Below are 55,152 nucleotides of genomic sequence, written 5' to 3'. Positions count from 1 at the left end.
CGGTCTGGCCTGCGATCGAGGCGGAGGACCGGTTCCGCCTCGCCCTGCGCAACGGCCGCCACCGGGACCGGGCGGCGGGCCGCACGCTGATCGGGCCGCAGACCAGCGACCTCGTGGTCCGCCACGGCCCCAAGGACGTGCCGGCGGGCACCGCCTCGACCGGCGAGCAGAAGGCCCTGCTGATCGGCCTCGTCCTGGCTCATGCGCGCCTCGTGCGCGCCATGAGCGGCATCGCCCCCGTGATCCTCCTCGACGAGGTGGCGGCGCATCTCGATCCGCGCCGCCGTGCCGGCCTGTTCGACGCCCTGGAAGCCCTGCCGGGCCAGGTCTGGATGACCGGCGCCGACCCGGATGCCTTCGCGCAGGCCGGCGACCGGACCGAGGTGCTGCGGATCGGCGCCTGATCCTCAGGCAGCCCGGATCGTGCTCAGGAAGCGGGAGACTTCCGCTCCGAGCTGCTCGGATTGGCGCGACAGCTCGCCGGCGGCACCGAGCACCTGGGTCGCGGCCGCGCCCGTCGTTTCCGAGGCCTGGGACACCCCGACGATGTTGCTCGTCACCTGATCCGTCCCGGTGGCCGCCTGGGCGACGTTGCGGACGATCTCCTGGGTCGCCGCGCCCTGCTGCTCGACCGCGGCCGCGATCGTGGTGGCGACTCCGTTGATCTCGCGGATCCGCGCGGCGATCGTGTCGATCGCCGAGACCGCCTGCCCGGTCACACCCTGGATCTGGCCGATCTGCTGGCTGATCTCGTCCGTCGCCTTGGCGGTCTGCGCGGCGAGTTCCTTCACCTCGGCGGCGACCACCGCGAAACCCCGCCCCGCCTCTCCGGCGCGGGCGGCCTCAATCGTAGCGTTGAGCGCCAGCAGGTTGGTCTGACCGGCGATGTTCGAGATCAGCCCGACCATGTCGCCGATCCGGGTCGCCGCAAGGCTCAGGGCCTGCACGAGGTGCTGGGTCTCGTCCGCCTCCCCGACCGCCGTCTGCGCGAGGTTGGCCGACCCGAGCACCTGCCGGCCGATCTCCTGCACGGACGAGCCCAGCTCCTCGGCGGCCGCAGCCACGGTCTGGACGTTGGCGGAGGCCTGCTCGGCCGCCGCTGCCACGGTGGTGGACTGGCTGGCCGTCTCGGTGGCGCTCGACGTCATGCTCTGGGCGGTGACCTGCAGCTCCGTGGCCGAGGACGAGACCATCCCGACGATCCCACCCACCGCCCGCTCGAACCCGTCCGCCAGCTCCAGCATGGTGCGCTTGCGCTCGGTCGCCGCAGCCTCGTCGGCGCGGCGTTTGATCTCGGTCTCCTCGGAGGCCTTGCGGGCGACCATCGCCTTGATGCCCTCGACCGCCTTGCCCACGGTGCCGATCTCGTCGCGGCGTGCCGCCTCCTTGATATCTGCGTCGATCTCGCCCTGCGCCATCCGCTGCAGGACCGACACGAGACGATTGAGCGGACGCGTGATGCCGATGACGGCGACGAGGACAGCCGCTACCAGGCCGACCAACATGCCCAGCGCGCTGAAGATCATCAGGTTGTACCGGGTCGCGTTCGTCTGATCGGTCAGGTCGTCCGACGCCTTCTGTGTGTAATTGCTGATGTCTTCGGCGAGCTTGGCGCCGTCGGCCAGCAGGGCCGCGAAGATCGGATCGATCGCCGAATGGATAAGGGCGATGGCCTGGTCGTTCTGGTTGGCCGAGCCGAGCCGGCGCACCTCGCTCACGTCTCGGACGTAGCGCTCCACCCGGGCACTCTGATCGTCGATGCGCGCCGCGAAGGTCGGCGCATGCGAACGCAGGCTGGGCAACAGGGCCTTCACCTTGGGCACCGTCGATTCGAAGCCGGTATTGGCTTCCCGCATCTGCGCCGGTTCAGTCTCCGCGATGACGCGATAGACCCAGTAGTTGAGTTCCGTGACCAGGCGATTGAGCTGACGGGTCTCGGCGACGGCCGCGGTCTCGTTGACGATGAAGCTACTGTAGGCGTCGTCGATCGCCGTCATGCGCGACTGTGCGTACCAGACGCAGCCGCCGACGACCAAGCCGATCAGGGCAACGATGGCTGCCAGTTTGGGAAGAACTTTGATGTTGGACAAGCGCAGCACGGTTTCATCCCCCGAAGTCAGATTGCCGTCCGGAGAAGAACGGTCTTCTACCTCGACCTTCGTCGGCGACCATCGTCGTCAAATGTAAAAAATACGCTAATTGATCGACTTGTCAATCCATGTCGGATCATGTCTATTCTGAACGGCATGATATTATCAATGTTTATGCTAGATATCAATCAGAAACGCCATCAACATGACTGGAGGCGTTATATTTAGTAATTTAGACGTCGAAATGTACTATACAAGATTTCGGCCCCATGATCGGGGCTTTGCGGATATCGGGTTCAGGTTTCGGGTTCGCAGATGCGGCCAGGCGGCGGCTTCGGCCCGCGAGGCCGCCGCGCATCCGGCCTTTTCAGCGCGCGAGCGGATGCCACATAGGAGGGCGGCACGCCGTCGGCGTGGTCACGGAACAGAGAGCACATGTCCAAGCCCGTCCACGCCATGATCCGCGTCCTCGATGAGGCGCGCGCACGCGACTACTACGCCCGGGCCTTCGGGCTCGAAGTCTCCGGCCGCTTCGACTTCCCGGATTTCACTCTCATCTACATGCGGGACCCGACCTCGCCGTTCGAACTGGAGCTCACGGTCAACAAAGGCCGCGACAAGCCCTACGATCTCGGCGACGGCTACGGGCACATCGCCTTCGTGGTCGACGACGTCGAGGCCGAGCACGCCCGGCACGAGCGCGAAGGCTTCAGCGCGACCGACGTGAAGTCGCTCAAGCACGGCGAGGACGTGCTGGCGCGGTTCTTCTTCGCCACGGATCCGGACGGCTACAAGATCGAGGTCATCCAGCGCGGCGGCCGCTTCGCCTGACCGTTCCGGCCTACCCCTCCGTCCTGACACCGCAGCCGAGATCCATGCCGGACAAGACCCGCATCATCTGTATCCGCCATGGGCAATCCACGTTCAATGCCGCCCACACGCACGGAGGCGGCGATCCCGGTCTCCTCGACGCGCGCCTGACCGAGGCGGGGCACGCCCAGGCCCGGGCCGCGCGGGACCGGCTGCGCGCGATCCCGTTCGACCTCGTGGTGGTCTCGCCGCTCACCCGGGCGATCGAGACCGCCGCGATCCTGTTCGGCGACCATCCGAGGCGGCCCCACGTGCTGGTCGAGGTGCTGCATCGGGAATGCCAGGAGAGCAGTTGCGATGTCGGCCGGGCGGCCTCCGAGCTCGCGGCCGAGTTCCCGCATCTCGATGTCGGGCATATCCCCGAGATCTGGTGGCATGCGGAGCCGGGCTGCGAGGTCGGCGGCTATCCGGTGGAGCCGCGCCCCCTGTTCGACGCCCGGGTCGCCGCGTTTCGCGCGTGGTTGCGGGCGCGGCCCGAGCGCACCATCGCGGTCGTCGGGCACGGCACGTTCTTCTATCACCTCACCGGCACGTTCCTGGAGAATTGCGGCTTCGTCGAGCTCGATCTCGACGCCGCGCCGGCCGCAGCCTGATCAGGCCGACACCAGCGCCCGCACCGCGTCCAGGCGCTGGCGGGCGCCGACGACGGCGATGTCGGGCGCCTGCCGGCCGATCGCGAGGGCCGCGTCAAGGATCGTGCAGGCCTCGATCCACGTGCCCGGCACGAAGGGAGCGGCGCCCTCGGCGACCTCTGCGGCGCAGCGTGCGTCCGCCCCGGCCCGTTGCGCGGCCGTGGCGGTGCGGGAGACGGCCGCGGTCAGGGCGCCTTCGCGCCAGCGCCGGGCTCGGGATGCCGCCTGCGAGAGCGCCCCGCCCCGCCACGCGGCCGAGCGCGCCGCCGCCAGCGCCGTGGGCCAGTCCGGCGCGCCGGCGCAGGCCTCGGCATCCTCCGCCATCCCGGCGAGCGCGCAAAGCGGCGCGAGGATGCGCCGCACGCTCTCAATCGCCAGCCTGCGCGTCCGGGCGGCCTCGACCTCCGGGCTGTCGGCGCTGCCGGAGAGGCGCAGCACGAAGGCCATCAGCCGTGATCGCACCGCGTCCGACATGGCATCGTTCAACCCGAGGGCGTAGGCGGCGATCGGCCGCGAGAAGCAGGGCGGGCAATCCGCGCTGGAGCGGATCGCCCGATAGGGCAGGCCCGCGGCCACGGCCGCAGCCTCGTTGATGCAGGTCCCGCCGTCGGGGCCCGGGAAGGGATGCGATCCGGCGAGCAGGCGCCAGTTCAGGATCGTCGCGAAGTCGGGATGCATCGGCGCGCCCTCCGTCTCGGGCGCGCAGCGTCGCACGCCGCGGCCCGATTGGCGAGGCCCCGCTTCGATGTGCTTACCCGGCCAGGCCCGGCGCGAGGCCGGAGAGCATCGCGCACCCAAGCACCAGCACGAAGGCGGCGGCAATCAGTTCGAGGCCGCCGAGCGCCAGCAGCCCGGTCCGGCCGCGCCCGCCCGCGAGGCGCAGGGCCGCGCGCTTGGCGAAGACCGCGAGGCCGGCGAGCGCCGTGGTGGTCAGCGCCGTGCCGAGCGCCATGGCGAGCACCGCCAGCACGCCCGCCCCCGGCACCCCCTGCGACACCGCGAAGAGCAGCACCAGGACCGCCCCCGCGCAGGGCCGCGAGCCGGCGGCCAGGACCACGCCGGCCCGCTCGCGCCACGTATCCATCGTCTCGAGGGCCTGTGGCCCGGGCAGGTGGCTGCAGCCAGGTCCGCACGTCGCGTCGAGCTGCACGAGGCGCCCGGCCTTGCGCCAGGTCAGCACCAGACCGATCAGGGCGACCAGGGCGAAACTGACGGTCTCGATCAGGGTGCCGGCCCGGGTGATGCTCGCCGCGGTGGCGTTCAGGATCAGGCTGCCGATCGCCACGATCGCGCCGGCCACGCCGGCCTGGAGCAGGGCGGCGCAGAGGCTCAGCGCGCAGCCCCGCCGGAACGCCCGCTCGCCCGCCAGAATGTAGCCGGCGATCACCGCCTTGCCATGTCCCGGTCCGGCAGCGTGGAACACGCCGTACGCGGTGGCGAGGCCGATCAGCGGGCGCCAGTCCCCGCCGCCCCGGAGCGCGCTCACCGCGGCATTGAGGCTGCGCGAAAAGCTCGCCTGCAGGGCCAGGATGATCCCGCCGAGACCGGTCGCCGCCGGCGCGGCTTCGCGAAACCCGATACCGAAGGGCGAGCGTGGCGGCGCGGCGATGCTGGGTGCCACCAGCCACGCGAGCCCGGCGGCCAGAACGGCGGCCACGGCGACCGCGAGGGCCATGAGCCCGAGCCTCAACCCGAGCCGCCCGGATCCCGCCGGGGCGGCGATACCGATCCCTACGGACATGCGACCAGAACCCGGCTGGCGAACTGCACGCCGTAGGTGGAGGCGGCGGTCAGGGCTTCGAAGAACGCCTCGGTCATGCCCGGTGACCCGGCCTCCGCGGTCTTGGGCTGTTCGGTCTTCGGGCGGGTGACGGTCGCGGCGCAGCCCTGCGGCGCGCCGGCCAGCGTCGCAGCCTCAGGGCCCTCCGCGAACGAGAAGGCGACGAAATAGGTCGGGTCGTAGACCTCCAGAGCGGCGACCCCCCGCCCCTGCTGGACCGGCGTCTTGAGCGGCAACAGGAAGGTCATGACCAGGGCCTTGTCCTCCATATGGGCTGCCGGCTCCTTCGGATCGGAAAAAGCCTGCTCCCTGCCGCCGACCTTCAGCTTCGTGAAGTAGCCGAATTCGGCAAGGCCGGCGGTGTTCTCGGCCGCGAGCCCGGCAAGCTCGCCGGGGCTCAGCGTTCCGTCCTTGTCGGTGTCGAGGCCTTGCGTGACGAAGGCCGTGTATTCGGGGTCGAAGCTCCAGGTGTTGCGCACGCCTGCGAGCTTGCCGCCGTCGTAGACGAGCTGCACCTTGGCGGTGATCCAGACATGGGGGTGGGCGGAGGCGGCCGAAGCGGCACAGGCGAGAAGGACGCTGAAGCCTGCGGCGCGAAGGTTCGGGCAATGCGCGACGATCGTCATGGGCAGGAGGCGCGCTCGCGACGGGAGGGGACCAGTCGCCCCTCCTCGCGCCCCGGTTGGGCGAAAGCGAGGCGCCCCCTACTCGCCGACGTCGAGCCCCATGAGCTGGAAACTCACCCGCAGGTCGTTCGACATCGGGATGTCGAGGCGCTCGCCGTTGGGCAGGCGCTTCAGGAACCAGCGCTCGTAGGTCCAGCGCAGGGCCCGCGACTCGGCGAGCCGTGTGAAGGTCTGCTGCACGATCCCGGCAAATTCCGGATCGTCCTTGCGGAACATGATGCCGTAGGGCTCGTAGGACAGCTTGTCGGGCAGCACCGTATAGCTGGGCCCCTCCTTGGCATCGGTGGCGATGAGCCCGTAGAGCAGCACGTCGTCGGTCGCGAAGGCGTCGGCCTTGCCGGCCTTCACCATCGCGTAGGAGGCGGCGTGGTCGGGGGCGGTCACCACCTGCGCGTCGATCTTCAGGCGGGTCAGCAGGTCGCGCACGGCCTTCTCGTTGGTGGTGCCGGCGGTGACCACCACGATCTTGCCGCCGAGGTCGCGGTAGGACGTGATGCCCGCGCCCCGCTTCACCAGGAGCTGCGTGGCGCTGATGTAGTCCACGGGCGAGAAGGCGACCTGCTTGCGCCGCTCGGCATTGGCGGTGGTCGAGCCGCATTCGAGGTCGATCTTGCCGGAGGCCACCGCCTCGATCCGGGTCTCGGCGGTGACGGGCGCGTATCGGATCCTCAGCGGCCGGCCGATCGCCGCCTGGACGTCGTCGGCGATCTCGCCGCAGAGGTCGAGGGCGTAGCCGACCGCCCGGGGCGTGCCGTCCGGGCGCTTGCCCTCCAGGAAGGAGAACGGCACCGAGCTTTCCCGGTAGCCGAGCACGATCTCGCCGCGTTCGGCGACACTCTTGAGCGTACCGGTGAGCACCTCGACGGCGCGGGCCGGGGTCGCGCCCGCCAGCGCCAGGACCAGAAAAGCTACGGACAGCCTTGCCATCACCCGCCCTCCGAGGCGCACCGTATCGCGACACCGCATTCGAGAGCGCCCGGCGCCCGGGCACTCCGATCCATCCCGCTCATCCCGAGGGGCCGCGGCGTAAAGGAGCCCTCCAGCCGGCGCCGTGATCCCTGCAGCCCTGCTTCGCGGCCCGCTGCGCGGTCACCGCAGGGCGAGGAGGGTGCGGAGGATGGCCGCTCCGCGCCGCGCGCTTCCGCGTGCACGGATCCCCGAACCCTGCCTGATCGCTACTCCGCCGGCGAGGGTACGGTGCCGACATGGTCGAGCCTCTGGTCGATGGCGGTGAGTTGCCCCTCCCACTTGGCCACCGCCACGGTGGCGACGCTGTTGCCGAGCACGTTGGTGGCCGAGCGGCCCATGTCGAGGAACTGATCGATGCCGATGATCAGCAGCAGCCCGGCCTCCGGGATGTTGAACTGGCTCAGCGTCGCCGAGATCACCACCAGCGAGGCCCGGGGCACGCCCGCCATGCCCTTCGAGGTCACCATCAGCAGGAACAGCATCGTGAGCTGCTGCCCCCAGGTCAGCGGGATGTTGTAGGCCTGTGCGATGAACATCACCGCGAAGGTGCAGTACATCATCGAGCCGTCGAGGTTGAACGAGTAGCCCATCGGCAGCACGAACGAGGTGATGCGGTTGGGCACGCCGAACTGCTCGAGGTTCGTCAGCATCTTCGGGTAGGCCGCCTCGCTCGATGCGGTCGAGAAGGCGAGCACGAACGGCTCCTTGATCAGGTTGAACAGGCGCATGATGCCCGCGCCCCCGAGCATTAGGAAGCCGACCCCCATCAGCAGGGACCACAGCACGCCGAGGCCGATGTAGAACTCGACGAGGAACTTGCCGTAGGTGACAAGCACGCCGATCCCCTGCGTGGTGATGGTCGCCGCGATCGCCGCGAACACCGCCACGGGGGCGAACATCATCACGTAGCCCGTCACCTTCAGCATGACGTCGGCCAGACCCTCGATGCCCTTCGTGAGCAGGTGGCCCTTTTCGCCGAGCGCCGCGAGGGCGACGCCGAAGAAGATCGAGAACACGACGATCTGCAGGATCTCGTTGTTGGCCATCGCCTCGACGGCGCTCTTGGGCACGAGGTGGGTGACGAATTCCTTGAGCGAGAGCGAGGCCGCCTTGAGGCCCGTGCCGGCGCCGACATCGGGCAGCGGCAGGTTCAGGTTATGGCCGGGCTGCATCAGGTTGACCATGATGAGGCCCAGCATCAGCGAGCAGAACGAGGCGCCGACGAACCACAGTAGGGCCTTGCCGCCGACCCGACCGACTGCGGCGGTGTCGCCAAGATGAGCAATGCCCACCACGAGTGTCGAAAAAACGAGCGGGGCGATGATCATCTTGATCAGCCGCAGGAAGACGTCGGAGACCAGCGCGATGTAGCCGGCGATCTCCTTGGCGGTCTGTGGATCGGGCCACGTGATGCTGCAGGCATAGCCCACCGCGATCCCGAGGAGCATGCCGATGAAGATCATGGTCGTGAGCCGCGAACCGGTCATCGGCACTACTCCCCACTCTGGCCCGGATGATCGAGCCTTATAGCGCGTGAACGTGAAGCACGAACTACGCCATACGCAAGCCCGCCAGGGGCTGTTACTGTGATAGTCGACTGTTTTCAGGCGACGCTTGGGCGGAGATGAAACCAGTGGCCGAACGGCCACGCTTGCGGTACGAGACTTGCGGCGACAATCTGCCTGCGCGTGGCGCGGGGGGCACAAGAAACCAACGCGCGGGAGCTCATGGACGTCTTCGTACAGCAGTTGATCAACGGGCTGACGCTCGGCTCGATCTACGGCCTGATCGCCATCGGCTACACGATGGTGTTCGGCATCATCGGGATGGTGAACTTCGCCCACGGCGATGTCTTCATGGTTTCCTGCTTCATTGCACTGATCACGTTCCTACTGCTGACGGTCTGGCTCGGAATCAGCTCCATCGCGCTGGCCTTCCTCGTGGTGCTGGTGGTGGCCATGGTGCTCACCGCCCTGTGGGGCTGGGCGATCGAGCGCGTGGCCTACCGGCCGCTGCGCGGTTCGTTCCGGCTGGCGCCCCTGATCTCGGCGATCGGCGTCTCGATCTTCCTGTCGAACTTCGTGCAGGTGGTGCAGGGTGCGCGCAACAAGCCGACCCCGCCGATGTTCTCGGGTGGCATCACCCTGTTCGAGCGCGACGGCTACGCGGTGTTCCTCGCCTGGAAACAGGTGCTGATCATGGTGGTGACCGCCGTGCTGCTCACCGGCTTCTGGTATCTCGTACAGCGCACGCCCTTCGGACGGGCGCAACGCGCCTGCGAGCAGGACCGCAAGATGGCGGCGCTCCTCGGGATCGACGTCGATCGCACGATCTCGCTGACCTTCGTGCTCGGCGCCGCGCTGGCGGCGGTCGCGGGCGTCCTCTACCTGATGTATTACGGCGTGGTGTCGTTCTCGGACGGGTTCGTGCCCGGCGTGAAGGCGTTCACGGCGGCGGTGCTGGGCGGCATCGGCTCCCTGCCGGGCGCGGTGCTTGGCGGCCTGATCATCGGGCTGATCGAGACGTTCTGGTCCGCCTACTTCTCCATCGAGTACAAGGACGTCGCCGCCTTCTCGATCCTGGCGATCGTGCTGATCTTCATGCCTTCGGGTATCCTGGGCCGGCCCGAGGTCGAGAAAGTCTGATGGCCGCCTCCCAGGACGCGCTCCCCGGCTCCGCGATGGCCGGCATCCTGCGCGACGCCGCCCTCTACGCACTGGTCGCCTTCGGCCTGTGCGTGCCGATCATCGCCTACCGCACCGATCCCGGGCCCGGGACCGAGCTGGTGCTCGTGCCGCGCTGGGGGCTGGTGGCCTCGCTCTGCGCGGCGATCTTCGTCGCTCGCCTGATCCAACGGCTCGTGCTGCTGCGCCGGGACGCGCGGCGGGCGCTCACCCCCGCGCCTGCCCAGGCCACCGAGGCGGTCCACGGCGAGCCGGACGCCGGCCAGAAGACCTCGAAGGTCGGGCTCTACCTCTTCATCGTCGTCGCGTTGACCCTGCCGATGATCGCGGCGCTCGCCACCGGCGGCCTGTCCTCGGCCCGCTACTGGATCGACCTCGGCATCCTGATCCTGACCTACGTGATGCTCGGCTGGGGCCTGAACATCGTGGTCGGCCTCGCGGGGCTGCTCGATCTCGGCTACGTCGCCTTCTACGCCGTCGGCGCCTATTCCTACGCCCTGCTGTCGACCACCTTCGGCCTGTCCTTCTGGGTCTGCCTGCCGCTCGCCGGCCTGTTCGCCGGCCTGTGGGGCATGATCCTGGGCTTTCCGGTGCTGCGCCTGCGGGGCGACTATCTCGCCATCGTGACGCTGGCCTTCGGCGAGATCATCCGCCTCGTGCTGATCAACTGGACCGACGTGACCGGGGGTGGCGCGGGTATCTCGTCGATCCCGCGGGCGACCTTCTTCGGGATCCCGTTCACGGCGGGCGATGACGGGTTCGCTGCGACCTTCGGCATCCCGTACGATTCGATGCACCGGCTGGTTTTCCTCTATTACGTGATCCTCGGGCTCGCGCTGATCACCAATTTCGTGACCCTGCGCCTGCGCCGCCTGCCGATCGGCCGGGCCTGGGAGGCCCTGCGCGAGGACGAGATCGCCTGCCGATCGCTCGGCATCAACACGACGACGACGAAGCTGACCGCCTTTGCCCTGGGCGCGGCCTTCGGCGGCTTTGCCGGGTCGTTCTTCGCCGTGCGCCAGGGTTTCATCAGCCCGGAGAGCTTCAACTTCCTGGAGAGCGCCATCATCCTGGCGATCGTCGTGCTGGGCGGCATGGGCAGCCAGGTCGGCGTCGCCATCGCCGCGGTGGCAATGGTCGGCGGCCCGGAGATGCTGCGCAACCTCGGCTTCCTGAAGGCCGTCTTCGGCGAGGGTTTCGACCCCAACGAGTACCGCCTGCTGCTGTTCGGGCTCGCCATGGTGGCCATGATGGTCTGGCGGCCCCGCGGGCTGATCTCGGTGCGCCTGCCCTCGGTCTCGCTCGGCGAGCGCCGGGCCGTCTCGGGCGCCCATGTCAGCGAGGGGCACGGCTGATGGCGGCGCATTCCGACAATCAGGCGCCCGTGCTCGCCGTCGAGCATCTGACCATGCGGTTCGGCGGGCTCGTCGCAGTCTCCGACCTGTCCTTCGTGGCACGGCGCGGCGACATCACCGCGCTGATCGGCCCGAACGGGGCCGGCAAGACCACGGTGTTCAACTGCATCACCGGCTTCTACAAGCCGACCGAGGGCATGCTCACCCTGGCCCACGCGGACGGCGCAACGCATCTGTTGGAGCGGCTGCCGAACCACGAGGTGAACCGCACCGCCCGGGTGGCGCGCACCTTCCAGAACATCCGCCTGTTCCAGGGCATGACGGTGCTGGAGAACCTGCTGGTCGCCCAGCACAAGCCGCTGATGCGCGCCTCCGGCTACACGATCCTCGGTCTCCTCGGCCTCAAGGGCTTTCGCGATGCGCAGGAGGCGGCGATCGAGCGCGCCAAGGCGTGGCTGACGCGCATCGACCTGATGAAGCGGGCCGACGATCCGGCCGGCGCCCTGCCCTACGGGGCGCAGCGTCGCCTGGAGATCGCCCGGGCGATGTGCACCGATCCGGTGCTGCTCTGCCTCGACGAGCCGGCGGCCGGCCTCAACCCGCGGGAATCGGCGGAGCTTAACGTCCTGCTGCGCCACATCCGCGATGAACACGACACCTCGGTGCTGCTGATCGAGCACGACATGTCGGTGGTGATGGAGATCTCCGACCACGTGGTGGTGCTCGATTACGGCCAGAAGATCGCGGACGGTACGCCGGCCGAGGTCCGCAGCGATCCGAAGGTGATCGCCGCCTATCTCGGGGTCGAGGACGAGGAGGTGGAGGCCGTGGAGGCCGAAGTCGGGATCAGCGTGCCGCACGGCGGCGATGTGCATACGGGAGCCCCCGCGTGAGCGTCGCCGGCATCAACGTCCTGGTCGAGGAGACGCGGGCGATCCAGGCGGGTCGCAAGCCGCCGCTGCTGACGGTGCGTGACGTCTCGACCTTTTACGGCAGCGTCGCCGCCCTGCGGGGCGTCGATCTCGACGTGGCCGAGGGCGAGATCGTCACGCTGATTGGGGCCAACGGCGCCGGCAAGTCGACCCTGATGATGACGATCTTCGGCAGCCCCCAGGCGCGCTCCGGAACGATCACCTATGACGGGCGCGACATCACCCGCCTGCCGACCCATGCCATCGCCCGGCTGGGCATCGCCCAATCGCCGGAGGGCCGCCGGGTCTTCCCGCGGATGAGCGTCTACGAGAATCTCCAGATGGGCGCGGCGCTCCACGATGGGCGCTTCTTCGCCGAGGATCTGGAGAAGGTCTGCGTCCTGTTCCCGCGGGTGAAGGAGCGCCTGAACCAGCGCGCTGGCACCATGTCGGGGGGCGAGCAGCAGATGCTGGCGATCGCCCGGGCGCTGATGAGCCGCCCGCGCCTGCTGCTGCTCGATGAGCCGTCGCTCGGCCTCGCCCCATTGGTGGTGAAGGGCATCTTCGACGCGATCCGGGTGCTGAACCGGACCGAGGGCATGACGATCTTCCTCGTGGAACAGAACGCCTATCACGCCCTGAAGCTCGCCCATCGCGGCTACGTGCTGGTCAACGGCCGCGTCACGATGAGCGGTACCGGGCGCGCGCTGCTCGACGATCCGAACGTCCAGGCCGCCTATCTGGAGGGGGGCCATGCCGGCCCGGTCGGCGCATGAGCATGCTGCAGGGACTGCTCTTCGAGGAAGACTCGGCCTGGCTGTTCCTGCTCGTCACCGTGGTGATGGGCGGCTGGGCCGGCTGGATGGCAGCCCGCGGCGTCGCCCGGGGCTGGCGGCCGTTCTGGCAATGCGCCCTGGCGCTGCTCCTCGTGGCGGCCGCCGTGCGCTTCATCCACTACGCCCTGTTTTCGGGCACGCTGCTGTCGCTGCACTACTATGCGGTCGACGCCGTCGTGGTCATGATCATCGGCGCGGCGGGATTCCGCTACACGCGGACGCGCCAGATGACGAGCCAGTACCGCTGGCTCTACGAGAAGACCTCCCCGCTGACGTGGCGCGAACGGGCGCCGGAAGCGGGCGGGGTCCGATGAGTGCGGCCGGATCCGCACGTGCGGTCCTGACGATAAGGGGAAGTACGCGATGAGATCGATTCTGCTGGCCGGGCTCGCCCTCGGCGCCATGATGGCCGGGGCACAGGCCGCCGAGGTCAAGCTCGGCATCGCCGCGCCGATCACCGGCAACAGCGCCGCCATCGGCGCGCAGCTCAAGAACGGCGCCAGTCAGGCGGCGGAGGACCTGAACAAGGCCGGTACCCTCAAGGGCACGACGCTGAGTGTGACGGTCGGCGACGACGCGTCCGATCCGAAGCAGGGCGTCTCGGTGGCCAACAAGTTCGCCAGCGACGGCGTGAAGATGGTCGTCGGCGACTATAATTCCGGCGTCTCGATCCCGGCCTCCGACGTCTATCTCGACGCCGGCATCATCCAGGTCACCCCCGCCTCCACGAACGTCAAGTTCACCGAGCGCGGTATGTGGAACACCTTCCGCACCTGCGGTCGCGACGACCAGCAGGGCGCGGTGGCCGGCGCCTACCTCGCCGACCACTTCAAGGGAAAGAAGATCGCCTTCGTCCACGACAAGACCCCCTACGGCAAGGGCCTCGCGGATGAGACCCTGAAGGCGCTCAAGGCCAAGGGCGGCAAGGACGTGATGTACGAGGGCATCAACCCCGGCGAGAAGGACTACTCCGCCCTCGTGTCCAAGCTGAAGTCGGCCAACGTCGATGTGGTCTATTTCGGCGGCTACTACACCGAGGCCGGGCTGATCCTGCGCCAGATGCGCGACCAGGGCCTGAAGGCGCCGATGATGGGCGGCGACGGCATGGTCGACCGCGAGCTCGTGGCGATCGCCGGCCCGGCCGCCGAGGGCACGCTAACCACCTTCCCGCCGGACGCCCGCAAGAACCCGAACGCCAAGGCGGCGCTCGCGGCCTTCAAGGCGAAGAACATCGACCCCGAGGGCTACACCCTCTACTCCTACGCGGCCGTTCAGGTGCTGGCCAAGGCCATGGCCGAGACCAACTCCAGCGACGGCAAGAAGCTCGCCGACTGGCTGCACCAGGGCAAGCCGGTGGACACCGTGGTCGGCCCGATCGCCTACGACAAGAAGGGCGACATCACCCGGCCCGACTACGTCATGTACGAGTGGAAGAAGGGTGCGGATGGCAAGATCGATTACACCGGCAACGAGCTGACGAAGTAACGTCCGCCGGCTTTCCCGTCGCGCCGTCCGGCGCCGCTCCGCATCACCCTGCGGGGCGGCGTCGTCGTTTGGGACGCGGTAAATTCGTGCGTCTGTATGCGGATACGTCCTCCAGACCCCGTGCGTACGCCTAAGAAGTGTGCATGATGCCGCCGGCGCGAGCGGGAGGCCGGCTCGGCGCCTGGGAGACGGCCATGGGGACGGCAGGGATCGCGTCCGCGCGTATCCACATGAGCTTGGCCGCGCCCTGTCCGTATTCAGCCGCGTTCGCGCGCGGCCTCTTGACCAGTCTCCCGGCACCATCATTGCAATGGCGTCGCCCGAGCGGGCGGGCCCGCAGGCCCAGCCGCCAGCCGACGCCGTTCGGCCCGATTCAGGAGTTCCGTACCGATGCAGTCTGATATCGCTCGCCGCGGCGTTGCCGCGGCGCTGGGTCTGACCCTCGCCCTCGCCCCCATGAGCCTCCGGGCGCAGGAGCTGACCGGCACCCTCAAGAAGGTGAAGGACACCAACGCCATCGTCATCGGCTACCGCGATGCCTCCGTGCCCTTCTCGTATCTCGGCGGCGACGAGAAGCCGATCGGTTACGCGATGGACATCTGCTACAAGATCGCCGACGCCGTGAAGGCCAAGCTCAACCTCCCGAACCTCCAGGTGAAGCTGAACCCGGTCACCTCCGCCACCCGCATCCCGCTGATGGCGAACGGCACGATCGACCTCGAATGCGGTTCGACCACCAACAACGCCGACCGCGAGAAGCAGGTGTGGTTCACCAACTCGCACTTCCTGACCGCGACCCGCTTCGTCTCGAAGAAGTCGGCGAACCTGCACACGATCGATGACCTGAAGGGCAAGACCGTCGTGTCGACCTCGGGCACCACGAACATCCGGCAGATCAACGAGGCCAACACGGAGCGCAAGCTCGGCCTAACGATCCTCCCCGCCAAGGACCACGCCGAGGCGTTCCTGATGGTCGAGACCGGGCGCGCCGCCGCCTTCGTGATGGACGACGTGCTGCTTGCCTCGCTCGCCGCCTCCTCGAAGGATCCCTCGGCCTACGAGATCTCCACCGAAGCCCTGTCGAAGCCCGAGCCCTACGGCATCATGCTGCGCAAGGACGACGTGGAGTTCAAGAAGGTCGCGGACGATGCCACCGCCAAGCTCTACACGAGCCCCGAGGGCAAGGCGCTCTACGATAAGTGGTTCACGCAAGCCATCCCGCCGCGCAACATCAACCTCAACCTGCCGATGAGCGCGGAGATGAAGAAGCAGTTCACCAACCCGATCGCCAGCCCCGATCCGGCTGCCTACTGAGGACGGTTCACGATGAGGCGCACCGCGGGCAAGGGCCTGCGGTGCGTCGCGATGTTGAATAACCCGTTTGAACGTCCGGTCCCGGAGTTTGCGGCTTTCCTACCCTCACCCTCATCCTGAGGTGCCGAAGCGCAGCGGAGGCCTCGAAGGAGCCCTCCAGGGATCGCAGCGCCTTCTGGAGCCCTCTTTCGAGGCCCGCTTCGCGGATACCTCAGGATGAGGGTGAGGGTGGGACAGGCCGAGCCAGCAGCATCTCTCTCAGAAGCAGCGCGATGAACTACAACTGGAACTGGCGGATCTTCTTCGACGCCTCGCCGGAGGGCAACGGTACGTATCTCGACATGCTGCTCTCCGGGCTCATGTGGACGATCGCCACCGCGCTCTGCGCCTGGGTCATCGCGTTCTTCCTCGGATCGCTGATCGGCGTGCTGCGCACCCTGCCGTCGAAGACCGCCAATGCGATCGGCACGACCTACGTCGAGATCTTCCGCAACGTGCCGCTGCTGGTGCAGATGTTCCTCTGGTACTTCGTGCTGCCGGAGCTGGTTCCGACCCGGCTCGGCGACGCGATCAAGCAGATGCCGGACGCGCCGTTCTACACGGCGGTGGTGTGCCTCGGCTTCTTCACCGCCTCGCGCGTGGCCGAGCAGGTCCGCGCCGGCATCCAGTCGCTGCCCCGGGGCCAGCGCATGGCCGGCACCGCGATGGGCTTCACCACCTACCAGACCTACCGCTACGTCCTGCTGCCGAACGCCTACCGGATCATCCTGCCGCCGATGACCTCGGAATTCCTCAACAACCTGAAGAATACGTCTGTGGCGCTGACCATCGGCCTCCTGGAGCTGACCGCCCGGGCGCGTTCGATGCAGGAATTCTCCTTCCAGGTCTTCGAGGCGTTCACGGCGGCCACGATCCTCTACGTGATCGTCAACCTCGTGGTCGTCACGGCGGCGACCTTCCTGGAGAAGGCGGTCGCCATCCCCGGCCAGCGCTGACGAACGTCGCCTCCGACCACCCGCCCGACGGCCACCGCAAACAGGCGCCGATGCTCTCGAATTTCGATTTCTCCGTCATCGTCTCGTCCCTGCCTTACCTGTTCGGGCAGGGCATGGTCTTCACCGTGACGCTCACCGCCATGGCGGCGGCGGGCGGCGTCGTGATCGGGACGCTGCTGGCCATGGCCCGGCTCTCGGGCGTGCCGGGCCTCGCCCAGATCGCCAAGGGCTATGTCGAGCTGTGCCGCTCGCTGCCGCTGGTGTTGGTGATCTTCTGGTTCTACTTCCTCGTGCCGTATATCGGCGCCTACGTGACCGGGGCATCGACGCCGATCCAGGTCGGCGCCTTCCCGTCGGCGCTGATCACCTTCATGGCGTTCGAGGCGGCCTACTTCTCGGAGATCATGCGGGCGGGCATCCAGTCGATCGCCAAGGGCCAGACCGCCGCCGCGCAGGCGCTCGGCATGAACTACTGGCAGACGATGGGCAACGTCGTCCTGCCCCAGGCCTTCCGCAACATGCTGCCGCTGCTGTTGACCCAGACGATCGTGCTGTTCCAGGACACGTCGCTGGTCTACGTGCTCTCGCTGACAGACTTCATGGGCGCCGCCTCGAAGGTCGCTCAGCGCGACGGCCGCCTCGTCGAGATGTATATCTTCGCGGCGGTCGTCTACTTCGTGATCTGCTTCTCGGCCTCGTTCCTGGTGCGCCGCCTGCAGCGCCGCGTGGCCATCATCCGCTGACCGACACTGGAGACCGCGTATGACCTCGTCCCCGATGCCGGCCCCGCAAGCCGCCGAGCCCGCCGTCGACGCCGCCCATGCCCCGGCGGATGTCGGGCTGCAGCCGGGCGGACTCGTTTCCGGCGTTCCCGCGGCGGCGCCCGGCGAGACGATGATCGCCATCGACAACATCAGCAAATGGTACGGCGACTTCCAGGTACTGACGAATTGTACCACCAAGGTCGCCAAGGGCGAGGTCGTGGTGGTCTGCGGCCCCTCGGGCTCGGGCAAGTCGACCTTGATCAAGTGCGTCAACGCGCTGGAGCCGTTCCAGAAGGGCCAGGTCACGGTGGCGGGCACCAAGGTGGCCGACAAGGCGACCAACCTGCCAAAACTCCGCTCGCGGGTCGGCATGGTGTTCCAGCATTTCGAGCTGTTCCCGCACCTGTCGATCACCGACAATCTCACCATCGCCCAGCGCAAGGTGCTCGGCCGCAGCGCCGAGGATGCCAAGAAGCGCGGGCTCGACCTGCTCGCCCGGGTCGGCCTCGGGGCGCATGCCACCAAGTTCCCCGGCCAGCTCTCGGGCGGCCAGCAGCAGCGCGTGGCGATCGCCCGGGCGCTCGCCATGAATCCGGTGGTGATGCTGTTCGACGAGCCGACCTCGGCGCTCGACCCCGAGATGGTCGGCGAGGTGCTCGACGTGATGGTGGAACTCGCGCGTGAGGGCATGACCATGATGGTCGTGACCCACGAGATGGGTTTCGCCCGCAAGGTCGCCGACCGGGTGATCTTCATGGATCGCGGCGAGATCGTCGAGGATGCGAAGAAGGAGGACTTCTTCGGCAGCCCCCGGTCGGAGCGCGCGCAGACCTTCCTGTCGAAGATCCTGCAGCACTAGCCAGGGCGCCTAACCCAAAGCCTCCTGCGCGGCCCGATACTCCCGCCCGTGCCGGCAATAGCCCTCGACGATGCGGATCATCGTGGCGCGTTTCCCGGCATCCAGCGGCGCGAGGATCCGCGCCGGGCGACCGCCCCAGAGATAGCCGGCTTCGAGGATCTGGCCCGGATCCGTGGTAGCGCCGGCCGCCAGCATCACGTCATCGGCGATCAGGGTGCCGGGCGCGATCGCCGCGCCGATCCCGATGAGCGAGCGGGCGCCGATCCGGCTGTCGGCGATCCGCACGTTGTGGGCGATCGTGGTATCGCGCCCGATCACCACGCCCTCGCCGCGGGTGCGGATGACGGTGTTGTCCTGGATGTTGGTGTCGGCGCCGACCACGATCGGCCCGGCCTCGGCGTTGAGATCGCAGCAGAACAGCACGGTCGAGCCTGCGCCCAGGCTTACGCGCCCGCGCACGGTCGCGGTGCGGGCCACGAACACGCTGGCCTCGACGTCCGGTGGCTCTGCGGCGGGCGGCGTGGGACCTTCGCCCATCCGCTCGCGCAGGCGCTCGGCGCGTTCGGCGACGTCGTCGGCGCCGATGGGCTGCTTCGGCCGCGCCGGGCTGCCGGCATAGGCGTAGCCGCCGGGGAGTTGCGTCCGCGGGAAGACGGTGGATCCGGCCTCAATCACCGCGCCGTCGCCGATCTCCGCCCCGTCGAGGATCACTACGTCGTCCTCGATCACGACATCCGAGCCGACCGTGCAGGCATGCACGACGCTGTTGCGCCCGACGGTCACGCGGTCACCGACCTGCGTGCCCCGCGCCAGGGTGGCGATGTGGACGGTCGAGCGCGGGCCGAGCCAGAACCGGTCGCCGAGGACGATGCTCTGCCCGTCCGCCCGGATCACGGCGTCGTCGCCGATCCAGGCCTGGGCGCCGATGCGGGCCGCGCCGATCACCGTGCTGGCGCGTCCGCACCAGACGGGCCGGCTCGCGAAGTCCGGCTGGACGCCGTGGTAGGGCAAGATCAGGTCGGGGGTCACGCGGATATCCTTCTCCGCCGCCGGACCAGGATCACGTCCCGGGGCCGGCGGGGCGCGGCAGAAAGTGTCATATAGCGACACGACTTGATGTGACAGGCCGGGGCTGGCCGCAGCCGTCCGCGCTTCGTATGGATCGGAGTATGAGCGAAACCGTCCCGAGCATCGATATCCAGGCTGAGCCCTTCGACACCGCGGCCGAGATCGCCCGCGTCAGTGCCGATCTCGGCGGCCGGGCCGGTGCCGTCGTCACCTTCTCAGGCCTGTGCCGGGACGAGGACGGGCGCTTGGCGGCCCTGGAACTCGAACATTACGCCGGCATGGCCGAGGCGGAGCTATTTCGGGTTGCCGAAACGGCCGCGTCGCGCTGGCCGCTTCAGGCCGTGCGGGTGATTCACCGTTACGGGCGCGTCCGCCCGGGCGACGGCATCGTGCTTGTGATCACCGCCGCGAGCCACCGGGTCGCCGCCTTCGAGGCGGCGAGCTTCCTGATGGACTATCTCAAGACCCGCGCGCCGTTCTGGAAGCGCGAGCACCTCGCCGACGGCACCATCGGCGCCTGGGTCGAGGCGACCGCGCAGGACGATGCCGCGGCCCGTCGATGGCGGTGAGCCGGGCTACACGATCAGCGCGTTGAGCAGCACCGCGAGCGCCCCTCCGGCGATGGCGATGCCCATCAGGATCACGCTGCTGAGCTGATCGCCGGAATCGACCGTGCGGCCGGGACCGAGGGATTGGACCGGCGTCTCGCCGTAATGGTCGCTCATCGCGTGTCTCCTGCAGGGGCCGGCGCCTGATCGGCTGAACGGCCGCAACCAACGCGCGAAAGGTCCTGCGGTCCCATGCAGAATGCGGTTGCGCATCGTGGACCGTGCGGAAACGGCCGGGCTCCATGCGCATATCCCGGGCCGCACGCACTTGACCGCGGTGGCCCCGCAGCGTTCGTGGGGCGGCAGTGCGGGAGCGACGATGTTGGACAGGAAGCTTCAGGATTTCGAGGGGCCGGTCGGCCCCTGGCGCGGCGCCGCGCCGCTCGCGGCCTCGGGCATCGCGGTCGTTTGCTTCGCGGCGGCGCTGGCGCTGGCCTGGATGTCGGTGGGCACGCTGCTCCTGATCTTCGCCGGCGTGCTGCTCGGCGTGTTCCTGGACGGGCTGACGCGCGGGATCGGCCACGTCCTGCCTCTGCCCCGGGCCGTGCGGCTGACCATCGCCAGCCTCGCCGTAGCGATCGCGGCGGTCGGCTTCGGCAGCTACGGCGGCGCCACGATCGTGCAACAGGGGCGCGACCTCGGCACCACGATCAAGGATCAGGCCGGCACCGTCACAAATTGGCTGTCCGAGCGCGGCATCGATGTGCCGAGCCTCGCGCCGCAGGGCGGCGGAAAGGACGGCTCGACGGAAGCCGGGCAGCGGGAGGGCGGCCTCGGCGGCCTCGCCAACGGGCTCCTGAAGGGCAGCAGTTCCATCGTCTCCGATGCCGGCAGCGTCCTCGGCCCGGCAGCCGCCGTGATCCTCGGGCTGTTCGACGCGCTGGGTAACCTGCTGGTCATCGCCTTCCTGGGACTCGCCTTCGCGGCCGACCCGAAGGCTTACCGCGACGGCGTGGTCCGGTTCGTGCCGCCGCAGAAGCGCTGGCGGGCCACTCAGGTCTTGGACGGGGCCGGCGAGACCCTGCGCCACTGGCTGTTCGGCCAACTCATCATCATGGCGGTGATCTTCCTGTGCACCTGGGCGGGGCTGTCCTTCCTGGGTATCGGCGGCGCGCTGATCCTGGGCCTCCAGGCGGGTCTGCTCGCCTTCGTGCCGACGGTCGGCCCCTTGGTGGCGGGGCTCGTGATCGTATTGGCCGCCCTCGCCTCGGGCGCCAAGGCGGTGATCGGCGCGGTGGGCGTCTACCTCGCCGTGCAGTGCCTGGAGAGCTACGGCCTGACGCCCTTCATCCAGAAGCGCGCCCTGGACATCCCCCCGGCCACGATCTTCGCCGGGCAGTTGATCCTCGGCGTGATCTTCGGGCTCTGGGGCATCGCGCTGGCGCTGCCGCTGATGGCGGTGATCAAGGTCCTGCTGGAACAGCTCTACGTCGAGGACACACTCCACGAGCAGCCGAGCACCTGAAAGTCCCGGTTCCGAAATCCCGCGCCTTTTCGTGGGTGCCCGGCGAGGCCCTGCCGGGTGCGGGCGAAGCCCGCTTGTCGCGCTTCGCCCGATTGTCGGGGCTCTGCCCCGCCACCCCGCCACAGGGCTGATGCAAGGTGCGGTGATCCCGACCCATAATCGGGATCACCACGCCCGGCGGACGTCCGCCGCCGCGCCTTCGCGCGGACGAACCGCGATGAGACAGGCGCATCAGGGTTCGGATGAGCCCTTCGGGAAGCCGGGGCGGCGCTGTCAGGCGCGCAGGGCGTCCTCGATCATCCGGGCCACCGCCAGCGCCCGGCCGTCGTCGCCGAAGCGGCCGATCACCTGGACGCCGACCGGGAGCCGATCGCCCGGGACCGGCACGTTCACGCAGGGCACGCCCATCAGCGTCCAGAGCTGGTTGAAGCGCGGGTCGCCCGTCGCGGCGAGCGTCGCGGGGGCTGGTCCCGGCGCAGAGAACGTCAGGATCGCATCATAATCGACGAACAGGTCCTTGAGGACCCGCCGGGCCCGGTGGGCGTGGCGGCGGGCATCGTCGTACGCGGCCGGCTCGATAGCCGCACCCGCATCGAGATGCGCGCGGACGAGGGGCGGCAGCGATTCGGCCTGCGTATCGTATTCCCAGCCGAGCGCGAGCCGTCCCTCGTAATTCTGGATGATCCGGTGGCGCTCCCAGGCCTGCCCCAACGCAGACGGCAGCGCGAGATCGGTCACCTGCGCGCCGGCGCGCTCGGCCGCCTGCCGCGCGCGTTCCAGGGCCGCCTCGGCCTCCGGCTCCGGCGCTTCGGCGAAGTCCTGCCGGACGAGGCCGATGCGCGGCGCGGATCCCGTCTCCGCCCCCTCGATCTGCGGCCGGCCGGTCACCAGCGCCAGCGCGTGGGCGACGTCCGCGACACCGGCGGCGAACAGGCCGACCGTGTCGAGTGCCCAGGAATAGGCCTTCACCCCGACGGTCGGGATCAGCCGGAAGGACGGCTTCACCGCGGCGCAGCCACAATAACTCGCGGGCCGGATCACCGAGCCCGCCGTCTGCGTGCCCAGCGCCAGCGGCAGCATCCCGGCTCCAACCGCCGCGGCCGAGCCCGCCGACGAGCCGCCGGGCGTGTGTCCGGGATCGTGCGGGTTGACCGTCGCGGTCGGATCGCTGCTCGCGAAGGCCGTGGTGGTGGTCTTGGCCAGCGCCACAGCGCCGAGGCCCTTCAGTTGCGCCACCACGGCGGCGTCCCCCCGCGGGTGCCAGCCCGCGTAGATCGACGAGCCCATCTGGGTCGGCATCCCGGCGCTGTCGATGATGTCTTTCACGCCCACCGCGATCCCGGCGAGCGGCCCGGTCTCCGGGATCGCAGGTGCCGCGTCGAGCGTCACGAAGGCGCGCAGCTCCGGTTCGCGGGCGGTGATCGCTGCCCGGCAGAGATCGATCGCGCCCGCGGGCGTGAGGGTGCCGGCTTCGATGCGGGCGCGGAGGTTGAGGAGCGAGAGCATTTTGTATTCAGGGCTCCGGATGGCGGATCTGTCAACAGAGCCACAGGGCGCCGCATTCCGGAAACGCCGTTGACGAACGCTTTACGGGACCGTGCGCATCGTCCGTGTTATGTGGCGTGGCGTATCCCTGTTATCGGCCCTGGCGCTGTTCGGCGCGGGGCTCACCGCGTGCTCGATCAACCATTTCGAGCGGCGCGAGCCGTGGCGCGATCAGGCGGAGCAGGTCTGCCTGGCCAAGAAGCTGGTGGAGCCCACCGAGTTCATCACGCCGGTGGCGGCGATGGACGGCCCGGGCCCCTGCGGCATGCAGCAGCCGTTCCGGGTGACGCGGCTCGGCGGCGGCTCCGTCCTGCTGAAGCAGCGGATGACGCTCGGCTGCCCGGCGCTCGCCGAGGCCGAGGCCTGGCTCGCCGATACGATCCAGCCCGCCGCCAACCTCTATTTCGGCGTGCCGGTGGTTGAGATCAACGCGGGCTCCTATTCCTGCCGGGGCCGCAACAACCAGCCGGGCGCGAAGCTCTCCGAGCACGGCTTCGGCAACGCCGTCGATCTCATGTCGGTGAAGCTCGCCGACGGGCACGTGATCACCGTGAAGGGCGGCTGGCGCGGCACGGAGGCCGAACAGGGTTTTCTGCGCGAGATCTTCTTAGGGGCCTGCCAGCGCTTCACCACGGTTCTGGCCCCGGGCTCGAACGTGTTCCACTACGACCACATCCACGTGGACCTCGCCCGGCACGATCCGCGCGGCCTGCGGCGGATCTGTCAGCCGCTGATCAAGTTCACGCCGCAGCTCGGCACCGGCGTCGAGCGGCCCCTGTCGCGCCCGGTGCCGCCGCCGCGCCAGCCCGCCGCCCCGCAGGCCCCGGTGGATATCGAGGAGGACGATCCCTACGGCGTCTCGCCGATGTCGAAGGCGGCGAGCCCGACGCAGGTCGCCCGCGCCCCGGCGCGTATGCCCACGGCCACGGCCTACACGTCTGCGGCGCCGGCGCGGCCGGCGCCGCACGTCGCGACCGCCCTCCCGGTCGAGCCCCTCCCGAGCGACGACGAGCCGCTCCAGCTCGGCGCGCCGTCGCCCGACACCGGGCCGATCTACTGAGTGGGTCGCGTCAGCCTGGGGACCATCGGTCCGCCCGGCGGATCACTGTAGCGGCCGCGCCGCACCGGCCGTCAAAACCGCCGCGGGAGCGCGGCATGAGCTTGACTGGCGGCGCAGCCGGGCCATCGTCCCAGGATGCTGGACCGTTCATCCGCCGAGGCCCGCGCCATGCGTTCGATCCGTCACGGCCTCGCCCTCGGGCTGGCCCTCGTCGCCCTGGCGCAGCCGGCCCTGGCCCGCTCGGCGCGGGAGGATATCGAGCCCGCCGAGGAGCGGGAATTCCCCTTCGATGCGCAGATTCCCGGCTGCCAGGACCCGTCGGTGCTGGAGCGGGTCTCGACCAACTTCGCAGAGAAGGAGGCGAAGTTCTGGAATTCGTCGATGACGATTCTGTCCTTCGACACGATCGAGCGCACGGCCTGGCGCCCCTGGGGGCTCGACACCTACCCGCGCCGGTTCTGCACCGCGACGGTCACGACCTCGGATGGCGTGCGCCGCAAGGTCGATTACTCGGTCCGCGAGAGCCTCGGCTTCATCGGGGCGACCTGGGGGGTCGAGTTCTGCGTCCACGGTCTCGACCGCGACCTGGCCTACGCCTACGCCACGGCCTGCCGGATGGCGCGCCCCTGATCATGCGCTTCACGGCCGCCTGCCTCGCCGCCCTGCTGCTGGCCGGGCCGGCCGCCGCCCAGGATTACGGCGGCTTCGCCCGTCGCGGCACCCCCGGCGAGTTCGACTTCTATGTGCTGGCCCTGTCGTGGTCGCCGAGCTACTGCGCCGGGGCGGGCGAGCGCCGGAACGACAACCAGTGCGCGCCGGGCCGCGGGCTCGGCTTCGTGGTCCACGGGTTGTGGCCGCAATACAGCCGGGGCTACCCCGAGAACTGCTCCGCCGTGGTGCGCGCGCCGACCCGGCAGGCGATCGCGGTGGCCGGGCAGGTCTATCCGAGCGAGGGCCTCGCCCGGTACGAGTGGCGCAAGCACGGCACCTGCTCGGGCCTCGATCCGGCAGCCTATTTCGCGGCCGCCCGGGACGCCCGGTTGGCCGTGACGATCCCGGATACCCTCAAGGGCGGCGGACCGCCGCAGACGCTGGCGCCCATCGAGATCGCCCGGCAGTTCGCCGCCGCCAATCGCGGCCTGCGCCCCGACATGATGGCGGTCACCTGGGCACGGGGACAGCTTCAGGAAGTCCGGATCTGCTTCGACAAGGACGTGAAGGGCTTTGCCCCCTGCCCCGAGGTCGCCCGCGGCAATTGCCGCGCCCCCAAGATCACCCTCGACGCCGCGCGCTGATCTTTTCGGCCGCCGAGGCTGGACCCGGGCCGTCGGATCCGCTTCACGACCCTCATGAATTATCGGCACGCCTTCCACGCCGGCAACCATGCCGACGTGCTCAAGCACTTCGTGCTGGCGCGGGTGCTCGACCACCTGCGCCTCAAGGACAAGCCGTTCCGGGCGCTCGATGCCTTCGCGGGCCTCGGCATCTACGACCTCGCCGCCGACGAGGCCTCCCGCACGGGCGAGTGGCGGGACGGCTGGGGCCGCATCGGCGCGCCCTTCGCGCCGCCCGTCGAGGCGCTGCTCGCACCCTACCGGGCCGCGGTGGCCGCGGTGCAGACCCGCTACGGCGCGACGGCCTATCCCGGCTCGCCCGCCGTGATTCGCGAGGCCCTGAGGCCCGGCGACAAGGGCGTGTTCGTCGAGCTGCACCCGGCCGATGCCGCCACGCTGCGAGGGCGCTACGAGCGCGATCCGCGCACGAAGGTCCTGAGCCTCGACGGCTGGACAGCGGTCAACGCCCAGATCCCGCCGCCCGAGCGGCGCGGCCTTGTGCTGATCGATCCGCCCTACGAGGTGCCCGGCGAGATCGAGCGGCTCGGCGCCCACCTCACCCGGGCCGTGGCGAAGTGGCCGACGGGGGTGTTCCTCGCCTGGTACCCGATCAAGGACGCGGCCGCCCTCGACCGCATGATCCGGGATCTCGATGCCGCCCTGCCCCGTCCGGCGCTCCGCCTCGACCTGCTGATCGACCGCCCGGACGATCCGACGCGCCTAACCGGCAGCGGGCTGATCGTCGTCAACCCGCCCTGGCGCCTCGCCGACGAGGCCCTGCTGGTCCTCCCGGCCCTCGCCGAACGCTTGGCCCGGCAGGACTTCGGAGGGTTTCGCTGCGACCCGATCGGCGTCGTGCCGTGACCGGGCAGCATTGGCCCACCCCGCAGAAGCTATTAACCAAAGGTTGAAAGCAGAAGGGAAAGTCCCCCATGCACTTGTTGCCACAAAGATACATTTGATGCGGGACCGATCGCGCGGATGTGAAAATGCCCAAAAACTATGCAATTGCCGTATGTTTGCTTTTGTATCAAACGCAGCCTGATGTCAGCTTGGCCGCAGATGGACTTCAACGAGCGGTGAACCGATGCTGACGCGATCCACCCTGGCCGGCTTCACCGCTGTCCTCCTATCCTCGACCAGCCTCCTGGCGGCCGATCTGGCGGCCCCCGCCCCGGCCCCCGTGCCGCCCCCGGCCGAGCCCTGCAAGGCGACGCTGCTCGGCCCGACCTATGGCGGCGTGATCAAGGCCAACCCGAGCCCGACCTGCTTCGCCGCCGGCCCGCTCGGCGACCTGTATGTCGGCGGTGCGGTGACCGGTTACGGTTACGTGCAGACCAACCCGTTCAGCAATTTCGCGACGCCGGCCGCTCCCAATGAGCGCGATCGCGCAGCCCGGTTCGACTTCTCGAACATCCAGGGCATCATCCAGAAGCCGGAAGGTGGCTTCCAGTTCTACATTCAGGCGGGCGGCTACTCGATCCCGCAGCTCGGCTTCCCGACCATCGGCACCTTCGCGCAGACGGACCTGCTGTTCGGCCCAGTTCCGGTCGCCTTCGGCAAGATCCAGCTCAACGACGAGTGGTCGGTCCAGGGCGGCCGGATGTTCACCCTGATCGGCAGCGAGCTGCTGTTCACCTATCAGAACCTGAACATCAACCGCGGCCTGCTGTTCGTGCAGGAGAACTTCATCAACCAGGGCGTTCAGGTGAACTACGCGAGCGGCCCGCTCTCGGTCTCGCTCGCCGGCACGGACGGGTTCTTCTCCAACGAGATCACGTGGTTCACCGGCAACGTCGCCTACAAGCTCGACGATTACAACACGATCGGCGTGAACGGCGGCCTGAACCTCGGCCGCACCAACGCCTTCGCCCGGAGCCCGCGCTACCAGTTCGCGACGCCCGGGTTCCAGCAGAACAGCGGTATCTTCGACATCAACTACACCTACGCGAACGGTCCGTGGATCATCTCGCCTTACTTCCAGTTCACGAATGTCGAGCGGGATCCCCGCGTGGGCATCAATGCCTCCGCGTCGACCTATGGCGGCGCGCTCCTGGCGGCCTACTCGTTCACCGACAACTTCTCCCTGGCCGGACGCATCGAGTACACCGAGCAGACCGGCGTGCGGGGCGGAGCGACCCCGAACCTTCTCGGGTTCGGCTCGGGCAGCAATGCCTTCTCGGTCACCGTGACGCCGACCTTCACGTTCGACCGCTACTTCTTCCGGGTCGAGTACGCGCATGTCGAACTCGGCAACATCACCCGGGGTAACCTTGCGGAGGGGACCTTGGGCTCCGGCTTCGGCCGGACCGGCAATCGCACCACGCAGGACCGCTATATGGTCGAGACCGGCATCACCTTCTGAACCAGTCCAATCCCGGCCGCTCAGGCGGCCGCGCGAAGCCCCCGGGTGCAAACCGGGGGCTTTTTTTGTTTCGTCGCGCATCATGCCCGGTCGTTCTCTTTTCTTCGTAATTAATTTCTCTTTTATATCGATTCGAAGTATTGATTGTGAGTGCGATATCTATTTATGTGAAGTGGTATTCGAGATATAGTGCGGATCATCGGCCGCCCCTTGAAACGTCATGGCGATGTCATGTAGATCTCGACCCGTTCCTGCTTCGGCTGGATTGGAGATCAAGGAATGACTTCGATGGAAGCTTTGTCGGCGACCCTGTGGAGCTTGGCAGAGCCGGGCATGACGCCGAAGGCGCTGCGGGCCGCACTCCGCGCGAAGCATCCCGAGGCGTCCAAGAAGGACATCGTGCGCGCGGCGTTCTACGCGTTGATCGAGGCCCGGTCCCAGGATGGACAGGCCCTCGACGCCCTGCACCGATTCGCGCTCGCCGAGCGCATCCCCTCGGATGACCCGCCCATGACGATTGGCAAGCGGCGAAAGAAGAAGCAGGATCGAGGCGCCGAGGTGATCGTAGCCACGGCCGCCGAGGCGGCCTGAACGGCGTGCGGGGAGCTGCGACGGGGCGTCAGCTCCGCCGAAGCAGTCGCCGTCCCGGACGGTGGCCCTCCTCGCCCGTGTCGCGAAATCCGAGCTTCTTCAGGAGCTCCCACGACGCGATGTTGGCGGGCCGGCACTCCGCCACGATGGTTCGGCTCGGGAAGCGTCCGGCCAAGTGGCCGATGATGGCCGAGACCGCCTCGAACGCGAAGCCGCGCCCGCGTGCGGCACCGCCGATCCAGTAGCCGATCTCGATCGCGCCCGCCCCGCGCAGGTGTGTGCCCACGACACCGATGAGTTCACCGCCGGGGGACTCGTCGGCGGCAGCGCCGCGCGTCCATGCGCCGAGGAAGCGGTCCTGCCCCCGCCGGCCGGACTGGATCAGGTCCTCGGCGTCCTGCAGCGTGAAGGGGGCTGGGAGAAAATCGACGGCGGCGGTGATCGCCGGGTCGTCCGTGAGCCGGCGCAGGGCGTCCGCATCCTCGAGGCGCAGAGATGCGATCGACAGGCGCGGCGTCTCGATCCCGGGCAGGTCGCAGAGGCTGGCGCGGACGGCACGGATGGTAAACATCCCTTCGAGATGGGGTGCCGGACGGTGCGGAAAAAGCACGGCCACGGCCCCCGCGATCATCCCGCGCAGACCGCGAAAACGCGGTGTCGCTCTTCGCGCAGGGGGCGCAGCGACGACGGACGGGAACGGTTGCTTAACCTGAATCCGTCTTCATTGGGGCATCAAGTTGCGTCAGGCAAACGGGTGCGTCGATGCGGGTGCGCGGTAAGGGTCGGATGTTGCGGACGCTGTCGCGGGTCGCCCTCATCGGCATCATCGGCGGAGCGGCGGCTGCCTGCTCGTCGGACGCGTCGCGGCTGAGCAACCCGTTCTCGAATCCGTTCGATTCGGAGCCCTCGGCCACCGGAAGCCTGCCGGATGGCAGCCTCAAGCCCGCCCCCGCGATCCGCACCGGCCGGATCCAGTCGGAGGCGCTGAGCCCGCCCGCGCCGCCGCGGGCGGTCAGCGCTGCGGCTCCGGCCCAGACCCATGCCGCCGCGCCCGCCACCCGCGTCGCGTCGACCGGGCAGGTCGGCTGGAGCGCCCAGGGCGGCACCCAGATCACCGTGTCGCAGAACGACAGCCTGAACCAGATGTCGACGCGCTATGGGGTTCCCGCCTCGGCGATCCTGGCGGCCAACGGCCTGTCCAGCGCCAACCAGATCACCCCCGGGCGCCAGATCGTGATCCCGGTCTACAACGCCTCCGGCATGAACCCGGCCGCCGCCCCGATGACCGCCCGCCCGGCCCGGGCCGCGGAGGAGAAGCGCGAGGACGCCAAGCAGGTCGAGGGCAAGCTGGCCGCCAAGCGCGAGGAAACCGCCAAGGAAGCCAAGCGCGAGGAGGCCAAGCGCGAAGAGGCGAAGGAAGCCGCGAAGGAGGCGGCCAAGGAAGCCACCAAGGAAGCCGCCAAGCGGGCCGCCGACAAGGAGGCGGAGCGCAAGGAAGCGCTGGCCCGCGATGCCGCCGCCCGCAAAGTCGCCGACGCGAAGTCCCGCAAGGAGACCGTGAAGGAGGCCGCTAAGGCCGATTCGAAGGCGGACGACAAGCCGCGGCACGTCCGCCCCGGGCAGGTCGCCAAGATCGACGAGAAGAAGCCGGATCCCAAGGCCGAGGCGAAGGCCAAGGCCGACGCGAAGGCGATGGAGGCCAAGGCTGAGGCCAAGGCCGCCGCGAAGGCCGAGGCCACTCAAAAGCTCGCCGAGGCCAAGGCCGCCAAGGAAGCCGCGCAGAAGGCGGCCGCCGCCGAGAAGGTCGCCGCCAGGGAAGCGCCCAAGCCGGTCGCACCCGCGGCTCCGGCGAAGCCCGAGCCCGCCGCCACCGGTTCGGTCGCCGACGCCGCAGCCTCCGAGAGCTTCCGCTGGCCCGCCAAGGGTCGGGTGATCTCGGGCTACGGCAGCTCCGGCAACGAGGGCATCAACATCGCTGTGCCGGAGGGCACGCCCGTCAAGGCCGCCGAGGAGGGCACCGTCGCGTATGCCGGCTCCGACGTGAAGGGCTACGGCAAGCTCGTGCTGGTGCGCCACGCCAACGGCTACGTCTCGGCCTACGCCCATAACGGCGAGCTCGACGTGAAGCCCGGCGACAAGGTCAAGCGCGGTCAGGTCATCGCCAAGTCGGGCGCCTCGGGCAACGTGACCTCGCCGCAGCTGCACTTCGAGATCCGCAAGGGCGGCGCCCCGGTGGACCCGATGTCCCAGTTGGCCAGCAACTGACCGGCCCATCCGGTTCGGAGCGCGCGACGGTCCCGCGAGGGGCCGTTCTCGTTTCCGGGCCTCAGGGTTTCGGCACCTGCAGCGTCCCATCGGGGCTGTGGTGGTCCACCGCCTCCGGGAGCGCCTGGGCGAGGGTCGGAAACAACTGATCCACCGGGACGCCGAGCTTCTGCGCCATCTGGCGCACCTGCTCGTTGTCCAGGACCTTGCGCAGGTCGTCCGCGGTGATCGGCTCGTTCGGGCCGCGGCCGAGCCAGGAATTCACCTGGCTCTCGTAGCCGGAGCGGCGGAGCTGATCGAGCAGTGCGTTGAGGCCGCCGGGCAACACCTGCTGGATGAGGCCCGGCAGGGCCTTCAGCGCCATCTGCCCGAGCGATCCGCCCAGTGAGTCGAACAAGCTCATGGTGTTCCCCCGTCGACCGATCCGTCCGCGATCAGTCTAAGCTGATTTGCGTCGGCAGGCCAACGCGTCATCCGCTTAGGTCGTTGGTGGACCGCAGGTTTTCGTCGCAGAACCGGCGGCTGATTTCGTGAAACCCGCATGGGCGCGTCACCGGCAGGGGGGACACCGGAACCGCGTGAACGGCAATTTAATCGACAGCGGGGCCGCCGTGGCTCGGTATGCCGGTCTGACTTCCGTTTTCCGGTCGCGCGGCGATGAGACTCCCGGCCCTGTCCCTGCTGCTCGCGGTCTGGGCCGGTGTGACCCTGTCCGCGCACGCCGAGGTCGTGCGGCCGGCGCCGGATGAGCGCACCTTGACGGATGCGGTGTTCGTCCGGCCGCTCTACGGTGCCTACCGCCATTGCGGCGGTGCCTGCCTCAAGAGCGGCTCCCTGACGTGGTACTGCTTCCAGAAGCAGAGCTGCTACCTGAGCTGCGCGACCGCGCCGCCCCAGATGAAGTGCGCCATCCCGTAGCGCTCTGATGGGTCAGCGGACCTGCGTGCTGAAGTTCGGCTGCGGCTTCAGCGCGCCGTTCTCACTCTCCGCGGCCACAGCGGCCGGCAGGAACTCGGCGAGCGCCGTGGCAACCCGCCCGTCCGGGATACCGAGATCGTAGGCCAAGCGCTCCGTGACCGCCTCGGGCAGGCACGACGCGATGGCGGAGGCCGGGACGGCCTGCCACTGGTCCGGCTGCGTCTGCGCCGAGAGCCAGGACTCCACCGCGCCGCCATGGCCGGTCTCGCGCAGACGGTCGAGGAAGGCCGGGAGGCCGCCGGGGTAGAACTTCGCCAGCGCCAGGGCGAGCTTGCCGCTGCCGGTCACCTCCAGGGCGCGATCCGCCGCGGCCGCGATATCGCCGATCAGGTTCTTCGCACCGTCGAGCAGGCCCATGGTTCTCCCCCATCACGCTTGAGTTCCGGCAGAAAGGTCGGGCGCGAAGCGTTGCCGGCAAGCACGTGCGGCAATTCCGCGGTGGATCGCGTAAGCTCTCTGCCGCGAAGTTGCGGGAGCCGTCATGAAGAGCGTGCGCGCCGGCGTGCTGGAGATCGCCTACCGGGAGGCCGGTCCGCCGGACGGTCCGCCGGCCGTGCTGCTCCATGGGTTTCCCTACGATATCCACGCCTATGACGGCGTGGCCGAGCGGCTCGCCGCCGCGGGGGTGCGCTGCCTGATCCCGTACCTGCGCGGCTACGGGCCGACGCGGTTCCTCGATCCCGCCACGCCGCGTTCCGGTGAGCAGGCCGCGCTCGGGGCCGACCTGCTGGCCTTCCTCGACGCCCTCGGCATCGGGCGCGCCGTGCTCGCCGGCTACGACTGGGGCGGCCGCGCGGCCTGCGTGGTCGCGGCCCTCTGGCCGGAGCGGGCGCAGGGGCTCGTGAGCTGCGGCGTCGGCTACAACATCCAGAACATCCCGGCCGCCGGGCAGCCCGCCCCGCCGGAGGCCGAGCATCGGCTCTGGTATCAGTACTACCTCCACGGCGAGCGCGGCCGTGCAGGATTGGAGGCTAACCGGGACGCCTTCTGCCACCTGCTCTGGCAGCTCTGGTCGCCGACCTGGGCCTTCGACGCCGAGACCTTCGCGCAGACGGCCCGATCCTTCGACAATCCCGATTTCGTCGATGTCGTCGTGCATTCCTACCGCCATCGCTTCGGCCTCGTGTCGAGCGATCCGGCTCTGGTCGAGATCGAGGCGCGCTTGGCGGAGCAGCCGAACGTCGCCGTGCCGTCGATCGTGCTGCTCGGCGCCGACGACGGCGTCGGCCCACCGTCGGAGACCGACACGGAGGCCCGTCACTTCACAGGCCCCTACCGGCGTGAGATCGTCGCGGGGGTGGGCCACAACTTCCCACAGGAGGCGCCTGACGCCTTCGCGGCGGCAGTGCGGACCCTTTTGTGAGGCCAAGACGGGCGCGGCGCGCTTCGGCGTTGCTTTCGGGAAGCCCCTGGCTATAGTCCGCGCGCTTTTCGACAGGTCTGCCCACGCTGAGTACCGGCGGCAGGCCCGCGCGCCATTTGCAGGAGACGCTCGTTGATCACCCCCGCCTTCGCGCAAGGGGCCGGTACGGCCGCTGGCGGAGCGGAGATCGCCTTTCAGGTGATCCCGTTCGTTCTGATCTTCGTGATCATGTACTTCCTGATCCTGCGGCCGCAGCAGAAGCGGGTCAAGGATCACCAGACCCTGCTCAAGTCCGTGCGCCGGGACGATACGGTCGTCACCAATGGCGGCCTCGTTGGGCGCGTGACCAAGGCGGCGGACGACCAGCCCGAGATCGAGGTCGAGATCGCCCCGAACGTCCGCGTGCGGGTCGTCCGGACGATGATCTCCGAGGTCCGCGCCAAGGGCACCGTGAAGGCCGCCTGAACCGCTGGTTGAAACGGCCGGCTTAACGCGCCGGCCCACAAGAGAAAAAGACGGCCGATGCTGCGCTTCTCCCGTGCGAAGATTTTCGCCACGCTGGGCCTGATCCTGGTGGGGCTGATGCTCGCCGTGCCGAGCTTCTTCTCGCCCGAGCAGCGCAAGGGCTTCGTCGCAAGCCTGCCCGCGTGGTTCCCGAGCTGGGTCGTGCCGACCCGGGCCATCGTGCTCGGCCTCGATCTCCAGGGCGGCTCGCAACTGCTGCTCGAAGTCGACCAGAACGAGCTGATCGCCTCCCAGGCCAAGGCCCTGCGCGACGACGTGCGCCGGGTGCTTCAGCAGGAGAACGTCCGGACCGACGGCGGCATCGGTCTGCTCCAGCGCGGCGTGCAGGTTAAGATCGCGGACGACGCGGCCCGGGCCAAGGTGCTGCCGAAGCTTCAGGAACTGGCGCTGCCGACCACCACCTCGCTCGGCCAGACCGCGGCCCGAACCCTCGACGTCTCCGAGCAGCCGGGCGGCCTTGTCCGCCTGACCCTCACCGATGCCGGCATCACCGACCGGACCCGGCGCGCCGTGAGCCAGGGTATCGAGGTCATCCGGCGGCGGCTCGACTCCACCGGCACCACCGAGCCCTCGATCCAGCAGCAGGGCGCCGACCGGATCCTGATCCAGGTGCCGGGCGAGCAGAACCCCGAGCGCCTGGAAAAGCTCCTCGGCTCCACCGCCAAGCTCGAGTTCCGCATGCTCGCCGACAGCCCCTCGGGCGACGTCGACATGCTGCCCTCCAAGGACGAGAAGGGCGCCAAGGTGCCGGTCGAGCGCCGGGTCATGGCCGATGGCGGCGAGTTGACCGACGCGCAGCCCGCCTTCGACCAGCAATCCCATGAGCCGATGGTGAGCTTCAAGTTCAACCTGCGCGGGGCGCAACGCTTCGGCCAGGCGACCTCGGAGAATGTCGGCCGGCGCATGGCGATCGTGCTCGACAACGAGGTGGTGTCGGCGCCCGTGATCCGTTCGGCGATCACCGGCGGGTCGGGCCAGATCACCGGCAATTTCACCGTGCAGCAGGCCAACGATCTGTCCGTGCTGCTACGGGCCGGCGCCCTGCCCGCGAAATTCACCGTGGTCGAGCGCCGCGTGGTCGGCCCCGGCCTCGGCCGCGACTCGATCGAGGCCGGCAAGCTCGCGACCCTGGTGGCGGCGGGCCTCGTAGTCTGCTTCATGTTCGCGACCTACGGGACCTTCGGCTTCATCGCCAACATCGCCCTCATGGTCCATGTCGGGCTGATCCTGGGCCTGATGTCGGTGCTCGAAGCCACCATGACGCTGCCCGGCATCGCCGGCATCGTGCTCACCATCGGCACCGCGGTGGATTCGAACGTGCTGATCTACGAGCGCATGCGCGAGGAGCAGAGGGCCGGCCGCTCGCTGATCTCGGCGCTCCAGGCGGGCTTCGACCGGGCATTCGCCACCATCATCGACTCGAACTCGACCATGGCGATCGCCGCCCTGATCCTGTTCTTCCTCGGCTCGGGCCCGGTGAAGGGGTTCGCCGTGGTCTTCATCCTGGGCATCCTCACCACGGTCATCACGGCAGTGACGCTGACCCGGATGATGATCGCGGTGTGGTACAAGACCTTCCGACCGAAGGCCCTGCCGTTCTGAACGCGTTCATTTTCGGGAGATCGATCACCGCCGGCAAAGGCCGCTGCAAACCACGCCCTCATCCTGAGGTGCCCGCGCCAGCGGGCCTCGAAGGAGCCCTCCAGCCGGCGCCGTGAGTTCTGGAGGCCTCCTTCGAGGCCTTCGCTGCGCTCCGGAACCTCAGGATGAGGGTAAGGATGGGATGAGCGGGTCGGCGCTGTGACTCCCCAAACGTTAGGTCCGAAACAATGCGCCTGCTCCGCCTCTGGCCCGATGAATCGCATTTCGACTTCATGCGATTCCGGCGCTTCACCTTCCCACTCTCGGCGCTGCTCTCGCTCGCCACGGTGGTGCTGTTCCTGACCGTCGGGCTGAATTACGGCATCGACTTCAAGGGCGGCACCCTGGTCGAGCTGCAGGCGAAGTCCGGCACCGCGGATGTCGCGGCGATCCGCCATACGGCCGCCGGCTTCGGCTACGGCGAGCCGGAGGTGCAGGAACTCGGCAACCAGGGCACCGTGCTGGTCCGCCTGCCGCTCCAGCCCGGCGAGCAGGGTCAGACCGCGGTCATGAACAAGGCCCACGCCGCCTTCGATCAGGATTACGATTTCCGCCGCACCGAGACCGTCGGCCCCCGCGTCTCGGGCGAGCTGGTCCAGTCCGGCACGCTCGGCGTCGTGCTCTCGGTCGTCGCCGTGCTGCTCTACCTCTGGTTCCGGTTCGAGCGGGAGCTGGCGCTCGGCGCCATCGTGGGCACGCTCCACGACATCGTGCTCACCGTCGGCGTGTTCATCATCAGCCGGATCGAGTTCAACATGACCTCGATCGCGGCGATCCTCACCATCGTCGGCTACTCGCTCAACGAGACGGTCGTGGTGTTCGACCGCACCCGCGAGCTGATGCGCCGCTACAAGACCATCCCCACCGTCGACCTTCTCAACCTGTCGATCAACTCGACCATGTCGCGGACGGTGATGACCTCGATCTCGTCCGGCCTGTCGCTGCTGGCGCTGGTGCTGTTCGGCGGCGAGGCGATCAAGGGCTTCGCCACCGTGATGCTCTGCGGCGTCCTGATCTGCACCTACTCGGCGATCTTCATCTCGACGCCGGTGTTGATCTATCTGGGGCTGATGCTCTCCGGCGCCCGCGCGGCGGCGGAGCGGTCCGGCGTCCCGCAACCGGCGGAGTAGTCTTTTTCCAGAGATGGCCGATCAGCCAAGTCCGAAGAGCTTCGAATCCGGCTTCGTGCCGGGGCGCCACATCATCGACACCTACGGCAACGGCGGCTTCCGCTTCGCCGGGATGTCGCATCGCGGCTCGATCCTGATGCTGCCCTCGGGCGTGCGCGCCTGGGAGGTGACGGAGCCCCGGGCGATCGACCGGACGGCGCTCCGTCCGGTCCAGGCCGAGGCGGCGGGGATCGAGCTGCTGCTCGTGGGCACCGGTCTCGATATCGCGGCGATCGATCCGGTGCTGCGGGGCTGGCTGAAGGATTTCGGCGTCGGTCTCGACGTGATGCAGACCGGGGCCGCGGCCCGCACCTACAACATCCTGGTGGCCGAGAACCGTAAGGTTGCGGCCGCCCTGATCGCGGTCGCCTGATGCCGGAGGTGGACGGCCAGAGCAGCGAGACCGGACTCGCCTTTGCCCAGTCTCATTGCGAGGGCCTCGTGCGGGCCGGCGATCCGGATCGCTACTACGCGACTCTGTTCGCTCCGGCCGCCGCCCGCCCGCACCTCTTCGCGCTCTACGCCTTCTCGTTGACCGTCGCGCGGGTGCGCGAGGCGGCCTCGAACCCGATGGCCGGCGAGATCCGCCTGCAATGGTGGCGCGACGCACTCCAGGGCGAGGCGAGGGGCGATGTCCGCGCCAACCCGGTGGCGGCGGCCCTGGAGGAGGCGATCCGGGTGAACCGCCTCGGCCGCCAGCCCTTCGTCGACCTGATCGATGCGCGGGTGTTCGACCTCTATGAGGATCCGATGCCCCGGGTGAACGACCTGGAGGGCTATTGCGGCGAGACCGCCTCGGCCCTGTTCCGGCTGGCGAGCCTCGTGATCGGCAACGGCGCGGAGCCGGGCGGAGCGGGGGCGGCCGGGCATGCCGGGGTCGCCTACGGGATCACCGGGCTGCTGCGGGCCCTGCCCTGGCACGCCCGCTCGGGGCAGGTCTATCTGCCGGCCGACATCCTCGCCCGCTACGGCGTCACCCGCGAGGACATCATCACCGGCCGCGGCGGGCCGGGCCTGCGCCGGGCCTGCGCCGACCTGCGCGACCTCGCCCGGCAGCACCTCAAGGCGTTCGAGGCGGCGCGCTCGACCATCGCGCCCTCGGTCGGCGCGGCCTTCCTGCCGGTGGCCCTGGTGGAGCCCTACCTCGCCGCCATGGAGCGGGCGTCCTACGACCCGCTCAACACACCCGTCGAGCTGCCCCGCTGGCGGCGGCTGTGGCGCCTGTGGCGGGGGGCGCGGCGGATCGGTTAGGTCAGAGAACCCGCGCGAGGCCCGGCACCAGCGCCGCAAGGCGCACCGGCGCGCCCGGCTCCGCTTCGGCCTCCGGCGCGGCCAATACGGCGGCCCGGCACACATCGTCGCCGCTGAGAGCTGTGACCAGCCGTCCCCCCGGTTCGAGCGCCGCGCGCCAGTGCGGCGGGATCGCCTCGACGCTGCCGTGGACGAGGATCCGGTCGAAGCCGCCGTCCGGCAGGTCCGGCGCCAGCCCGTCCGCCCGGACCACATGCGCCTCCGGGAGCGCCGCGAGCCGCCGCGTCGCCTCGACGGCGAGCGTCACAGAGCGTTCGAGGCTCAGCACCGCGCTCGCCCCGAGCCGGGCGAGCAGCGCCGTGACGTATCCCGAGCCGGTGCCGATCTCGAGCACGCGCTGGCCGGGCTCGACGCGCAGCAGCGCCAGCATCAGCGCCACCGTGGAGGGCGCCGTCATGGAGGCGCCGCAGGGCAGCGGCAGGGCGATGTCCCGCCGCGCATGCTCCCGGTACCGCGGCGGCGCGAACGCCTCCCGCGGCACCTGCTCCATCGCCCGGAGCACGCCGGTGTCCCGCAAGCCCCGGCCCCGGAGCGCCATCACGAAGGCCGCGTTCCCGGCAGCCGCCTCCAGGCTGCCCAGATCGATCACGCGTCGAACGCCTGCGCGAAGCGCGTCAGGGTCGGCTCGTCGGTGAGGTCGAGGCGCAGCGGCGTCACCGCGATCCGCTTTTCGGCGATGGCCTTGAGATCCGAGCCGTGGCCCGGCTCGAACCGGGCCTTGGCGAAGGCCAGCCAGAAATACGGGTTGCCGCGCCCGTCGACCCGCGCATCGATCGACAGCAGCGCCTGATTGCGAAAGCCCTGGGCCGCCACCGCGACGCCCTGCACGTCGGCCGGCTCGCAATCCGGGAAATTCACGTTGATCAGGATGCCGGGCTCTATTCCGGTCTCCAGGATTTTTTTGATCAACGTTGCCCCATGGGTCCGCGCGCAGTCCCACTTGAGCGCCCCGCGCCCGCCCGCCCCGTAGGCCTGGCTCAGGGCGATCGAGCGGATGCCCAGGATCGTCCCTTCCATGGCGGCCGCGATCGTGCCCGAATAGGTCACGTCCTCGGCGACGTTCTGGCCACGGTTCACCCCCGACAGGACGAGATCGGGCCCGTGATCGGCGAGGATGTGGCGCACGCCGAGGATCACGCAGTCCGACGGCGTGCCCTTCACGGCGAAGCGCTGCTCCGAGACCTGCCGCAGCCGCAGCGGATCGTTGAGCGAGAGCGAGTGCGACACGCCGGACTGGTCGCTCTCCGGCGCCACCACCCAGACGTCGTCCGACAAGGCACGCGCGATCTCCTCCAGGGTACTGAGCCCCGGCGCGTGGATGCCGTCGTCGTTGGTGACCAGGATGCGCATCAGCGGGCCCCTTCGATCCGGTTGAGCTCGCCCATGTAGGGGTGGAGCACCGACGGGATCGTGATGCTCCCGTCCGGGTTCTGGTAATTTTCCATCACGGCGATGAGCGCGCGGCCGACCGCGACGCCCGAGCCGTTGAGGGTGTGGACATAGGCGGGCTTGCCGTCCTTGCCCCGGTAGCGGGCGTTCATCCGCCGGGCCTGGAACTCGCCGCAGACCGAGCAGGACGAGATCTCGCGGTGGGTGCGCTGGCCCGGCACCCAGACTTCGATGTCGTAGGTTTTTTGGCTCGCGAAGCCCATGTCGCCGGTGCACAGCGTCATCACCCGGTAGGGCAGATCCAGTTTTTTGAGGACCGCTTCCGCGCAGGTGAGCATCCGCTCGTGCTCGTTGGCGGATTCTTCGGGCGTCGTGATCGAGACCAGCTCGACCTTGTTGAACTGGTGCTGGCGCAGCATGCCGCGGGTGTCCCGCCCCGCCGCCCCGGCCTCGGCCCGGAAACACGGGGTGAGCGCGGTGAAGCGCAGGGGGAGTTCTTCCTCGCGGAGGATCGATTCGCGGACGAGGTTGGTGAGCGGCACCTCGGCGGTGGGGATGAGCCAAGCGCCCGTCAATTTCCGCCGAATTTGCTCGCGAACAACGTATCCTTCAACCGTTGGTTCGCTAACAGGATGACCGAGAAATTCATCGTCAGTTTGACGAGAAAGTGGTGCTCCTCCCGCCGCGTCAATCTCCCGTTCTTTATCAAAAAGATGCTGGTAGAATAGTTCCTCTTCCTCCTCGTCAAGATTTCTCATGACGGCGAACTGATCGTCACGAAATTTTGGTAGTTGTGCCGTTCCAAACATCGCTTCATCGCGAACGAGGATCGGGGGTGCTACCTCCAGATACCCATGCTCCTGCGTGTGCAGGTCGACCATGAACTGGCCGAGTGCCCGCTCAAGCCGGGCGAGCTGACCCTTCAGCACCACGAAGCGCGAGCCCGACATCTTGGCCGCGGCCTCGAAATCCATCAGGCCGGCGGCCTCGCCGAGTTCAAAGTGCTCCTTCCCCTCGGTCAGCCGCTCACGGGTGGCGGCGTGGCCGCGGTAGAGGACGTTGCCGTGCTCGTCGGCGCCCTCCGGCACGTCGGCCTTCGGCCGGTTCGGGATCGCGGCAAGTTTTTCCGTTAGCGCCGTGTCGGCCCGATCCTGCGCGGCCTTCAGCTCCGGCTCGGCCGCCTTCAGCTGTGCGACCTCCGCCATCAGGGCGGCGGCGCGGTCCTCGTCCTTGGCCTTCTTGGCGCCGCCGATCTCCTTGGCCAGCGCGTTGCGCCGCTCCTGATTGGCCTGCGCGGCCGAAACCGACGCCTTTCGCGCCTCGTCGAGGGCGATCAGCGCGGCCGAGAGCGGCGCGAGGCCCCGGCGCTGGAGATCGCGGTCGAAGGCGTCCGGGTTGTCCCGGATGGCGCGGATGTCGTGCATCGAGTCGGCTCGGGTCTTTCGCGCGGCGTCGGCGCGCGGGCCCCGCTTTGCCGCATCGCGCCCGGTGGGACAAGCGCGCCGGTCAGGCCTTCGGCGGTGCGAGCTTGAGCTGGTCGATCACCCAGAGCCACGTCCCGTCCGGCTGCTCACGGGCGACCTCCACCGAGAAGGCACCGTTGGGCAGACGGGCGAAGGTCATGGCCAACGCTCCGGTGCGCAGGGGCGGCAGGGTCTCAGGTGCCGGGAAGTCGGATCTGCGCGCCAGCAGGTCTGTGTAGAAGCTGCGGATCTCGGAATGGCCGGTCGCCACCACGCGGCCGGCCGCCAGCACGGCGCCGGGCTCGTACAGGGCAACGAGCCCCTCGACGTCGCCCGCATTGGCGCGCCGGTTGAAGAGGGCGGCCAGCGCTTCGGGTGCCTCGGCGGTCTCACGGGTCTCATCCGGCATGGCGTCTCCTCCACCGGTTCGCGTTGCGAGAATGCGCCGGGCGGCGGATCTTTCCGCGGGTGAGCTCATGTCAGTTGGGTTCCGTCGCGATCCGTCACCGAGACGAAGACCGGGATCCCGGCCTTCACGCTCTCCGAGACGGTGCAGAACCGCTCGAACTGCTCCAGCACCCGGTCGATCCGCGGCATCTCGACGGCGGCGGCGCCCAAGCCGATCCGGACCTCGATGCCCGTGATGCGCAGCCGCCCCTCGGCGTTGCGCTCCACCCGGCATTGCGCCTCGGCGGCGACGCCCCGCGCGTCCTGCCGGAACTTACCGAGCGCGAAGACCAGGCTGGCGCAGAGGCAGTTCGCGACGCCGGCGATCAGGATCTGCTCGGGGAACGGCCCGGCTCCGCCGCCGATCGGCGGCGCCTCGTCGGTAACCAGCGCCGGCAGGGCGGCGCCGAAATCAACGGTGAAGACGAAAGCGTCGACCTGGGTGATCCGGATCGTCGGTCCTGCGTCCATTCGAGCCCCCCAGCGGAACGCATGCCTTCACCCGCTGAAGGATCCAACGCCCGATCCGTGCGCCTGTTCGGAGAGTCGCGTCATGCAATCGGAAGCGGGTGCTTTCCGCTCGTCTTCCCCGTAGAACCGGCCCCCTGCCCGCCCCGAACCCCCCGATCCGATGACCAGCGCCCCCACCCTCGAGACCCTGATGCCGCTGCTGGAGCGCATCGCCACCGCGCTGGAGCGGGCCACGCCCCCGACCCCGCCGGCCTTCGATCCGGACGCCGCCGACGCCTTCCTGTGGGGGCCCGAGCGCCGGCTTACCCCGGTGCCGCAGGTCGCTCGTGTCGAGATGGGGCTGCTCACCGGGATCGACCGGGCGCGCGACACCCTGATGGAGAACACCGAGCGCTTTGCCCGTGGCCTGCCGGCCAACAACGCCCTGTTGTGGGGCGCCCGCGGCATGGGCAAGTCCTCCCTGGTGAAGGCGGCCCATGCCGAGATCAACGCCCGCCGGCCTGCCGGATCGCGGCCGATGAAGCTCGTGGAGATCCACCGCGAGGATATCGAGGCCCTGCCCGACCTGATGGCCCTGCTGCGCCCGGACCCGCACCGCTGGCTCGTCTACTGCGACGACCTCTCGTTCGATGCCGACGACACCTCGTACAAGTCGCTCAAGACGGCGCTCGACGGCGGCATCGAGGGCCGGCCTGGGAACGTGCTGTTCTACGCGACCTCGAACCGCCGCCATCTGCTCGCCCGCGACATGGTGGAGAACGAGCGCTCGACCGCGATCAACCCCGGCGAGGCGGTCGAGGAAAAGGTCTCGCTCTCGGACCGGTTCGGCTTGTGGCTCGGCTTCCACAAGTGCAGCCAGGACGAGTATCTGGCGATGATCCGTGCCTATGCCGAGCGCTACGGGCTCGCCGTGCCGCCGGAGCGGCTGCGGGCGGAAGCCCTCGAATGGGCCACCACCCGCGGCTCCCGTTCGGGCCGCACCGCGTTTCAGTTCATCCAGGATTTGGCAGGGCAGCTCGGCAAGACGCTGGACTGAGCGCGCGTTCGACGCATCCGGGACCACATGACGTGGCTCCGTTCCAGGCCGCTATCCTTCGGTGGCCGAAAGCGCATTACAACACAGGCTCGGAGCCGTTCCGCTCGAAGCCCCACGGTCTACGACATCGCGATGGAGCGGATTGCTCGGATGATTCCAGCCGACCCGAAGCGTTCTGACTTGTGTCGTGTACCGTGATGTAACGCGATCGGGAACGGTTTCAGCGCCTCTAACAAAACCGGTTGCTGGGCGTTGAGATGGGATGGCGAGACCGCTCCCTCCCGATGGCCGCGTATCAGGAAAATTGGTCAAGCCAACGTAAAAGACTTTGATTTGATACAAATCCGGTACAAAGATTGTATAAGTTCGAATTATTAAATTGGAATAATCGTCTAATAGACCAAAATCTGCCATCTTGTTGCAGTGATTACTTATCTAACACAAAATGTGCGACGCGTTGTGCGGGGTGGTCATCGTTCCGACATCGCGCCCTGTGTCAGGTCATCGCCGTCCGGTCTCGGATCACGGCAGGACGGACAGATCCGTGCAGATGCGGGTCCGCGCGTGCGGGGCTGGCAGCGCCGCCGCGTCCGGTGCGCTTGGACGGCGGATCAGCGTCCGCTCGACCCGAAACCGCCCGCGCCCCGGGCCGATTCCGGGACGGCCTCGCCCTCCAGCACGGTCAGGACCGGCCTAGCGATGCGGGTGAAGACCAGCTGGGCGATGCGCTCGCCGGGCACGATCCGGATCGAGGCGACGGCGTCGCGGTTCCAGGCGGAGACCATCAGCGGCCCCTGGTAATCCGCGTCGATGACCCCCGTGCCGTTGCCCAGCACCAGCCCCTCCCGGTGGCCGCGGCCGGATCGCGGGAAGATCAGCCCACACCATGCGGGATCCCGGATCAGCACCATGAACCCGGCCGGGATCAGGGACGGCGCGCCCTGGGGCGGCAGGTCCATCGGGCCCTCCAGGCAGGCGTGCAGATCGAGGCCTGCGGCCGAGGCCGAGCCCCAGCGCGGAAACCCCCAGCCCGGCAGCCGCGGGTCGAGGAGGTGCAGGCCGACGTCCGGCAGATCGCTCACGCGCCGAGCCGTTCGATCGCCTCGGCGAGCGCCAGCGTCCGCCGGGCCGCCTCGACGTGGAGGCGCTCGAGCATCTTCCCGTCCAGGGCGATCACGCCGCGCCCGCTGGCCTCTGGCGCCGCGAAGACCTCGACCAGGCGGCGGGCCTGCGCCACCGCCGCGGTGCTCGGCCCGAAGGCGGCGTTGGCCGGGCCGATCTGGCTCGGATGGATCAGCATCTTGCCGTCGAAGCCGAGGTCGCGGCCCTGCGCGCATTCGGTCTCGAAGCCGGCTGCATCGGTCATGTCAGTGAAGACGCCGTCGATCGCCTCGATCTCGTAGGCCCGCGCGGCGGCCAGCACCGTCATCAGCCAGGGTACGAGGGCGGCGCGACCCGGTGGCGGGATCCGGGCCGCCTTCAGGAGATCGTTCGGGCCAATCACCAGGGCGGAGAGCCGCCCATCGACGTCCCGCGACGCTCCGGCGATCTCGGCGGCGTTCAACACCGCCATCGGCGTCTCGATCATCGCCCAGACCCGGGTCGCCGCCGGCGCGCCGAGGCGGCGCATGCGCGAGCCGACGGCGATCAGCGTATCGGAGGTGCGGACCTTCGGAACCAGGATGGCGTCCGGCGCGGCGGCGGCGAGGGCCACGAGGTCCGCCTCGCCGTCCTCGGTCTCGGGCGAGTTGATCCGCACCACGACCTCGCGCCGACCGAAGCCCCGGGCGGCGACCGCCGCAGCGACCCGTTCGCGGGCCGCCCCCTTGGCCTCCGGAGCAGTCCCGTCCTCCAGATCGATCAGGATCACGTCGGCGGGGAGCGTCTGCGCCTTTTCGAGCGCCCGCGCGTTGGAGCCGGGCATCGCCAGGACGCTGCGTCGGGGACGGATCTCGCTCATCACGCTGCTCCCGATTCGGTGCGTCGGCGCGATGCGATAGCTGTCCGCGCGAGCCCGGACAAGGACGCAGCGCGGACCCGGTTCCGCACGGGGGAGGATCGCGATGGCGCGGTGGATCGCGGGACTCGACGGATGCCGGGGTGCCTGGGCGGGCGCCCTGCTCGACCTCGATGATCCCGACCGGCACCGCTGCGCCCTGTTCCCGGATCTCGCCGCGCTCCTCGACGCGCCGGAACGACCGCTCGTGGTCGGGATCGACGTGCCGATCGGCCTGCCCGACCGGATCCTCGGCGGAGGCCGCGCGGCCGATCTGGCGGCGCGCGCCAAGCTCGGTCCAGCGCGGTCGTCGGTCTTCCCGATGCCGCCGCGGGCCGCCATCTACGCGGCCGATTACGAGGCCGCCAAGGCAGCCTCCCGGGCCGACAGCGACCCACCCTTCGCGCCCTCGATTCAGGGCTACAACATCTTCCGCTACGTCCGCGCGGTCGATGCCCTGCTGCGGGAGCGGCCTGAACTGCGCGACCGGGTTCACGAGGTCCACCCGGAGGTGGCGTTCCACGCCCTCAACGGCGACCGGCCCCTCGGCCTGCCGAAGAAAGGGCGCGCGGCCCGCCTGGGGCTCGATCGCCGACGCGCTCTTCTGTCCGCGGCGGGCCTGCCGGCGGCGCTGCTCGATGCCCGTGCCAAGGGCATCCCGGAGGACGACCACCTCGATGCGCTGGCCGCCCTGGTCGTGGCGCGCGACATCCTGGCGGGCCGCGCCCGGCCGCTCCCCGACCCGCCGGCACAGGACGGTCACGGTCTGCCGGTGGTGATCTGGGCACCGGCCGTGCAGGAACCGCCGGCGCTCCGGGGCGAATGATGATTTATCCGCCGGGCGCCCGCTTTTTGTGCACTGCACGAGGCGACCTCGCGGCGGACAGGCGCCTGCGACCGGATCGCATTTCGTCTGTTCGCTCCGGCCCCTAGCGCCAAGCGGCCGATCTGGCACGGAAGCTGCTTAATAAGCTCCGTCCGTCAACGGCGACGGACAGCGCCGTCAGCGAGGCCGCTGATCCGGTTCTCCTGGGGCTCGAAGCGTGCCCGGGGTCACCGGCAGCGGCTTTTTCGTGGGCGGTCCGCCAACGATCCTGCAATCGAGGTTCCAGACGCAAGCGAACGATGGCGACATCCCCTATCGACACACGGAGACACGACGCGCGTAGCCAGACCGGCCTGCCGCGCGAGAGACTCGTCGTCGTCGGCAACGGCATGGCCTCGCTGCGCTTCCTGGAGCGCCTGACCGAGGGGTCTCCCGGCCGCTTCGACGTCACCTGCGTCGGCGCCGAGCCCCAGGCCGCCTATAACCGGGTGCTGCTTTCCTCGCTGCTCGGCGGCGAGGTCGACGAGGCGGCCTGCGCGTTCCGCGGCCTCGACTGGTACGAGACCCACGGCATCCGCCTGATCACCGGCGCGCCGGTCACGCAGATCGACCGGGAGAACGGGCTGGTCCTCGTGGGCGAGACCCACGTCCTGCCGTTCGACAAGCTGGTTCTCGCGGTTGGGTCGCTGCCGATCCGCCTGCCGAAGCCCGGCATGGATCTGCCCGGCGTCATCACGTTTCGCGATCTCGCCGACGTGGCGGCGATCCGCCGGGCGGCCGTCCAGCATGCACGGGCGATCGTCATCGGCGGCGGCCTGCTGGGCCTCGAAGCTGCGGTCGGGCTCGCGCGGCTCGGGATCGACACGACCCTGCTCCACGTCATGGACCGCCTGATGGAGCGCCAGCTCGACCACCACGCCGCCGGGCTGGTGAAGCGCGCCATGGAGGCCCGCGGCGTGAAGGTCCTCCTCAGCGCCGACACCGCCCGCGTCGAGGGCGATGGCCGGGTCGAGCGTCTCACGCTGGCGGACGGCACGGTGCTGCCGGCGGATCTCGTGGTGATGTCGGTGGGCGTGCGCCCCTCGCTGGCGCTGGCGCAGGCCGCGGGGCTCGCGACCGGCCGCGGCATCACGGTCGATGATCGGATGACGACCTCAGACGCGCGCATCTTCGCGTTGGGCGAATGCGCCGAGCATCGCGGGATGGTCTACGGCCTCGTCGAGCCCGCCTACGAGCACGCCGACACGCTGGCCCGCCACCTCGCCGGCGAGGCCGCCGCTTACCGGGGCACGGCCCTGTCGACGAGCCTCAAGGTTTCCGGCCTGCCGGTCTTCTCGGCCGGCATCGTGGATACGCCGGACGACGCCGAGGCGATCGTGCTCTCCGATCCCGGCGCCGGACTCTACCGCAAGCTGCTGGTTCGAGAGGGCAAGCTGATCGGCGCCGTGTTCGTGGGCGACATCGCCGAGCAGGCGGCGTGCAAGCGCCTGATTCGCACGGGCGATCCGATCGAGAACGTGGACGACTTGATGTTCGGGTGCCCCGCGCCCGAGCCGCTGGCCGCTTAGGGAGGCACGGAATGGCCGAGACCCTCACCCAGACTGCACCGCAGGCTGCACCGAACCCGTTCGACGCCGAGCAGCAGCGCTACCTCGAAGGGTTCGCCTCCGGGATCGCCGCCGTCCGGATGACCGGCGGCCTCGCCGGCGGGGCGGGGGCGGCCGCGCCCCCCGCCGAGCCGACGGGCCCGGACGCGATTCACATCAAGGCGCAGGACAAGACCCTCAAGGACGGCGGCAAGCTCTGCGAGCAGGAGAAGTGGAAGCGCGCCGAGAATCCGTTCGAAGGCCACAACCGCCTGATTCGCGAGGCGGCGGCCGGCAAGCAGCCGAAGCCCGAGGACAATTTCCGCTGGCGCTATCACGGCCTGTTCTGGGTCGCGCCCAATCAGGTCTCGTACATGTGCCGGATGCGGATCCCGAACGGGATCCTGCACCATTGGCAGTTCGCGGGCGTCGCCGACCTCGCTGACGAGCACGGCGGCGGCTACGTCCACGTGACGACCCGGGCGAACCTGCAGGTGCGCGAGATCAGCCCGGAGCACGCCCAGCCCTTCCTCGACGGGCTCACCGATATCGGCCTCACCGCCCGGGGCTCGGGGGCCGACAACATCCGCAACGTCACCGGCTCCTCGACCGCCGGCATCGACGCCCAGGAACTCCTCGACACGCGCCCGCTCGCCAAGTCCTGGCACAATTGGATCCTCAACGACCGCTCGCTCTTCGGCCTGCCGCGCAAGTTCAATGTCGCGTTCGACGGCAGCGGCGTGATGCCGACCCTGGAGGAGACCAACGACATCGGCTTCCAGGCTGTGGAGGTACTGGACGGCGCATCCGTGCCGCCGGGCATCTACATGCGCCTCGTGCTGGGCGGCATCTCGGGCCACCGGGACCTCGCCCGGGACACCGGCATCGTGCTGAAGCCTGAGGATTGCAACGCCGTGGCGGACGCGATCATCCGGGTGTTCATCGAGAACGGCGACCGGACCAACCGCAACAAGAGCCGGATGAAGTACGTGCTCGACGCCTGGGGCTTCGACAAGTACCTCGCCGCCGTCGAGGACAAGCTCGGCCGCAAGCTCGACCGGGTCGCGTCGGAGCACGTGGCCCCGCGTAAACCCACCGACCGCTACGCCCATGTCGGCGTCCACGCCCAGAAGCAGCCGGGCCTGAACTGGATCGGCGTGGTCCTGCCGGTGGGCAAGATGACCAGCGATCAGGTCCGGGCCCTGGCGAAGATCGCGGCCGAGTGCGGCGACGGCCAGATCCGCCTTACCGTCTGGCAGAACTTCATTTTTTCCGGGATCCCGGACGCGAAGGTCGCGGAGGTCGAGTCGCGGATCGAGGCGCTCGGCCTCACCACCAAGGCTGCGGGCATCCGCTCGGGCCTCGTGGCCTGCACGGGCGCGCGGGGCTGCAAGTTCGCGGCCTCCGACACGAAGGGGCACGCCCTGATCATCGCCGACCATATCGAGACGGCCGTGCCGAACCTCGACGTGCCGGTGAACGTCCACCTCACCGGCTGCCACCATAGCTGCGCCCAGCACTACATCGGCGATATTGGGCTGATCGGCGCCAAGGTCGTCGTCTCCGAAGAGGGCGATACCGTCGAGGGCTACGACATCGTGGTCGGCGGTGGCTTCGCCGAGAACCCGAAGATCGGCACCGAGATCTGGAAGGCCGTGAAGGCCGAGGATTGTCCCTCCCGGGTCGAGGCGCTGCTGCGCGCCTACCTCGCCCGCCGCCAGGGCCCCGAGGAGAGCTTTCAGGCCTTCACCAGCCGCACCGGCGCGGAGGCGCTCCGCGACGCTGCCGAGGACCAGCCCGCCCTGAAGGCCGCCGCATGACCCAGCACGTCTCGCCCCCCCTCGTCCTGATCCCCGAATCCGCCCCGTTCAACGAAGATCAGCGCGCCTGGCTCTCGGGCTACTTCGCGGCGTTGCTCGGCCCCGCCATCGCGGGCGCCACGGCGCTCGCGCCCGGCGAAGGTCCCGCCACGGGGCCGAAACTCGCCGACAACGACGATGCGCCCTGGCACGACCCCTCCGTGCCGATCGGCGAGCGGATGGAGATGGCCAAGGACCGGCCCGAGCCGCAGAAGCTGATGGCCGCCATGGCCCAGCAGGATTGCGGCCAGTGCGGCTACAACTGCGCCGACTACGCCAACGCGATCTTCTTGAAGAACGAGGAGCGCCTGAATCTTTGCCAGCCCGGCGGCAAGGAGACGATGCGCATGCTCAAGAAGCTGGACGAGGAGTTCGGCACCTCCGGCGGCGCGCCGGCCACCCCGAAGGCGGAGGGCGACGCGCCGAAGAAGGCGGCCGATCTCGGGCCGCTGGGCTTCTGCCGGGAAAACCCGGTCGAGGCCCTGTTCCTGTCCCGCCGCCGCCTCAACGATCCGGGCGGCGAGAAGGAGACGTGGCACATCGAGATCGGGCTCGACGGCACGCCGATCCAGTACGAGGTCGGCGACTCGCTCGGCCTGTTCCCCGCCAACGCCCCGGCGCTGGTGGACGCGGTGATCGCCGAACTCGGCGCCCGGCCCGAGCGGGTGATCGGCGCCCGGACCCTGCGCGACCACCTGCTGATCAACTACGCGCTGGGCGCCGCGCCGGACAATCTCTATCAGCTCCTGTCGCTCCTGACCTCTGGGGCAGCGCGTAAAAAGGCGCAGGCGCTGGCCTCCGGCGAGGATCCGGACGGCGATGCCGCCTATCTCGACGTGCTCGGCGCGCTCCACAAGTTCCCGGGGGCCCGGCCCGACGCCGAGGTCTTCCTGGAGGCCTTGGACGAGCTGCAGCCGCGGCTCTACTCGATCTCCTCCTCGCCCAAGATGGATGTCGGCCGGGTGTCGCTGACGGTGGACGCGGTGCGCTACAACCACCGCTCGCGGCTGCGGCTCGGCGTGGCCTCGACGCATCTCGGCGAGCGCCTGCCGGAGCAGACCCGGGTGAAGGTCTATCTCCAGAAGGCGCACGGGTTCGGGTTGCCGGCGGACCTGTCGAAGGACGTGATCATGTGCGGCCCCGGCACCGGCATCGCGCCGTTCCGGGCCTTTCTGCGCGAGCGCGCCGCCACGCAGGCGCCGGGCCGCAACTGGCTGTTCTACGGCCACCAGCGTCAGGCCTCGGACTTCTTCTACAAGGACGAGCTGACCCAGTTGAAGGACGATAAGGTCCTCACCCGCCTGTCGCTCGCGTGGTCCCGGGACGGCACCGAGAAGACCTACGTCCAGGATCGGATGCGGGAGAACGGCGCCGATCTGTGGAAGTGGCTCGAGGGCGGCGCGCATTTCTACGTCTGCGGCGACGCCAAGCGCATGGCCAAGGATGTGGAGCGGGCGATCATCGACGTCGCGGCCCAGTTCGGGGGCAAGAGCCCCGAGGATGCGGTGGCGTATCTCGCAGCGCTCAGGAAGGCCGGGCGGTATCAGGCCGACGTGTACTGAGGCGCACCGCCAACCCTCCCCCCTCTGCGGGGGAGGGTGCCCCGCGGAAGCGGGGCGGGAGAGGGGCAGCGCGACGGTGCGGGCTTCGGCTCCTGTCGCGACCTCTCCGGAAAGGGCGCTCCCCTCACCCGACCCCCTGCGGGGGCCACCCTCCCCCGCAAAGGGGGGAGGGACACGCGGCGCGAACCTTGCTGCTGCCCAAGACGAATCTTCGAGGACCCAGCCATGATCGAGCCTGTGGCGGCGCCGACGGTGCGGACCACCTGCCCCTATTGCGGGGTCGGGTGCGGCGTGCTCGCGACCCCGGATGATCAGGGCGGCGCCGCCATCGCGGGCGACACCGAGCACCCGGCCAATTACGGGCGCCTGTGCTCCAAGGGCTCGGCGCTCGGCGAGACCCTGTCGCTGGAGAACCGCCTGCTCCACCCCCACGTCGACGGCGCGCGGGTCTCGTGGGATGCGGCCCTCGACACGGTCACCGAAAAGCTCCGCGCGGTCGCCGAGGAGCACGGCCCGGACGCGATCGCCTTCTACCTGTCGGGCCAACTCCTCACCGAGGATTACTACGTCGCCAACAAGCTCGCGAAGGGCTTCATCGGCACGCCGCACGTGGACACCAACTCACGGCTGTGCATGTCGAGCGCGGTCGCGGCTCACCGCCGGGCCTTCGGCTCCGACACGGTCCCGGGCTGCTACGAGGATCTCGACGAGGCCGACCTGATCGTTCTGGTCGGCTCCAACACCGCGTGGTGCCACCCGATCCTGTTCCGCCGCATGGCCGACGCCAAGGCCCGGCGGGGCACAAAATTCGTGGTGATCGACCCGCGCCGGACCCAGACCGCGGAGGAATCCGACCTTTTTCTCGGCCTCCGGCCGGGCACCGACGTGGCGCTGTTCTCCGGGCTCCTCGTTTACCTCTCCGATAACGGGTTCCGCGACCGCGCCTTCGTGGAGGCGCACACCGCCGGCCTCGACGCCGCCCTCGACCGCGCCCGCCAGATCGCGCCCGACACGGCGGCGGTCGCCGCGACGACAGGGGTGCCGGAGGCCGACATCGCGGCCTTCTACGCCCTGTTCGCCGGCACCCGCCGGGTGGTCACCGCCTTCTCGCAAGGGGTGAACCAGTCGGCACAGGGCACCGACAAGGGCAACGGCATCATCAACTGCCACCTGATCACCGGCCGGATCGGCCAGACCGGGATGGGGCCGTTCTCGCTCACGGGCCAGCCCAACGCCATGGGCGGGCGCGAGGTCGGCGGGCTCGCCAACATGCTGGCCGCCCACATGCACTTCGCCCCCGAGGAGGTCGACCGGGTGCGCCGCTACTGGGGCGCGCCGCGGATCATCACCGGCGAGGGCATGAAGGCAGTCGCCCTGTTCGAGGCGGTCAGCCGGGGCAAGATCAAGGCCCTCTGGGTGATGGGCACCAACCCGCTGGTCTCGATGCCGCGGGCCGACGTGATCCGGGAGGCGCTGAAGGGGCTCGACCTCTACGTGGTGTCCGAGGCGGTCTCGGATTCCGACACCGCCCGGGGCGCCGGCCAGACCACCGTCCTGCTCCCAGCGCAGGGTTGGGGCGAGAAGGACGGCACCGTCACCAACTCCGAGCGCCGGATCTCCCGCCAGCGCCGGTTCCTCACGAGCCCCGGCGAGGCGCGGCCCGACTGGGCGGTGCTCGCCGAGGTCGGCCGCCGGCTGGGGCACGGCCGGGCCTTCGCGTTCGAGTCCGCCGCCGCGATCTTTCGCGAGCATGCCGGCCTCTCGGCCTACGAGAACAACGGCACCCGCGACTTCGACCTCGGCGCCCTCACCGACATCAGCGACGCCGCCTACGACTCGACCCTGCCGGTGCAGTGGCCGATCCCGAAGCGCTCCGGTCCCCGCAACGCACCGCAGGGCAAGGCGCGCCTGTTCGGCGACGGGCGGTTCTACACCTTCGACCAGCGCGCCCGCTTCGTCGCTGTGCAGCCGCCGGCCCTCGCGCTGGCGGTGTCGGAGGCCTACCCCTGGGTGCTCAACACCGGTCGGGTCCGCGACCACTGGCACACCATGACCCGCACCGGGAAGAGCCAGCGCCTCTCGGCCCACCGCGCCGTCCCGTTCGTCGAGGTGCATCCGGACGACGCGGCCGCCCACGGACTCGTCGACGGCGGCATCGCGCGGCTCACGACGGCACACGGCGAGGCCGAGCTGGAGGTGACGGTCACCGACACGGTGGTGCCGGGCAGCCTGTTCATGCCGATGCACTGGGGCGGCGCCTTCGCGTCGAAGGCCCGGGTCGGCGCCCTGGTGCGCGGGATGCCGGATCCGGTCTCGGGCCAGCCTGAGCTGAAGGCGACCCCGGCCGCGATCGCGCCCTTGGCCTACCGCGCCCGCGGCTTCCTGCTGTCCCGGGCGCAGGTGCCGCTGCCGGCGGGCTGGTGGTGGGCGCGGGCGGCGATCACCGGCGGCTGGGGCGTTCAATTCGCCACCCAGGACGGCTCCCGGGCCGTGGCGCTGATGATGCGCGGCTTGATCCAGAGCGAGGCGTTGCCCGGCTGCGACCTGGCCGAGTACGCCGACCATGCCCGCGACCGCTACCGCTGCGCCGTCTACGACGGCACGCGCCTCGTCGCCAGCCTCGCCTATGCCCCCGCCGGGGCGCGCCCGGATTGGGAGGCCGCCAAGGCCCTGTTCGCCGCCGAGGAGCCGGAGACGCCCGAGCGCTTGGCGCTCCTCTCCGGGCGGGCCGCCACGGCGTCGGCGGGCCCGGTGGTCTGCGCCTGCCACGGCGTCGGCGCCGACGTGATCGCTGCCACCATTGCGGGGGGCGCCGGCTCCGTGGAGGCGGTGGGTGCCGTCTGCAAGGCCGGGACGAATTGCGGCTCCTGCATACCGGAGATCCGCAAGATGCTGGCCGGGCAGACCGCCCGCGCCGCGTGATTATCTGGTACACTGAAGTGCGAGGACAGACCGGCCCGTCCAACCAGTTCACCTCATCCTGAGGTGCGGGCGCGCAGCGACCGCCTCGAAGGAGCCCTCCAGCCGGCCGCGCGATCCCTGGAGCCCTCCTTCGAGGCTGCTGCGCAGCACCTCAGGATGAGGGGGTGGATGGGAGAGGCCGACCGAGGACGATCAGGACCGACCCGTGACCGACACCCCCCTGCGCGCGACCCGCGCCCCCCGCGAGACCAAGGCCGCCGGGCTGGAGCCGCTGGCGGTGCTGCCCGTCTTCGTCCCCCTGCGCGGCAAGCGGGTGGTGCTCGCCGGCTCCTCCGGCGGCGCCCCCTGGAAGGTGAAGGTGCTGGCCGCAGCCGGCGCCCATGTCGATGTCTACGCCCCGGAGCCCGGCGAGGAGCTGCGCGCCGTGCCGGGTGAGATCGTCGACGGTCAGGTGCAGCTGCACGAGCGCGCCTGGAACCCGGACGACCTGTGGGGCGCGGCCTTCTGCATCGGCGCGATGGAGGACGAGGCCGAGTGCGTCGCCTTCGTGGCGGCCGCCCGCGGGGCCGGGGCCATCGTCAACGCGGTGGACCGGCCGCATCTCTGCGACGTGAAGTTCGGCGCCATCGTCAACCGGTCGCCGCTCGTCGTGGGCATTTCCACGGAGGGCGCCGCCCCGGTCTTCGGCCAGACGGTGCGCGCCCGCATCGAGGCGATGCTGCCCCGCGGGTTCAGTCGCTGGGTTGCGGCCGCCCGCGACTGGCGGGACGGCGTCACCGCGCGCTTCCACGGCTTCGCGGAGCGGCGCGTCTTCTGGGAGCGCTTCACCGACCGCGCCTTCGCGGAGCCCGACCGGGTACCGTCGGACAGGGACCTCGCCGAGCTGCTGGGCGAAACGGAGGCTGCCCCGAAGGGCGGCGCAGTGACGCTGGTCGGGGCCGGCCCCGGCGACGCGGAGCTTCTGACCCTCAAGGCGCTGCGGGCGCTGCGCAACGCCGACGTGATCCTGTACGACGATCTCGTCGCCCCCGAGATCCTGGACTACGCCCGCCGCGAGGCCCGGACCATGCTGGTCGGCAAGACCGGTCACGGCCCGTCCTGCCGCCAGGACGACATCAACGCGCTGATGGTGCAACTCGCCCGCTCGGGCAAGCAGGTGGTGCGGCTGAAATCCGGCGATCCGCTGGTCTTCGGCCGCGCCGGTGAGGAGATCAACGCCTGCCGGGCCGCCGGCATCCCGGTCACTGTCGTGCCGGGCGTCTCGGCCGCCCAGGGCGCGGCCGCCGCGCTCGGCCTGTCCCTGACGCATCGCGACGCCGCGCGCCGCCTGCAATTCGTGACCGGCCACGACCGCCGCGGCGCCCTGCCGGACGACCTGAACTGGGGGGCGCTGGCCGATCCGAGCGTCACCACCGTGGTCTACATGCCCAAGCGCACCCTGCGGGCGCTTCTGGCGCGCGCCGTGGAGGAGGGGCTGGCACCCTCGACCCCGGCGCTCCTCGTGTTCAACGCCACCCGCCTGAACCAGCAGGCCCTGCGCGGCACGGCCGCCGATCTCGCCGACCGCGTCGAAGCGGCGGGCCTCGACGGGCCGGCCCTGCTGATGGTGGGCGAGGCGTTCTCCGAGATGCGGGGGGCGGTGCCGGCCGAGGCAGTGCCGGAGCGTCGGGCGATCTGAGAACGCATGTTCCACACTGGAAGCAGTCGGAGGTTTTGCTGCGTCCGGAGATCTACGGTAGAATTACCCCATGTCGTTCGACTCGACCTACTATGCTAGAAGTTTGGGGCAAGGCGCCGCGATCCGCGAGTTGAGCCGTGTCGCGCTGAACGCTGAGCAGGAGACCGAGGAGGGGCACGTTCTACCGGCTGGGAGCGAAGGCACGATCGTCGGCACCTGGGCGCGCGGCGCAGCCTACGAAGTGGAATTCACGAGACCCTTCTCCGCCCTGGTCACGCTCGAGCCGAACCAATTTGTCGTGACGTCGAAGCCTGATTTTTGATCGGCACCCGTGTTCCGTTCAGGAATGCACTCGTCCCGCACGAGAAGATCGTTCACTACCTTCTCGATCTTCAGCAC

The 55,152-nt window shown here is 69.4% G+C and carries 56 protein-coding genes and 1 pseudogene (2 of these 57 running past the window's edge); 38 read left to right on the top strand and 19 right to left on the bottom strand.

Annotated features, from left to right (window positions below):
- Positions 1–404: the 3' portion of a DNA replication/repair protein RecF gene (gene recF, locus MKK75_RS24760; protein ID WP_244045163.1), read on the top strand. It extends 751 nt beyond the left edge of the window; the window shows 404 of its 1,155 coding nt (coding positions 752–1,155); the start codon falls outside the window, past its left edge; its stop codon occupies positions 402–404.
- A 3-nt stretch (positions 405–407) separates the two neighbouring features.
- Here the strand turns inward: recF and MKK75_RS24755 are convergent, their stop codons facing one another.
- Positions 408–2,099 (bottom strand): methyl-accepting chemotaxis protein, encoded by a 1,692-nt coding sequence (locus MKK75_RS24755; protein WP_244045162.1) that lies wholly within the window; start codon positions 2,097–2,099, stop codon positions 408–410.
- 426 nt (positions 2,100–2,525) lie between these two features.
- Between MKK75_RS24755 and MKK75_RS24750 the strand changes: the two genes are divergently transcribed.
- Together MKK75_RS24750 and MKK75_RS24745 are read left to right on the top strand one after the other, a co-directional pair.
- Complete coding sequence (locus MKK75_RS24750; protein WP_244045161.1) at positions 2,526–2,921, top strand: VOC family protein; 396 nt, start codon at positions 2,526–2,528, stop codon at positions 2,919–2,921.
- A gap of 44 nt (positions 2,922–2,965) precedes the next feature.
- Complete coding sequence (locus tag MKK75_RS24745; RefSeq protein WP_244045160.1) at positions 2,966–3,553, top strand: histidine phosphatase family protein; 588 nt, start codon at positions 2,966–2,968, stop codon at positions 3,551–3,553.
- Here the strand turns inward: MKK75_RS24745 and MKK75_RS24740 are convergent, their stop codons facing one another.
- The 5 genes from MKK75_RS24740 to MKK75_RS24720 all read right to left on the bottom strand — a co-directional run bounded on the left by MKK75_RS24740 (position 3,554) and on the right by MKK75_RS24720 (position 8,514).
- On the bottom strand, positions 3,554–4,270 hold the full coding sequence (locus tag MKK75_RS24740) for a hypothetical protein (RefSeq protein WP_244045159.1): 717 nt from the start codon (positions 4,268–4,270) through the stop codon (positions 3,554–3,556).
- 73 nt (positions 4,271–4,343) lie between these two features.
- Positions 4,344–5,333, bottom strand: a complete 990-nt coding sequence (locus MKK75_RS24735; RefSeq protein ID WP_244045158.1) for a nickel/cobalt transporter — start codon at positions 5,331–5,333, stop codon at positions 4,344–4,346.
- On the bottom strand, positions 5,324–5,998 hold the full coding sequence (locus tag MKK75_RS24730) for a DUF1007 family protein (RefSeq protein WP_244045157.1): 675 nt from the start codon (positions 5,996–5,998) through the stop codon (positions 5,324–5,326). The genes MKK75_RS24735 and MKK75_RS24730 overlap by 10 nt, the downstream gene beginning before the upstream one ends.
- Before the next feature lie 78 nt (positions 5,999–6,076).
- Positions 6,077–6,985 carry an amino acid ABC transporter substrate-binding protein gene (locus MKK75_RS24725; protein ID WP_244045156.1) on the bottom strand — a complete coding sequence of 303 codons (909 nt, stop codon included), beginning with the start codon at positions 6,983–6,985 and terminating at the stop codon, positions 6,077–6,079.
- 248 nt (positions 6,986–7,233) lie between these two features.
- On the bottom strand, positions 7,234–8,514 hold the full coding sequence (locus MKK75_RS24720) for a dicarboxylate/amino acid:cation symporter (RefSeq protein ID WP_244045155.1): 1,281 nt from the start codon (positions 8,512–8,514) through the stop codon (positions 7,234–7,236).
- 240 nt (positions 8,515–8,754) lie between these two features.
- Between MKK75_RS24720 and MKK75_RS24715 the strand changes: the two genes are divergently transcribed.
- The 10 genes from MKK75_RS24715 to MKK75_RS24670 all read left to right on the top strand — a co-directional run bounded on the left by MKK75_RS24715 (position 8,755) and on the right by MKK75_RS24670 (position 18,230).
- Positions 8,755–9,672, top strand: coding sequence for an ABC transporter permease subunit (locus MKK75_RS24715; RefSeq protein ID WP_244045154.1), 918 nt, complete (start codon positions 8,755–8,757; stop codon positions 9,670–9,672).
- Entirely contained in the window at positions 9,672–11,066 is a 1,395-nt protein-coding gene (livM, locus tag MKK75_RS24710) for a high-affinity branched-chain amino acid ABC transporter permease LivM (protein ID WP_244045153.1), read from the top strand. The genes MKK75_RS24715 and livM overlap by 1 nt, the downstream gene beginning before the upstream one ends.
- Positions 11,066–11,959, top strand: a complete 894-nt coding sequence (locus tag MKK75_RS24705) for an ABC transporter ATP-binding protein (RefSeq protein WP_244045152.1) — start codon at positions 11,066–11,068, stop codon at positions 11,957–11,959. Before livM ends, MKK75_RS24705 begins: the two co-directional genes overlap by 1 nt.
- Positions 11,956–12,753, top strand: a complete 798-nt coding sequence (locus tag MKK75_RS24700; protein WP_244045151.1) for an ABC transporter ATP-binding protein — start codon at positions 11,956–11,958, stop codon at positions 12,751–12,753. Before MKK75_RS24705 ends, MKK75_RS24700 begins: the two co-directional genes overlap by 4 nt.
- 5 nt (positions 12,754–12,758) lie before the next feature.
- Entirely contained in the window at positions 12,759–13,127 is a 369-nt protein-coding gene (locus MKK75_RS24695) for a DUF6867 family protein (protein ID WP_244045188.1), read from the top strand.
- A gap of 49 nt (positions 13,128–13,176) precedes the next feature.
- Positions 13,177–14,298, top strand: coding sequence for a branched-chain amino acid ABC transporter substrate-binding protein (locus tag MKK75_RS24690; protein ID WP_244045150.1), 1,122 nt, complete (start codon positions 13,177–13,179; stop codon positions 14,296–14,298).
- A 390-nt stretch (positions 14,299–14,688) separates the two neighbouring features.
- Positions 14,689–15,612: an amino acid ABC transporter substrate-binding protein gene (locus MKK75_RS24685; protein ID WP_244045149.1), complete on the top strand. Its 924-nt coding sequence runs from the start codon at positions 14,689–14,691 to the stop codon at positions 15,610–15,612.
- Between the two features lie 272 nt (positions 15,613–15,884).
- Complete coding sequence (locus MKK75_RS24680; RefSeq protein ID WP_244045148.1) at positions 15,885–16,607, top strand: amino acid ABC transporter permease; 723 nt, start codon at positions 15,885–15,887, stop codon at positions 16,605–16,607.
- Positions 16,608–16,657: 50 nt separating this feature from the next.
- Positions 16,658–17,350 carry an amino acid ABC transporter permease gene (locus MKK75_RS24675; RefSeq protein ID WP_244045147.1) on the top strand — a complete coding sequence of 231 codons (693 nt, stop codon included), beginning with the start codon at positions 16,658–16,660 and terminating at the stop codon, positions 17,348–17,350.
- 151 nt (positions 17,351–17,501) lie between these two features.
- The gene (locus tag MKK75_RS24670) at positions 17,502–18,230 is read left to right on the top strand and encodes an amino acid ABC transporter ATP-binding protein (RefSeq protein ID WP_244045187.1); all 729 of its coding nucleotides are present in this window, start codon (positions 17,502–17,504) and stop codon (positions 18,228–18,230) included.
- A 9-nt stretch (positions 18,231–18,239) separates the two neighbouring features.
- Here the strand turns inward: MKK75_RS24670 and MKK75_RS24665 are convergent, their stop codons facing one another.
- Complete coding sequence (locus MKK75_RS24665; RefSeq protein WP_244045146.1) at positions 18,240–19,259, bottom strand: gamma carbonic anhydrase family protein; 1,020 nt, start codon at positions 19,257–19,259, stop codon at positions 18,240–18,242.
- A gap of 140 nt (positions 19,260–19,399) precedes the next feature.
- On the opposite strand from MKK75_RS24665, the gene MKK75_RS24660 reads away from it, so the two are divergent.
- The gene (locus tag MKK75_RS24660) at positions 19,400–19,867 is read left to right on the top strand and encodes a molybdenum cofactor biosynthesis protein MoaE (RefSeq protein WP_244045145.1); all 468 of its coding nucleotides are present in this window, start codon (positions 19,400–19,402) and stop codon (positions 19,865–19,867) included.
- A gap of 6 nt (positions 19,868–19,873) precedes the next feature.
- On the opposite strand, the gene MKK75_RS24655 is transcribed toward MKK75_RS24660, so the two are convergent.
- A complete protein-coding gene (locus MKK75_RS24655; protein ID WP_244045144.1) occupies positions 19,874–20,023 on the bottom strand; it encodes a hypothetical protein in 150 nt (49 codons plus the stop codon).
- 202 nt (positions 20,024–20,225) lie between these two features.
- On the opposite strand from MKK75_RS24655, the gene MKK75_RS24650 reads away from it, so the two are divergent.
- Complete coding sequence (locus tag MKK75_RS24650) at positions 20,226–21,371, top strand: AI-2E family transporter (protein WP_244045143.1); 1,146 nt, start codon at positions 20,226–20,228, stop codon at positions 21,369–21,371.
- 273 nt (positions 21,372–21,644) lie between these two features.
- Here MKK75_RS24650 and MKK75_RS24645 read toward each other — a convergent pair whose 3' ends face one another.
- Positions 21,645–22,877: an amidase gene (locus MKK75_RS24645; protein WP_244045142.1), complete on the bottom strand. Its 1,233-nt coding sequence runs from the start codon at positions 22,875–22,877 to the stop codon at positions 21,645–21,647.
- A gap of 109 nt (positions 22,878–22,986) precedes the next feature.
- On the opposite strand from MKK75_RS24645, the gene MKK75_RS24640 reads away from it, so the two are divergent.
- The 6 genes from MKK75_RS24640 (at position 22,987) to MKK75_RS24615 (ending at position 28,266) form a co-directional block, all read left to right on the top strand.
- A complete protein-coding gene (locus MKK75_RS24640) occupies positions 22,987–23,976 on the top strand; it encodes an extensin family protein (protein WP_244045141.1) in 990 nt (329 codons plus the stop codon).
- 168 nt (positions 23,977–24,144) lie between these two features.
- On the top strand, positions 24,145–24,606 hold the full coding sequence (locus MKK75_RS24635; protein ID WP_244045140.1) for a hypothetical protein: 462 nt from the start codon (positions 24,145–24,147) through the stop codon (positions 24,604–24,606).
- Between the two features lie 2 nt (positions 24,607–24,608).
- Positions 24,609–25,271, top strand: a complete 663-nt coding sequence (locus tag MKK75_RS24630) for a ribonuclease T2 (RefSeq protein WP_244045139.1) — start codon at positions 24,609–24,611, stop codon at positions 25,269–25,271.
- Positions 25,272–25,325: 54 nt separating this feature from the next.
- Positions 25,326–26,174, top strand: coding sequence for a 23S rRNA (adenine(2030)-N(6))-methyltransferase RlmJ (locus tag MKK75_RS24625; RefSeq protein WP_244045138.1), 849 nt, complete (start codon positions 25,326–25,328; stop codon positions 26,172–26,174).
- A 223-nt stretch (positions 26,175–26,397) separates the two neighbouring features.
- Positions 26,398–27,675 (top strand): porin, encoded by a 1,278-nt coding sequence (locus MKK75_RS24620; protein WP_244045137.1) that lies wholly within the window; start codon positions 26,398–26,400, stop codon positions 27,673–27,675.
- 288 nt (positions 27,676–27,963) lie between these two features.
- On the top strand, positions 27,964–28,266 hold the full coding sequence (locus tag MKK75_RS24615) for a hypothetical protein (protein ID WP_313901891.1): 303 nt from the start codon (positions 27,964–27,966) through the stop codon (positions 28,264–28,266).
- Positions 28,267–28,294: 28 nt separating this feature from the next.
- On the opposite strand, the gene MKK75_RS24610 is transcribed toward MKK75_RS24615, so the two are convergent.
- Positions 28,295–28,837 (bottom strand): GNAT family N-acetyltransferase, encoded by a 543-nt coding sequence (locus tag MKK75_RS24610; RefSeq protein WP_244045135.1) that lies wholly within the window; start codon positions 28,835–28,837, stop codon positions 28,295–28,297.
- Positions 28,838–29,028: 191 nt separating this feature from the next.
- Between MKK75_RS24610 and MKK75_RS24605 the strand changes: the two genes are divergently transcribed.
- Entirely contained in the window at positions 29,029–30,531 is a 1,503-nt protein-coding gene (locus tag MKK75_RS24605; RefSeq protein ID WP_244045134.1) for a peptidoglycan DD-metalloendopeptidase family protein, read from the top strand.
- A 61-nt stretch (positions 30,532–30,592) separates the two neighbouring features.
- Here MKK75_RS24605 and MKK75_RS24600 read toward each other — a convergent pair whose 3' ends face one another.
- Positions 30,593–30,934: a YidB family protein gene (locus MKK75_RS24600; protein WP_244045133.1), complete on the bottom strand. Its 342-nt coding sequence runs from the start codon at positions 30,932–30,934 to the stop codon at positions 30,593–30,595.
- Positions 30,935–31,188: 254 nt separating this feature from the next.
- On the opposite strand from MKK75_RS24600, the gene MKK75_RS24595 reads away from it, so the two are divergent.
- On the top strand, positions 31,189–31,449 hold the full coding sequence (locus MKK75_RS24595) for a hypothetical protein (protein ID WP_244045132.1): 261 nt from the start codon (positions 31,189–31,191) through the stop codon (positions 31,447–31,449).
- 12 nt (positions 31,450–31,461) lie between these two features.
- On the opposite strand, the gene MKK75_RS24590 is transcribed toward MKK75_RS24595, so the two are convergent.
- Positions 31,462–31,866 carry a YidB family protein gene (locus MKK75_RS24590; protein ID WP_244045131.1) on the bottom strand — a complete coding sequence of 135 codons (405 nt, stop codon included), beginning with the start codon at positions 31,864–31,866 and terminating at the stop codon, positions 31,462–31,464.
- Positions 31,867–31,990: 124 nt separating this feature from the next.
- On the opposite strand from MKK75_RS24590, the gene MKK75_RS24585 reads away from it, so the two are divergent.
- From MKK75_RS24585 to MKK75_RS24560, 6 genes are all read left to right on the top strand, one after another.
- Positions 31,991–32,872, top strand: coding sequence for an alpha/beta fold hydrolase (locus MKK75_RS24585; protein ID WP_244045130.1), 882 nt, complete (start codon positions 31,991–31,993; stop codon positions 32,870–32,872).
- Between the two features lie 132 nt (positions 32,873–33,004).
- The gene (yajC, locus tag MKK75_RS24580) at positions 33,005–33,337 is read left to right on the top strand and encodes a preprotein translocase subunit YajC (protein WP_244045129.1); all 333 of its coding nucleotides are present in this window, start codon (positions 33,005–33,007) and stop codon (positions 33,335–33,337) included.
- Positions 33,338–33,394: 57 nt separating this feature from the next.
- The gene (gene secD, locus MKK75_RS24575) at positions 33,395–34,999 is read left to right on the top strand and encodes a protein translocase subunit SecD (RefSeq protein ID WP_244045128.1); all 1,605 of its coding nucleotides are present in this window, start codon (positions 33,395–33,397) and stop codon (positions 34,997–34,999) included.
- Between the two features lie 227 nt (positions 35,000–35,226).
- On the top strand, positions 35,227–36,168 hold the full coding sequence (gene secF / locus MKK75_RS24570) for a protein translocase subunit SecF (RefSeq protein ID WP_244045127.1): 942 nt from the start codon (positions 35,227–35,229) through the stop codon (positions 36,166–36,168).
- A gap of 13 nt (positions 36,169–36,181) precedes the next feature.
- Positions 36,182–36,580: an Mth938-like domain-containing protein gene (locus tag MKK75_RS24565; RefSeq protein WP_244045126.1), complete on the top strand. Its 399-nt coding sequence runs from the start codon at positions 36,182–36,184 to the stop codon at positions 36,578–36,580.
- Positions 36,580–37,458 (top strand): phytoene/squalene synthase family protein, encoded by an 879-nt coding sequence (locus MKK75_RS24560; RefSeq protein ID WP_244045125.1) that lies wholly within the window; start codon positions 36,580–36,582, stop codon positions 37,456–37,458. Before MKK75_RS24565 ends, MKK75_RS24560 begins: the two co-directional genes overlap by 1 nt.
- 1 nt (position 37,459) lies before the next feature.
- On the opposite strand, the gene MKK75_RS24555 is transcribed toward MKK75_RS24560, so the two are convergent.
- From MKK75_RS24555 to MKK75_RS24535, 5 genes are all read right to left on the bottom strand, one after another.
- A complete protein-coding gene (locus MKK75_RS24555) occupies positions 37,460–38,107 on the bottom strand; it encodes a protein-L-isoaspartate O-methyltransferase family protein (RefSeq protein WP_244045124.1) in 648 nt (215 codons plus the stop codon).
- Entirely contained in the window at positions 38,104–38,868 is a 765-nt protein-coding gene (gene surE / locus MKK75_RS24550; protein WP_244045123.1) for a 5'/3'-nucleotidase SurE, read from the bottom strand. Before surE ends, MKK75_RS24555 begins: the two co-directional genes overlap by 4 nt.
- On the bottom strand, positions 38,868–40,331 hold the full coding sequence (serS, locus tag MKK75_RS24545) for a serine--tRNA ligase (RefSeq protein WP_244045122.1): 1,464 nt from the start codon (positions 40,329–40,331) through the stop codon (positions 38,868–38,870). The genes surE and serS overlap by 1 nt, the downstream gene beginning before the upstream one ends.
- An 82-nt stretch (positions 40,332–40,413) precedes the next feature.
- Positions 40,414–40,779, bottom strand: a complete 366-nt coding sequence (locus MKK75_RS24540) for a hypothetical protein (protein WP_244045121.1) — start codon at positions 40,777–40,779, stop codon at positions 40,414–40,416.
- Between the two features lie 65 nt (positions 40,780–40,844).
- Positions 40,845–41,288 (bottom strand): OsmC family protein, encoded by a 444-nt coding sequence (locus tag MKK75_RS24535; protein ID WP_244045120.1) that lies wholly within the window; start codon positions 41,286–41,288, stop codon positions 40,845–40,847.
- Between the two features lie 160 nt (positions 41,289–41,448).
- On the opposite strand from MKK75_RS24535, the gene MKK75_RS24530 reads away from it, so the two are divergent.
- Positions 41,449–42,324 (top strand): ATP-binding protein, encoded by an 876-nt coding sequence (locus tag MKK75_RS24530; protein WP_244045119.1) that lies wholly within the window; start codon positions 41,449–41,451, stop codon positions 42,322–42,324.
- Between the two features lie 611 nt (positions 42,325–42,935).
- Here the strand turns inward: MKK75_RS24530 and dut are convergent.
- Together dut and MKK75_RS24520 are read right to left on the bottom strand one after the other, a co-directional pair.
- Positions 42,936–43,406: a dUTP diphosphatase gene (dut, locus tag MKK75_RS24525; protein WP_244045118.1), complete on the bottom strand. Its 471-nt coding sequence runs from the start codon at positions 43,404–43,406 to the stop codon at positions 42,936–42,938.
- On the bottom strand, positions 43,403–44,284 hold the full coding sequence (locus MKK75_RS24520; protein ID WP_244045117.1) for an HpcH/HpaI aldolase/citrate lyase family protein: 882 nt from the start codon (positions 44,282–44,284) through the stop codon (positions 43,403–43,405). Before MKK75_RS24520 ends, dut begins: the two co-directional genes overlap by 4 nt.
- A 103-nt stretch (positions 44,285–44,387) precedes the next feature.
- Between MKK75_RS24520 and MKK75_RS24515 the strand changes: the two genes are divergently transcribed.
- The 8 genes and pseudogenes from MKK75_RS24515 to MKK75_RS36435 form a co-directional block, all read left to right on the top strand.
- Positions 44,388–45,146: a DUF429 domain-containing protein gene (locus MKK75_RS24515; RefSeq protein ID WP_244045116.1), complete on the top strand. Its 759-nt coding sequence runs from the start codon at positions 44,388–44,390 to the stop codon at positions 45,144–45,146.
- A 299-nt stretch (positions 45,147–45,445) separates the two neighbouring features.
- Positions 45,446–46,714: an NAD(P)/FAD-dependent oxidoreductase gene (locus MKK75_RS24510; protein ID WP_244045115.1), complete on the top strand. Its 1,269-nt coding sequence runs from the start codon at positions 45,446–45,448 to the stop codon at positions 46,712–46,714.
- Between the two features lie 11 nt (positions 46,715–46,725).
- Entirely contained in the window at positions 46,726–48,552 is a 1,827-nt protein-coding gene (locus tag MKK75_RS24505; RefSeq protein ID WP_244045114.1) for a NirA family protein, read from the top strand.
- Positions 48,549–50,153: a sulfite reductase subunit alpha gene (locus MKK75_RS24500; protein ID WP_244045113.1), complete on the top strand. Its 1,605-nt coding sequence runs from the start codon at positions 48,549–48,551 to the stop codon at positions 50,151–50,153. Before MKK75_RS24505 ends, MKK75_RS24500 begins: the two co-directional genes overlap by 4 nt.
- 225 nt (positions 50,154–50,378) lie before the next feature.
- Positions 50,379–53,075: a nitrate reductase gene (locus MKK75_RS24495; RefSeq protein ID WP_244045112.1), complete on the top strand. Its 2,697-nt coding sequence runs from the start codon at positions 50,379–50,381 to the stop codon at positions 53,073–53,075.
- 205 nt (positions 53,076–53,280) lie between these two features.
- A complete protein-coding gene (gene cysG / locus MKK75_RS24490; protein ID WP_244045111.1) occupies positions 53,281–54,753 on the top strand; it encodes a siroheme synthase CysG in 1,473 nt (490 codons plus the stop codon).
- A 70-nt stretch (positions 54,754–54,823) separates the two neighbouring features.
- A complete protein-coding gene (locus tag MKK75_RS24485; RefSeq protein ID WP_244045110.1) occupies positions 54,824–55,075 on the top strand; it encodes a DUF4926 domain-containing protein in 252 nt (83 codons plus the stop codon).
- A pseudogene (locus MKK75_RS36435) lies at positions 55,072–55,152 on the top strand (DUF6883 domain-containing protein) (it continues 264 nt past the right edge of the window). The gene MKK75_RS24485 and the pseudogene MKK75_RS36435 overlap by 4 nt, the downstream one beginning before the upstream one ends.

It is taken from the genome of Methylobacterium sp. J-030 (assembly GCF_022829545.1).
GTDB lineage: Bacteria > Pseudomonadota > Alphaproteobacteria > Rhizobiales > Beijerinckiaceae > Methylobacterium.
This window is presented reverse-complemented; position numbering and strand designations above follow the sequence as displayed.

What these genes read in the sequence shown, in the direction of transcription:
- MKK75_RS24750 (WP_244045161.1), top strand. Translation starts at nt 2,526, where the DNA reads ATGTCCAAGCCCGTCCACGCCATGATCCGCGTCCTCGATGAGGCGCGC.
- MKK75_RS24745 (WP_244045160.1), top strand. Translation starts at nt 2,966, where the DNA reads ATGCCGGACAAGACCCGCATCATCTGTATCCGCCATGGGCAATCCACG.
- MKK75_RS24740 (WP_244045159.1), bottom strand. Translation starts at nt 4,270, where the DNA reads ATGCATCCCGACTTCGCGACGATCCTGAACTGGCGCCTGCTCGCCGGA.
- MKK75_RS24735 (WP_244045158.1), bottom strand. Translation starts at nt 5,333, where the DNA reads ATGTCCGTAGGGATCGGTATCGCCGCCCCGGCGGGATCCGGGCGGCTC.
- MKK75_RS24730 (WP_244045157.1), bottom strand. Translation starts at nt 5,998, where the DNA reads ATGACGATCGTCGCGCATTGCCCGAACCTTCGCGCCGCAGGCTTCAGC.
- MKK75_RS24725 (WP_244045156.1), bottom strand. Translation starts at nt 6,985, where the DNA reads ATGGCAAGGCTGTCCGTAGCTTTTCTGGTCCTGGCGCTGGCGGGCGCG.
- MKK75_RS24720 (WP_244045155.1), bottom strand. Translation starts at nt 8,514, where the DNA reads ATGACCGGTTCGCGGCTCACGACCATGATCTTCATCGGCATGCTCCTC.
- MKK75_RS24715 (WP_244045154.1), top strand. Translation starts at nt 8,755, where the DNA reads ATGGACGTCTTCGTACAGCAGTTGATCAACGGGCTGACGCTCGGCTCG.
- livM (WP_244045153.1), top strand. Translation starts at nt 9,672, where the DNA reads ATGGCCGCCTCCCAGGACGCGCTCCCCGGCTCCGCGATGGCCGGCATC.
- MKK75_RS24705 (WP_244045152.1), top strand. Translation starts at nt 11,066, where the DNA reads ATGGCGGCGCATTCCGACAATCAGGCGCCCGTGCTCGCCGTCGAGCAT.
- MKK75_RS24690 (WP_244045150.1), top strand. Translation starts at nt 13,177, where the DNA reads ATGAGATCGATTCTGCTGGCCGGGCTCGCCCTCGGCGCCATGATGGCC.
- MKK75_RS24685 (WP_244045149.1), top strand. Translation starts at nt 14,689, where the DNA reads ATGCAGTCTGATATCGCTCGCCGCGGCGTTGCCGCGGCGCTGGGTCTG.
- MKK75_RS24680 (WP_244045148.1), top strand. Translation starts at nt 15,885, where the DNA reads ATGAACTACAACTGGAACTGGCGGATCTTCTTCGACGCCTCGCCGGAG.
- MKK75_RS24675 (WP_244045147.1), top strand. Translation starts at nt 16,658, where the DNA reads ATGCTCTCGAATTTCGATTTCTCCGTCATCGTCTCGTCCCTGCCTTAC.
- MKK75_RS24670 (WP_244045187.1), top strand. Translation starts at nt 17,502, where the DNA reads ATGATCGCCATCGACAACATCAGCAAATGGTACGGCGACTTCCAGGTA.
- MKK75_RS24660 (WP_244045145.1), top strand. Translation starts at nt 19,400, where the DNA reads ATGAGCGAAACCGTCCCGAGCATCGATATCCAGGCTGAGCCCTTCGAC.
- MKK75_RS24655 (WP_244045144.1), bottom strand. Translation starts at nt 20,023, where the DNA reads ATGAGCGACCATTACGGCGAGACGCCGGTCCAATCCCTCGGTCCCGGC.
- MKK75_RS24650 (WP_244045143.1), top strand. Translation starts at nt 20,226, where the DNA reads ATGTTGGACAGGAAGCTTCAGGATTTCGAGGGGCCGGTCGGCCCCTGG.
- MKK75_RS24645 (WP_244045142.1), bottom strand. Translation starts at nt 22,877, where the DNA reads ATGCTCTCGCTCCTCAACCTCCGCGCCCGCATCGAAGCCGGCACCCTC.
- MKK75_RS24640 (WP_244045141.1), top strand. Translation starts at nt 22,987, where the DNA reads ATGTGGCGTGGCGTATCCCTGTTATCGGCCCTGGCGCTGTTCGGCGCG.
- MKK75_RS24635 (WP_244045140.1), top strand. Translation starts at nt 24,145, where the DNA reads ATGCGTTCGATCCGTCACGGCCTCGCCCTCGGGCTGGCCCTCGTCGCC.
- MKK75_RS24630 (WP_244045139.1), top strand. Translation starts at nt 24,609, where the DNA reads ATGCGCTTCACGGCCGCCTGCCTCGCCGCCCTGCTGCTGGCCGGGCCG.
- MKK75_RS24625 (WP_244045138.1), top strand. Translation starts at nt 25,326, where the DNA reads ATGAATTATCGGCACGCCTTCCACGCCGGCAACCATGCCGACGTGCTC.
- MKK75_RS24620 (WP_244045137.1), top strand. Translation starts at nt 26,398, where the DNA reads ATGCTGACGCGATCCACCCTGGCCGGCTTCACCGCTGTCCTCCTATCC.
- MKK75_RS24615 (WP_313901891.1), top strand. Translation starts at nt 27,964, where the DNA reads ATGGAAGCTTTGTCGGCGACCCTGTGGAGCTTGGCAGAGCCGGGCATG.
- MKK75_RS24610 (WP_244045135.1), bottom strand. Translation starts at nt 28,837, where the DNA reads ATGTTTACCATCCGTGCCGTCCGCGCCAGCCTCTGCGACCTGCCCGGG.
- MKK75_RS24605 (WP_244045134.1), top strand. Translation starts at nt 29,029, where the DNA reads ATGCGGGTGCGCGGTAAGGGTCGGATGTTGCGGACGCTGTCGCGGGTC.
- MKK75_RS24600 (WP_244045133.1), bottom strand. Translation starts at nt 30,934, where the DNA reads ATGAGCTTGTTCGACTCACTGGGCGGATCGCTCGGGCAGATGGCGCTG.
- MKK75_RS24595 (WP_244045132.1), top strand. Translation starts at nt 31,189, where the DNA reads ATGAGACTCCCGGCCCTGTCCCTGCTGCTCGCGGTCTGGGCCGGTGTG.
- MKK75_RS24590 (WP_244045131.1), bottom strand. Translation starts at nt 31,866, where the DNA reads ATGGGCCTGCTCGACGGTGCGAAGAACCTGATCGGCGATATCGCGGCC.
- MKK75_RS24585 (WP_244045130.1), top strand. Translation starts at nt 31,991, where the DNA reads ATGAAGAGCGTGCGCGCCGGCGTGCTGGAGATCGCCTACCGGGAGGCC.
- secD (WP_244045128.1), top strand. Translation starts at nt 33,395, where the DNA reads ATGCTGCGCTTCTCCCGTGCGAAGATTTTCGCCACGCTGGGCCTGATC.
- secF (WP_244045127.1), top strand. Translation starts at nt 35,227, where the DNA reads ATGCGCCTGCTCCGCCTCTGGCCCGATGAATCGCATTTCGACTTCATG.
- MKK75_RS24565 (WP_244045126.1), top strand. Translation starts at nt 36,182, where the DNA reads ATGGCCGATCAGCCAAGTCCGAAGAGCTTCGAATCCGGCTTCGTGCCG.
- MKK75_RS24560 (WP_244045125.1), top strand. Translation starts at nt 36,580, where the DNA reads ATGCCGGAGGTGGACGGCCAGAGCAGCGAGACCGGACTCGCCTTTGCC.
- surE (WP_244045123.1), bottom strand. Translation starts at nt 38,868, where the DNA reads ATGCGCATCCTGGTCACCAACGACGACGGCATCCACGCGCCGGGGCTC.
- serS (WP_244045122.1), bottom strand. Translation starts at nt 40,331, where the DNA reads ATGCACGACATCCGCGCCATCCGGGACAACCCGGACGCCTTCGACCGC.
- MKK75_RS24540 (WP_244045121.1), bottom strand. Translation starts at nt 40,779, where the DNA reads ATGCCGGATGAGACCCGTGAGACCGCCGAGGCACCCGAAGCGCTGGCC.
- MKK75_RS24535 (WP_244045120.1), bottom strand. Translation starts at nt 41,288, where the DNA reads ATGGACGCAGGACCGACGATCCGGATCACCCAGGTCGACGCTTTCGTC.
- MKK75_RS24530 (WP_244045119.1), top strand. Translation starts at nt 41,449, where the DNA reads ATGACCAGCGCCCCCACCCTCGAGACCCTGATGCCGCTGCTGGAGCGC.
- MKK75_RS24520 (WP_244045117.1), bottom strand. Translation starts at nt 44,284, where the DNA reads ATGAGCGAGATCCGTCCCCGACGCAGCGTCCTGGCGATGCCCGGCTCC.
- MKK75_RS24515 (WP_244045116.1), top strand. Translation starts at nt 44,388, where the DNA reads ATGGCGCGGTGGATCGCGGGACTCGACGGATGCCGGGGTGCCTGGGCG.
- MKK75_RS24510 (WP_244045115.1), top strand. Translation starts at nt 45,446, where the DNA reads ATGGCGACATCCCCTATCGACACACGGAGACACGACGCGCGTAGCCAG.
- MKK75_RS24505 (WP_244045114.1), top strand. Translation starts at nt 46,726, where the DNA reads ATGGCCGAGACCCTCACCCAGACTGCACCGCAGGCTGCACCGAACCCG.
- MKK75_RS24500 (WP_244045113.1), top strand. Translation starts at nt 48,549, where the DNA reads ATGACCCAGCACGTCTCGCCCCCCCTCGTCCTGATCCCCGAATCCGCC.
- MKK75_RS24495 (WP_244045112.1), top strand. Translation starts at nt 50,379, where the DNA reads ATGATCGAGCCTGTGGCGGCGCCGACGGTGCGGACCACCTGCCCCTAT.
- MKK75_RS24485 (WP_244045110.1), top strand. Translation starts at nt 54,824, where the DNA reads ATGTCGTTCGACTCGACCTACTATGCTAGAAGTTTGGGGCAAGGCGCC.